This is a genomic window from Ruminiclostridium hungatei (assembly GCF_002051585.1).
Lineage (GTDB): Bacteria > Bacillota > Clostridia > Acetivibrionales > DSM-1351 > Ruminiclostridium > Ruminiclostridium hungatei.
Map to the genome: position 1 here is coordinate 115344 of NZ_MZGX01000010.1, position 40675 is coordinate 156018.

A 40675-nucleotide genomic window follows, 5' to 3' on the forward strand; every position below is an offset into this window, starting at 1 on the left:
TCTTGTACCCGAACGCATGCGGGGACGTTATTTTGGCGTAAGGGATATGTGCATACTGGCTTCTGCTGCTGTAGTGTCGCTGGTAATGGGCAGGGTTCTGGATTTGTTTAAATCCCATAACCAGGACTATGCGGGTTTTGTGGTGGTATTTTCCATTGCCTTGCTGATTACAATACTGAATGTGGCAACCCTGAGCAGAATCAGGGAGCCTGAGGTCAAACCCCTGGACAGGAAGCTGGATATTAAAAGTCTTATATCCATTCCTCTTAAAGACAGGCAGTTCCGCAAGGTTGTCATTTTAAACATTGTCTGGAATCTGAGCGTTCAGTTTGCTCTTCCGTTTTTTTCCGTTTATATGGTAAATGGCTTAAGACTGTCCTATACCTATATAATGATTATAGGTATCATACTGTCCTGCGCTCAGTCCTATTCCGCCAGAGTGTGGGGCAGGATATCCGAGAAGAAGAGCTGGGAGTTTACCACCATTGTGTCAATTGCGGTGCTGGGAATAGTTCATGTGGCCTGGGTATTTATAAATAAGGATACTTATTTTTTCATTCTTCCGTTTATTCAGGTTCTCTCGGGAATTGGCTGGGCTGGGGTCAACCTGTCACTTTTTAATATTCAGTTCAAATATGCACCTCAGGAGGGCAGGACGGTTTTTGTAGGCTTTAATGCCGCGTTGGCCGGAGCAGCAGGGTTTATAAGTGCTGTGGCAGGGGCGGTGGTTGTGGGTGGCTTAAGCAATGTCAGAGTAAACATAAGGATAGCAGTGCTGGATAATATGCTGCTGGTTTTTGGAATATCCGGCCTTATGATACTCTCCTGCGCAGTTTTCTTCCTCTGCTGGTTCAAAGACGGAAAAAAGTCATGACCAAATAATCATAACTATTGCATTTTGTCTTGACAAATAGGGCGGTAAGCATATATTATATTTCTTGTACGTAAAAAAGTAATAATCTTTTGGTCGTTTAGCTCAGTTGGTCAGAGTACTACCTTGACATGGTAGGGGTCACTAGTTCGAGCCTAGTAACGACCACCAAAAAACGCATGCAGCGCATCCTGCATGCGTTTTTTCATGTGGATGGTGAATTGAGCGAATGTTGGGTAGATTGCGAAATTCCAGCATGCTGTGTTTGTTTTTATATGTATTTTAAAAATATTTTTACATTTCTGAATTAATACGTATTATTGAATTGCAGATATAGCTATAGTAAAATGATAGTTAATGCAAGGAGTTGGATAATAGTGGTATTCTAATTGGTAGTGATAGGAGGGATTTTCTTGCTTGTTGAAAATAATGAGAAAATAGATAAGTTTACAAAAATACTATTTTACTACGGGATTGGATTTGTATTTCTGGCAATGTTTTTTATCTGGCAGGGTGCAAAATATTCTTTGCTGAGCATAGCTCAGTTCGGGATTTTTCAGATATTCACAGCTATTCTTATTTCTTTTGTGGTACGGTATAGAAATTATGAGCTGCTGATTAAAAAAAAGGCCAACGATATTATTGAGACCAATTTGGGAAAAAAGAATGAAGAAATTCTCCAAGCGGATCATCTGGAACAAAATGATATTGAGGCTGAACAGGTTGCCGGAAATAATTCCATTGCAAAAGAAAAAGCGCCTGATAAAGAGCTTGATCCTGTCATGGAATTTAAAAAATTCTGTGACCTCGGATTTCCGCTGGGACTATTATTTATAGCACTTTTGGCTATTTTTATAGAGGTACTTATATTTATCTGTCTAAAAAGTGTAAATTACATTGAAAAACCTCCCATTCTTATAGGAATATTCAGCATTTTCTTATCTTTTTTACTTTTAGTAAGCTCAAATTTGTTCAGGCAGAATGAAGATATCCGTGTGGAGTACAAAATGCTGACACACTTCATAAATGCATCTCAATGGATGTCTTTTACATGCGGATTAACTATCATCATCAGGTATTTTGGATTTGGACAGGCAGAACACTATATCAGCTATATTATAAGTGTGTTTCTTATTGTTGTATTTCTTGAAGCTGTGTTTCAATCCATTAGGCACCTTATTGACGGAAGAAACAGACATAGCATTGAATTGAAATTTTATATTCTACCGGCCTTAATCAGTGGAGGGAATCCGGTTAGTCAACTTTTGGCTTCTATGGAGGGCAGAACGGGTATTTCTTTCAGGTCAACCTGGACCATACGCTTTATAAGACGCAATCTGCTGATAATAACCCTGATAGTTGGAGGCTTTTTATGGTTAATGACTTCTTTTGTACAAATAAATCCCAATCAGAAAGGCCTTCTTTTCAGCCTAGGTAAGCTTGAAAGGGAGCAGCCTTTACTTCCGGGGATACACCTCAAGCTGCCATGGCCGGTTCAGACGGTAAAAGTCTACCCAGCCTATAAAATCAATAGTTTTACGGTTGGGTATGAAACGGACAAACGCAGTGATTACTTATGGACGGCCGACCATAACGGTGAAGAATATAAGCTTCTGCTCGGGGGCGGAAAGGAACTGGTTTCAATAAACATGCAGGTATTTTTTAAAATTGGAGACCTGTATGAATATACGCTTCAATACGATAACCCGGAAGAGAAACTTAAGGCCGAGGCTTATCGGATACTTTTGAATGAGACTGTAATTACCGATTTGGACAAGCTTTTAAGCTTAAACCGGTCATCCTTTTCCAAAATGGTGGAGCAAAAGCTTCAGGAGACAAGTAAAAGTCAGAAGCTTGGAATTGAAGTAACCAGTGTTGCATTAACCAGTATACATCCTCCTACCGAAATTGCACGTCAATATCAGGAAATCGTAAGTGCTGACGTTCAAAAGCAGACAATTATTACGAATGCAAAATCTTATGCCGGGTCGGCAATCCCTAAGGCCCAAAAGGCTAAGGAAGAGGTGGTCAAGCTATCACAGGTTGAGTCTGTCATGCGTAAAGGCCAGGCTGGCAGCGAGGCTCTGAAATATTCCTATGTCTATAAAGCCTATGGGATAAATAACAGCGCATACAAGGAATGGAAATGGCTTGAAATTTTAGAAAAGACCTTGTCAGGTAAAAAGATGTATTTGCTTGACAAAAATCTGAATCTGCAAAAAGGTAACTTATGGCTTGATATGAGGGCAAAAGACAATACCGTACAGGGTGACAGTAGGGTCAACGAAGAATATGGATTATCCGGATTGCAGGAAGGAGAAGGAGTGGGGACAAATGAAGCAGGAGAAAAATAAAGCTGAAAGATTATGGGTTCGCTGGACTGTTGGGGGTATAACTTTACTCTGCATTTTAGTTTATGCGTTTGCATTTATTTTATATGAAGGAAACATAGCAGTAGTTACAAGATTTGGTGCGCCAAAGGAGGTTGTCCGGGATGCTGGGCTCCACTTTAAACTTCCATGGCCCTTCGAAAAAGTTTATACTTTTGATAAAAGGCAGCATTATTATGATACCAGTTTTATTGAAACTCTGACCAATGATAAAAAAAATATCATTCTGCAAACATATGTGGTATGGAGTGTTGAGGATGCGCTTAAGTTTCTTCAGAGTACATCCAGCAGAGAAGCCGCTGAAGCGAATCTGGACAGCCTTGTGACAAATTCAAAGAACGGGGTGCTTGGTAAGTATAATCTGTCTGCACTGGTATCTACAAATAAGGATGAACTGAAACTTGACCAGATAGAATCTGAAATTTTATCCGATATATCTGAACAGGCATTAAGCAGGTATGGTATAAAAGTTACCCAGGTGGGAATGAAAAAACTGGGTTTACCTGAAGCCAATATGAAATATGTATTTGAACAAATGCGCGCTGAAAGGCTCAAATATGTTGAACAAATAAAAGCTGAAGGAGAAAGGGATGCAAGTATAATCAGAAATGAAGCCGATGTGCAGACTGCAAAGCTGAAATCAGAGGGGATGAACGAAGCGGCAAAAATAAAGGGAGAAGCTGAGCTTGAAGCTGCAAAAGTTTATGCAGATGCTCAGAAAGAGGATCCGGAATTTTATTCCTTCCTGCGCAAACTGGAATCCACAGAAAAGCTTTTAGGTGATAAGTCTACAGTTATTTTCAGAAACGACAGTGCTCCTTTTGACGTATTGAGCGATAAAAAATGAGGTGGCCATGAAAGAGAAGAATGATTCTATAATTGAGCAAAGTCTTAAAACTGCATCAATATACATAAAAATAATAGCAATTATTGTTATATTTGGTGTTCTCCTGTCTGGTGTAACATTTGTTCAATCAGGAGAGGTGGCAATTGTTCTGCGCTTTGGCAGACTGGTAGGAGATATTCCTGCTGAACAGGTTTTACAGCCCGGTATTCACTTTAGTCTGCCATTCCTGATTGATAAGGTGGTCCGCATACCGGTACAAAAGGTTCAAGAGGTGAAAGTAGACGGTCTGTATACATACGGAAACATAAGGGACATTACAAAGACTGGATATGCCTTGACCGGGGACAATAATATAGTGCTTCTGGAGGCTGTGCTGAAATATAAGATTACAGATCCTGTCAGATATACCCTCGACGTCGAACAGCCTGTAGATAATTTGAAGGAACTTGCGACCAGCTCGTTGACCCGTAAGATATCTTCAATGAGTGTTGACAGAATTCTTACAGATCAGAAAAAGGAGCTTGCAGGTGAGGTACTTGAAGATACCCAGAAACAGGCGGACAGAATAGGAATGGGAGTTCAACTGGTTGCACTTGAAATAACGGGCCTCCACCCTCCGGGAGAGGTAAAGGATGCTTTTGACCTGGTAACAAGTACAAATGTCAAAAATGAAACGCTGATACAGGAAGCAAAGAGATACAGGGAAAAAGTCATACCTGAAGCTGTGGCTGAACGTGATTCAATGATTCAGGGTGCTAAGTCCTATAAGCTTGAGAGAGTTGCCCAGGCAAATTCTGATGTTTCTCAATTTTATGGAGTGTTAGATGAATACAGAAGGAATCCTTTAATCGTTCATGAGCGCTTATACCGTGAAAAGGTTGAAAAAATAATGGAAAAGGTTGCAGATACGGTTTTGGTGCCCAAAGGGGAGCAAGGGGAGAATATCATTCTGCCATAGTAAAAGAAAATTATTGATGAGGCTTTTGGCAAGAATATTCTGAAGTACGAGGGTGTTATTATTCAAATATGCCTGAGCAGCATTATTAACTGAGAGAAGGATTATATAATGAAGAATACAATCAGAACAACAGCACAACAGGTTGAGCAGCTCACTGAATCCGTATTGACATATCAGGAACAAAAAAAATTGTCCTTACAGATTGGAACCATGCTGGTTGCAGGCATAATATGGCTGGCTGGTATTGTTCATAGCCGTCTCTTTCCTGAATTTGAAAGTATCACCGGAATAATTATGTTTACCGGAGCATTTATAGCCAGCTTTAATATTTTTGTAAATGCACTTAAAGGCTTTATTTGCAAAGAGCCGCAATATGTTATGGAACAACTGGTAAGTCTGGCGTTACTTGCCTCAATAGCAAAAGGTGATTATCAGATTGCAATATTGATTTCTCTTATAATGTCAGTGGTACATTTTCTTGAAGAAAGAAGTATTCTGGGGGCTAAATCGGCAATTGAAGGATTAAAAACCTTGCAGGCTACCGAAGCATGCCTTATAACTCAGGAGGGAGAGCATATTGTAAAGTCAGAGGAACTTCTGCCTGAAAATATAATCAGAATAAGGCCGGGAGAGATGATACCGGCAGACGGTGAAGTTGTTGAAGGACATTCTTCAATAGATCAAAGTTCTCTGACAGGCGAAACTGTTCCGGAAGATGTTTGCGTCGGAGGAAAGGTTTTTGCAGGCACAATAAATATTCATGGTACTCTCAAAGTAAAGGTTACAAAAAAAGTTAATGAAACCTCTTTGAGTAAGATTGTGGAATTATTAAAACAAACAGAACAATCCAAAACAGCCACAATGCGTATAATTGAGCGTTACTCGGCATATTATCTGCCTTTGATTGTAATTATTGCATTTGGAGTTCTGTTTCTGACACAGGATATGAACAGAGTAATTGCCATATTTGTTGTTGCATGTCCCTGTGCTCAAATTCTGGTTAGTTCTACAGCAATGATAGCATCACTGGCCGTAGCATCACGGAATGGTATTTTATTGAAGAATTCAAAGTTTCTCGAAGTACTTGGTGATGTTAAAACCGTAATATTTGACAAAACAGGGACGCTCACGGTTGGTCACCTGGATTTGATTGATATTATTCCCGCGGGGGAAATAAGCAATGAGGAGCTTTTAGGCTGCGCAGCATCAGCAGCATGGGCTTCCAATCATCCGGTTTCAAGAGCGATTGTCAGAGCAGCACAAAAGTTGACCTTTGAAAAGGTTGACACTATAAAGGAAAGTGCCGGTCTTGGTGTTACCGCAGAAAGCAGCAGGGGAAAGATTTATTTAGGCAATAGAAGCTGGTTTCAAAATATTGGTTTAATTCTTCCGGTTGAGCCGATTCATTATGGGCCGGTAGTATGGGTTGCTCGTGAAAATATAGTTTTAGGGTATATCTTATTGGCAGACTATTTGCGTTTAGATGCTAAAGAAGCAATACAAGCAGTGCGGAAACAGGGAATAGAACGAATCGTTCTTGTCACAGGAGACCGTAAAGAAGCAGCAGATGCAATAAAAGCTGAGCTTTGTCTGGAGGAGGTATTCTCAAACCGTTTACCGGCTGACAAACTTGAGATAGTCAAGAATGAAAAGCAACAAAATTCCATAACTATGGTAGTAGGTGATGGAATTAATGATGCACTTGCCTTATCCGAGGCTGATGTTGGTGTGGCAATGGGAGCAATGGGCTCGGATATAGCTGTTCAAAGTGCGGATATAGCGCTTATGGGAAATGAACTTGAGAAAATATCTTTTGTAATCGGCTTATCAAGGAAAACAAAAAGAATTATTTATCAGAATATAGTTATCGCTTCAGCTATCAGTGCCATAATGCTGCTATTTGCAGGGCTAGGAATAATAACGCCCTTGGCGGGCGCATTCTTTCATAATATTGGAGCCTTTTTAGTATTATTGAACAGTTCAAGACTATTAAAATTTGGCCAAAAGGTTTGATACCGGCGTTATTCCTTAAGCTCACGGCCTTTGGGGTTTTTATCTCTGAAAGAAACTGAACATATGACAGTGGTAATTGGAATTGTAAGTAAAAGACTCAAACTGCCAATAAGCGATTGCAAAAACTCGAATATTAATTCCTCTTTGTTTAAAAGGCTTAATAAAGAATAATCAGAACCGGCATAAATCAGTACAACTATCAGTGAACTGCCGATATAGGCAAGTATCAGTGTATTTGTCATTGTCCCCATCATATCCTTGCCAATGGAAAAGCCGGATTTTAAAAGAGCCCCCGGTGTAGTACTGATATTATTCAGTTTAATTTCATATAAAGAGGAGGCTATGGACATGGATACATCCATAATTGCACCCAGTGCACCTATGGTTATCATGGAAAATATAATAGCTTTTACATCAAGATTATCAATACCAAATATATTGCCCAGCATATAGGTTTCGTCATTGATATAACCTGTCAGCAGCATCCATTTGTCCATTAGAAATGTAACTGTTACTGAGATGGCGGCTCCTGTAAGACAACTGAATGCTGCAGCAGCACTTTTCCTGTTATAGCCGTATATAATTGCAAAGGTTGTAACAATAATATACAGACAGATGATACAGGATGAAAAGTAAATATTGTAGCCTCTGCCTATTGAAGGGATAAACACAAAAAAGATGGACAGGCATGTTGCAGCAAGTGAAATGATTGTTTTAATTCCCTTTATTCCACCCAGCAATATTATAAATCCTGCAAAAATGATTCCTAATATAACTATCTTATCAAAGCGGTAATAATACTGAAAAAGAAATTCGTCATCCATGGGTAATAGTACTACCTTGTCACCGGGAGAAACCTGTACAATATTTTTATCAGTGCTGTTGATTATTTGTTTTGCATTTATTAAAGTATTGTTGTTGCTTTGAGTTTTATCTCCGAATGTTTCAGCTTTAAAATATATACATTTATTTAAAATATTCGAGGCATCTTCAGTTTCCTCGGTAATTTCATCAATGGATATTACTTCTGCAAAGACAAGATAATTCAATTCCTCCTCTCTTTCATAAGTTATTCCTCTCTGATAATGGTTATGACATACGTATCTATTCCCATAATAGATAAATAAAAAAGCTAATAATATAAATAATAAATAAGATATAATCTTAAGGATGCTTTTCATATAAATCTTTGTCTCCTTGGTATTTCAGTAAATGATGAACTGTCTTAATAATTTTATTATTAACATATGCAAGTGTTCTTTTGGCGTAGTACAAACAATTAGTTTTTCTGAATATTTCCGCTCCTGCAAAGGGCAAAAATACACCTTGAAGAAAGCGGGAAGTATTTGTATTCAATACTCCCGGCTTTCTTCAAGGTGATGATTTAAATAAATATACCGGAATAAAGGCAACCTGGATAATCTAAACCAAGCCCAAAAGACGTGCAGTACTGGCAACCACAAAACATACCAGGATTCCTGCTGCGGTGGGGATGGCAAAAGCGGCAAGAGTCCAGCCGAGACTTTGAGTTTCCTTTTTTATTGTCCACAAAGTTGTTCCGCAGGGGAAATGCATAAGGGAAAACAGCATCACGCAAATGCCTGTGAGCCAGGTCCAGCCCTGGGCGACAAGGAGTTGTCTCAGGTCGGAAAGCTGATCCAGCTCCATTAAGGACCCGGAGGCCATATAGCTCATAATAAGGATGGGGATGACAATTTCATTGGCCGGCAAGCCAAGCACGAAAGCCATCAGTATATATCCATCCAAGCCCAGAAGCCTTGCAAAGGGATCAAGAAAGTTTGCCGCATGTGTGAGGAGACTCATATCTCCGACAGTAATATTAGCCAGTATCCAGATAACAAGACCTGCCGGTGCTGCTATCAGCACTGCACGGCCCAAAACAAACAGCGTCCTGTCCAGTATGGAGCGTATTATAATGCGACCCACCTGGGGTTTCCTGTAGGGTGGCAGCTCAAGAGTGAAGGAAGACGGAAGGCCTTTTAATATTGTTTTGGAGATAAGTTTTGAGACCAACAGTGTCATGAGGATTCCAAGCAAGACTATTGCTGTAAGGGCGAGGGTGGAGGCGATAGAATTAAAAGCACCGCCCGCTGTTCCGCCGATAAAAATGGTGCCGATTGCAATAAGGGTTGGAAAACGTCCGTTACAGGGTACAAATACATTTGTAAGGATTGCTATTAACCGTTCCCTGGGAGAGTCGATAATCCTGCAGCCTATTACACCGGCAGCATTGCAGCCGAAGCCCATGCACATGGTTAACGCCTGCTTTCCATGAGCGCAGGCCTTCTTAAAAAAATTATCCAGATTAAAGGCAACCCTGGGAAGATACCCCAAGTCCTCTAAAAGAGTAAACAATGGGAAAAATATAGCCATTGGAGGAAGCATAACGGATATCACCCAGGCCAGTGTGCGGTAAATTCCAAGAATCACTATTCCATGAAGCCATTGTGGAGCACCTGCCCATATAAAGAAGGAGGTAAGCTTTCCTTCAATAAGGGAAAAAAGGTCTGAAAGCAGGCCGGAAGGCACATTCGCCCCCGCTATGGTAAGCCAGAAGATTACTGCCAGCAGGCACAGCATAATTGGTATTCCAAAGACCCTGGAGATAAGAATACTGTCAAGCCTTCTATCAGTACTGTTATACTGCATATTTGTGCAGGTAACTGTTTCCTTTGTGATTTCCTCAGCAGCAGTTACGATACTGGATACGATTTTATCTCTTAAACAGTCAGCCTTTATACCATTTTCAGCCAAATGTTCTTTTGCCAGTAATAAAAGCTCCCGCAGCTCCAGGTTATCCATAAGGTTAAAGCCCAGATGTTTGTCCAGTAGCGCCAGCATAGCCGCATCTCCGTCCAAAAGCTTAAGTGCAGCCCAGCGGTTATTTATTTTCCCGGCTGCAAGTTTACATATTATTGGCTGAAGCATAGCTATGGACTCTTCAATTACCGGGTCATAGGTAATTTGCACAGGGGCAGCCGGTATATCTCCGTTTGCCACGTCATATACCGCATCCATTAATTTTTCAAGGCCTTTACAACTCCGGGCATTTGTGGGTATGACAGGGACACCCAGGAGAATTGAAAGCTTGTCAAAATCAATGCTTATTTTCTTTCGGGCAGCTTCATCTATGAGATTTACACAGACTACAGCCCTGTGTGTAATCTCAAGGGTCTGTAGCACCAGATTCAGGTTTCTTTCAAGACAGGTGGCATCTGCTACCACAACTGTTGCAGCAGGAGCGCCAAAGCAAATAAAATCTCTTGCTATTTCCTCTTCACAGGAATTTGCCATTAAGGAATATGTACCGGGAATGTCAACCATTATAAAGTTCTTATCCTTATGCTTGTATTTTCCCTGAGCATTGGAGACTGTTTTTCCCGGCCAGTTGCCCGTATGCTGGTTAAGGCCGGTCAGGCTGTTGAACACGGTACTCTTGCCTACATTGGGATTGCCGGCCAGAGCAATCACTTTATCCTCAGAAAATAAGCTGTGGCCGGTAAAATCATTTACCAGCACGCCTGTGCCTGTGGAGCGGCTTGTTAAATCCATGAAAAAACCTCCTTGTTCAATTAGTTTTACAAAATTAAAAAGAATTTAACTACGGGCCAAAGCCCTTGGAAAGTATGGCTGAAACCTGTTCAGGTGATTTCAACCAGTATTTTGGACGATTCCTCAGAGCGGAGAGCTATCACCGCACCGCGGATATGATATGCAACAGGATCACCCAAGGGACTTTTTTGAAGTGCGACCACCTCAGTGTCTGCTATTAAGCCTAAATCCAGCATTCTTCTGCGGATGGCCCCCTGGGAAGTGAGCATTTTTACCCTCCCTTTCTTTCCCACAGGAAGATAATTTAATTGTATGAAATTATTGTCCATAACCCAAACCTCCTGAAAACTTATGTTAACTATTTATTTTACCTGTTTAAGACGGGAGCAAAACTGTTTCCCTACACTAACATATGTAAAATGCAGTTGAAATGTTACGCAGATAATTTAACCTGCAGTGCTAATTAAAAAGGTGGTAAACAGTCAGAAGGTATTGCTCGCTCCCGTACGGGCTTCAAATAAAAGCTTTTAATCATGCTGCGCATTTCTTTAAAGTCGTCCTCCCGGGACTTGCGACCTTGTCTGTTAATGAAACTTCAAATTACTGTAACAAAATTTCTTCATGAGCCATAACTTATTAATAAATGCAAAAAAGTTATTGTTTGCAGTATTAAGCATGCCCGGTTGTGAAAATAAGGAGGGGGAGGAAAGCCCTTTGTGTAAACCGCTGGTTACGGTAGGAATCATTAATTACAATTGTATAAAGTACCTGGAAAACTGCGTTGCTTCATACCTTAGGCAGTCCTACGGGAAACTGGAGATAATCATTGTGGACGACTGCTCCGCGGATGGTTCCGTGGAAGTATTAAGAGAACTGGAAAGGAACAATGAAAATATACGCTGCATCTTCCATGATATAAACAGCGGAGGCCCCTCGGCTGCTATCCGGGAAGTGATAGAGCAAGCCAAGGGCAAGTATTTTCAATGGATAGCATCGGATGACTATGCAGAGGAAAACGCCATAGAAAGCTTTGTGGACAATCTGGAAAAAACCAATAATGATTATGTATACTGCAATTTCAAAATAATTGATGAGAGCAACAAGGTCACGGCATATTGGAGGTATACCCTCCCCAGTCTTGAGGAACTGGTTCTTAAGATATTTTCAAACGCTTCGGGAATCATGCCAATGAATGGCTTGTACAGACTGGATTTTTTCAGAAGCACAGGCATAACCTGGAGTGTTTACAGGAATAATGACCATTCAAGTGATACCATCAATTCTCTTTACTTTGTCAAAAACGGAATGAAATACGGCTTTATCAATGAAGCCCTTATAAACTACAGGCTGCATCAGAACAACTGCTCCCACAATATAGAAGCAAGGCTCAATACTTCCCTGATGGTTTATGACTATATCATTAAGAATTTCAGCGAGGAGAGTTATTTTCCTGCCGTTGACTGGAAGGGCGCTGCTCACAGGGAACAGTTGAAAAGCTACACTATCGCTTCATATTTCTACTCTAAAATAACCGGATATATGAGCCTGAAGGGTATTCCTCCACATTTGAAATACACTGTCACTCAGGCCGGCCTGAAGGAATGTGTCCGATGCTTTATGGAGGAGGGAACACGTTATATCCGGCTGGGACTTGAACAGGGAGGCCCATACAAAGATGACCTGCTTGCCCTGGAAGACAAGTATAATAAGCTTTTTATATAAAGACATGAAGGGATATTGTATATGATGAAACAGGTTTGCGGCATTAACCTTGAACAAAAGGACATAAACCGTACGGAATTCATTTCTTCCCTGAAAGGCAGAAAAATCGCCTTGTACGGTGCAGGCGGCATAGGCTGCGTTACATGCGGTATTTTAAAGGAAAAAGGGTGCGGGGTTCAATGCTTTGTTGATGATGACAGGGCCAAGCAGGGTACTTATGTGGATGGAATAAAGGTGGAGCACCCGGACATTCTCAGCCAGGAGGACGGATTTATCATTCTCATATGCCTGCCCAACCCCATGGAGGTATATCACAGGCTTTTAAGCCGCGGCTGCGGGAATGTTCAATATTATCCTGTGATGATGGTGGAAAGGGATTTTTATAATGCAGCCCTCCTTGAAAATGACCGTGAAAAAATTGAAAGGGTTTATGGACTTCTGTCAGATGATTTTTCAAGGACTGTGTTCACAAATATATTGAAGCACAGGGCCACCATGGATTTTTCCTGCCTGGACGGCATCCTAAGCCCGAAGCAGTATTTCCCCACGGATTTATTTACCCTTGACCGGTGTGAATGCTTTGTGGACGGAGGAGTCTACAACGGAGAGACAATAGCTGATTTTATCAGCATTACCGAAAACAGCTTCAGCCATATATACGGCTTTGAACCTGACCGGCAGAATTACGAGAAGTTTGCCCCCCGAGTCACAAGCCTTTCTCCTGAACGCATCAGCCTTTACAATATGGGGCTTTACTCAATAAACGGCGAAAGCAGCTTTAACGGCAACGGAAGCAGTTCCTCCTCCATATGCGATACCGGCAGGGATAAGGTAATGCTGGCAAAATTGGACGATGTGGTGGGCGAGCATATTCCCACATATATAAAACTTGATATTGAAGGTGCGGAAGAGGAGGCCCTCTACGGAATGAAAAACACCATAGAAAAGCACCGTCCCAAGCTGGCCATATCCATTTATCATAAAGCAGCCGACCTATGGGAGCTGCCGCTGCTGCTGCATTCGCTGGAGACTTCCTACAGGCTTTATATAAGACATTATTCAAATGGCTTGCATGAAACGGTTTGCTATGCCCTGTAAGCTTTTTATGCCCGTTTGTATCGCTGTATGGCAGCGGGATAGGAGATTTTATGTTTACTGACAAAACATTGCTTATCACAGGCGGAACAGGGTCCTTCGGAAATGCCGTCCTCAATAGATTTATAAACACCGGTATAAAGGAAATCAGAATATACAGCCGTGATGAAAAGAAGCAGGATGATATGCGGAGAGAGCTCAACAACGATAAAATAAAATTTTATATTGGAGATGTGAGGGATTACCGTTCATTATACGGTGCTCTCAAGGGTGCGGACTTTGTTTTTCACGCGGCGGCGCTGAAACAGGTGCCTTCCTGTGAGTTTTACCCCATGGAGGCGGTCAGGACAAATATCCTGGGCACGGAAAATCTTCTGAAGGCGGCTGTTGAAAACAAGGTAAAAAAGGTCATTGTCCTGAGCACCGATAAAGCCGTCTATCCCATTAATGCCATGGGGATGTCCAAGGCACTGCTGGAAAAGGTTATGGTGGCGGCCTCCAGAAACCTGAGCGGGGAGGAGACGGTTTTTTGCGGTACCAGGTACGGAAATGTCATGGCTTCCAGAGGTTCGGTAATTCCGCTGTTTATCCAGCAGATAGCCGAAGGCCTGCCTGTAACCGTTACCGATCCTGATATGACAAGGTTCATGATGTCACTTGAAAACGCCATCGATTTGGTGCTTTACGCCTTTAATAACGGGAAGCCAGGGGATATATTCGTACAAAAGGCACCGGCAGCAACAATACTGGACTTGGCTGCTGCCTTGAAGGAAATCTTCGGAGCGGGCAATGAAATCAAGGTTATTGGTACAAGGCATGGAGAAAAGCTGTACGAAACGCTTTTAACCCGTGAAGAGATGGCCATAGCGGAAGACCTGGGAGATTACTACAGGATCCCGGCGGACAACAGGGACTTGAATTACGACAAATATATCAGTTGCGGCAAAAGTGCCATATCGGCCTTAAGCGACTACAACTCCCACAATACCAGAAGGCTGGACGCCGGCGAATTGAAGAAGCTGCTCCGGAGTCTGGACTATGTGCAGAGAGAACTGAAAAAAAAGTCAAAGGAGCTCAGCCATGTTGAAGGTAATGACCATAGTGGGGACCAGACCGGAAATCATCAAATTGAGCAGGGTAATCCACAAGCTTGACCGGTATACCAGGCATGTTCTCGTACACACAGGACAGAATTTTGACTTTGAACTCAATGAGATATTCTTCCGGGAAATGAGAATAGGCATGCCCAGGTATTATCTGAACTGCGCGGGCAAGACACCTGTTGAAACAATAGCAAATGTACTGGTCAAAACAGATGAGGTACTGGAGCTTGAAAAGCCGGATGCCGTGCTTATATATGGAGATACCAACAGTTGTCTGTCTGTAATTGCCGCAAAAAGGAAGAAAATACCCATATTTCATATGGAAGCAGGGAACCGCTGTTTTGACCAGAGAGTACCCGAAGAAATAAACCGGAAAGTGGTGGACCATCTCAGCGACATAAATATGCCCATCTCGGAGCATGCCAGGAGATACCTGCTGCAGGAAGGCATAAAGGGGGAAACCATTATAAAAACCGGCTCCTCCATGAAGGAGGTTTTCGATTATTACAGGGAGGATATAGGTAAATCAGAGATACTGGAAAAGCTGAAGCTGCAGCCTGATGAATATTTTGTTGTCAGCTCCCACAGAGAAGAAAATATTGACTCCCAAAAGAATTTCAGGACTTTTATAGAAACTCTCAATGCCGTTGCAGGTAAATACCGGAAGAGGATGATAGTTTCAACCCATCCCAGGACTATGAAGAAAGTGGTGCTTATGGATAAGGCTGCTTTTGACTCCCGGATAGAATGGATTAAGCCCATGGGCTTTTTTGACTATATCAGGCTGCAGACAAATGCCTTTTGTGTCATATCCGACAGCGGCACCCTTATGGAGGAAGCGGCGCTTCTCTGCTTTCCGGCCATTACCATCAGAAATGCCCATGAACGGCCCGAGGGAATGGATGAAGGCGTACTTATCATGTCGGGACTGAAAAAGGACAGGGTGATTCAGGCCGTTGAAATGGCCACCGGCATTGCAAAGGAACGTGCGGACAGAGCCAAAAATATTCCGCCTGTTCAGGATTACAATGTGTCCAATGTTTCCGACAAGGTTGCGGAAATCATCCTGAGCTATACCGATTATATCAGGAGGACAGTATGGAGGGAGATGGAATAGCGTATGGGCAGGAAAAAAATATTGATTCTTGGCTCCGGGGGAATGGCGGGGCATGCTATGACAACCTTCCTTGAAGAAACGGGAGCTTATGATGTATTTAATCTTGCACATAGGAAGAAGCTCAATGAAAGAACCATCGTACTGGATGTGACGGACTTTTCCGGCTTTGCAGCACTGCTGGCCCGGGAGGACTTTGATGTGGTTATAAACTGTATAGGGGTCTTAAACCAGTATGCTTCAGATCATATAGACAGGGCGATTCTCCTGAACTCCTACCTGCCGCATTTTCTGGAAGACAGGTTCAAGGGGACGCCAGCAAAAATCATTCATTTAAGCACAGACTGTGTTTTCTCGGGAAAAACAGGCCCGTATACCGAGGATTCCTTTAAAGACGGGGATACATATTATGACCGGACAAAGGCCCTGGGAGAGGTTTGCCAGGGCCGAAGCCTGACAGTCAGAACCTCCATAATAGGCCCGGATATGAATTATGACGGAATAGGTTTGTTTAACTGGTTTATGAAAGCCAGCGGGAAAATAGACGGCTATGTAAATGCCTTCTGGACCGGCATCACCACCATAGAACTGGCAAAAGCCGTAGAAAAGTTGATCTTGGCGGACTTGACGGGAATTTACCACCTGGTCTCAAACAAAAGTATAAATAAATATGAACTGCTGCTGCTTTTCAAGAATACCTTCAACAGGGAGGATATCCAGGTGGAAAGGTATTTCAATGAACGCCTGGATAAAAGTCTTATCAACACCCGCAGGGATTTTGAATACAGGGTGCCCGAATACAGGGCCATGCTGGAGGAAATGAGGCAGTGGATTCTGAAGCATCCCGCCTTTTATCCTCATTATTCAGCATTTATCTCCTGATTTTTAAAGGTTCTGCCGATGTGGGGGCACTTTTTTAAAATTTGATGTTTTTATAGTAATATCTCAAAAAAATGTATTGTTTTAATGACATTTGTAACATATAATAATATTGTAAAAATTTTACTTGATTGCTGTTGATTATTAAAGATACTTGTATGATTGGAGCGCTATTTGTAAAAAGGTTATTTGGATAAGTTGGCGAAAACTGATGATTTACGTAAGGAAAGCCGGTTTTGGGGCTCGTATTTTATGAATTTAAAAGGAGGACAAGCAATATGGAACAAAAGGTAAAAATAATCGAATCCAATTCTGCCAGCGGAGGTATAATAGGGAATCTGCCTGCTGTCGTATTTCAGATGTCACCAGTAGTGACGTTTCAAGCTTTTGTAAGCGGAACCACAGTGCTGGTACAAATGAATAATACACTATATAAGACCAATGAGCAGCGCAACCTTACGCCAAGCCAGCCCACGGCAAGTGTGCCCTTCCGCCTGTATGTGGGCAATGGCTGGATGCAGTTGAATGACGGTGTAATAGACCTGGAACTGAAGCTGGAAAACAACCGTCCCAAGGAGGTGTGGGTTACCGCTTGTTTTGATACCTGCAACAGCTCTACAGGGTATACCTTCGGAACGCTGGGGGGGACCTTCCTACTTCCTCTGTGACATGCTGATAGTCAAGCATAATAAACCATGATAAAACCATAATAAACGGTTATGAATATGATTGTATAAGCCTATCCGGCTTTGGATGAATAAAAGTGAATAAGCTGGGAATCAAGCCATCACCTTATAATTGAAGTATAGGGTGATTTTTTCTTTTGTATTAAATCGCATATTGATGTCATATGTATAAATCATGCAGGTTGTCTGTGAAAAATATATGAAGAGAGAGAAACTGATGCTTCAAAACGTGCTTATTTTATTGTTAAGTCTTGGAATAATACTTATGGGCTGTGAACTGTTTACAAATGGGATAGAATGGCTGGGGAAAAGACTCAAGCTGGGAGACGGAGTGGTTGGGAGTATTCTTTCGGCAGTTGGGACCTGCCTGCCTGAAACACTGATTCCCATAATAGCGCTGCTGTTTTCAAAGGGAAAGCCGGAATCCACGGATATAGGTATAGGTGCCATAGTCGGAGCGCCTTTTATGCTCTCAACGCTGGCCTTCTTTATTACGGGGTTAAGTGTGGTCGTATTTGCCAAGAGGCGCAAAACGGGCTTGATTTTAAATGTGAATCTGGATATTCTGAGCAGGGATATATCTTTCTTTGTAGTAGTCTATACAAGTATGGTTCTGGTATCAACGGTCAATCTGGGTGTGGTCAAGAATATGCTGGCTGTGGTGCTGTTAGGCTGTTATGCATATTACGTTTTTAAGACGGTGGACAGTGATAAGTGCAGTGACGGAGAAATTGACGACCTGACCTTTTCCAGGGCTTTTAACACAAAGACAAATCTGTTTGTAATACTGCTTCAGGTTTTAGTGGCATTGGCAGTTATAATTATTGGTGCTGAACTCTTTGTAGGAAATATTGAGGTGGTATCAAAAGGGCTTGGAATTTCAACCCTGGCATTATCAATAATCATCACTCCTGTTGCCACCGAGCTGCCTGAGAAGTTCAACAGCGTCATATGGATCAGCAAGAGCAAGGACACCCTGTCCCTTGGAAATATAACCGGAGCAATGGTGTTCCAGAGCTGTATACCTGTGTCCATCGGAATACTGGCAACAGGCTGGAGGCTTGACATCATAACTGTAGTAAGTGCCTTGCTGGCTCTGGGTTCTGCTTTGGTAACATATATCTGGATAAAGCTGAAAAAGCAGCTTAACCCTTTGCCGCTCCTGTCCGGAGGGCTGTTTTACGCCATTTTTATTGTCTTCCTCATTGAGAGAGGCTTTAATTAGCATCTTAAAATCTCCTCCAAATTTATGCACCCTATTTATCGAATGCTGTACTAGTGGTCTGTAACACCTAAAAGTCACATATTGCCGACGGTTAAATTCTGCGCAGAATTTCGTTGCTGTTCTTGCCAATACATACAGTATTGCCTTCGTCCTCCGCCTTACCCTGCAAAAAATTTCCACGCGGGCAATATACGTTTTAAATGTTGCGGACCACTAGAATATATTTTCAAAGGTAAAACCTTCCTTTTCAGGTATGTGGCGGATATAATGCCTGAGAGTTTCAAGTTCTGCCAGGGATGAGGAATAATCCTCGCTTTCAACATACATTTTGGTCTTATTATAGGAATCCTCTATGTTATCAATTTCAAAGTGATCTACAAGCATAGCCCAGAAATACTTTGTATTTTTCCAGTTTCTGCTGAATTCCTCCAGTTGCTTTTCTGCGGAAGTCCATTGCTTGTCCGTGACGGATTTACCCGCAGAAACAATTGACAACTCCAGCACTCCTGCCGATTTATCCAGATAATACAGGGTTAATGAGCCTGAGAGAACTACTGTTATCAGGAGTACGGAAACAAGAATGATTATTTTGGTATTTGAGTTCATGGGATGGTATGCTCCTTTAGGTTCTGTATTTTTCCTTGGCCTGGCAGAAAAGCTTCCCGTCTGAATCAATACTTGCAAAGAATACTTCCTCTATGCTCCTGATGCCGATTTTTTTCAGCTCGATTTCCAGTGTTCCTTTATTCAGCCCGGTTTTTTTCAAATTGGAGGAAACCAGCTCCCCGTCAATTATCAGATCGATTGCAGGAGCCTCATACTTCACCGACAGGTTCAGATCCTCCGGAGTTACATTTCTTTTAGCTGCTTTAGGCACAACGCTTAACTGACCGTTGGTTTCCAGAATGGCAAATTCCACATCTGCTATGTCATAAATATCCTTGCTTCTGAGCTGTTCCATAAAATCAGTCAGAGTATACAGCTCATTCCGGAAAACCTGTTCGTTGATTTTTCCCGAGGAAATCAGGATGCTGGGTCTTCCGCAGATAATATTCCTGGCCTTATAGCTTTTTAAGGATATGAAGGAAATGAGTATCTGGGCAGTCAGCATGGTGAGTATGGGAATGATGCCGTTCACCAGCGGAATACCTGTATTTTGCATGGGCACCGAAGCCAATTCGGAAATCATTATGGCTACGGCCAGCTCAAAAGGCTGCAATTGCCCTATCTGTCTTTTGCCCATTATTCTCATGGCAATAATAACAACGATGTAAAGAATTAATGTCCTTATAAAAACAACCAGCAATGTCCATAACCTCTTTCTATTTTGATGATACATATATTATTAAAAGAATGACAAAAAAAATACATTTTTACCTGGTGCCCGGAATACCGGTTTGAGGGTCTGTTTTACGTAATTCATAGATATTTGAAGAAAATTAGAGATATTTCTATAAATAGCCATATAATTCGGTTGCTGATAATTTATTCGGTTGATTATGCTCATAATTTCAGGTTTTATGAAATTAATACTATAGTGATATAATAAACTGGTATTCTTTACTATGGGGCATTGTAAATGGCGTATGCTTGTTATAATGCTCATTATTTTTACTCTTTTTTATGGGGCTTCAATGCAGGTTGCAATAATATTATTGCATTAATTTAATTTATTGTGGTAGAATTATGTGTAAACGAATTATACAGTAAGTTGAGAGTTATAAAACAGTAAGGCTTAAGACAGAATAAAAAAATAAATACAATAAAGCAGGGATTAATCAGGGACGTTTTTAAGCGTTCCGCAGTAGCAGTTCATGTTGATTCAGAGAGCAATCTGGCTGGTGTGAAGGTTGAGAGCATGGACAGGCGAATTACGGATTAGGAGCCGCTTATGCCGGGTGTGCCCGTTACAGCTTCAAAGGTGTTTATAATTTGGTACGGCAGGACATATGCAATATGTCGTCTGTTGTTCTGTTATTTGACTGATTTTAAATTATAAATGCGAATTAAGGTGGTACCACGAGCTCTTCGTCCTTATACAGGCGGGAGTTTTTTTATTGCTCCGGAGATTTATGATATTATTTCCAGAATATCTGAAACTGCGGGCAATTTGATAAATACAGCTACAAGGAGAGTGGAAGGCAATGAGTAATGTATTTGATTTATTGCAGGAAAGAGGTTTTATAGCGCAGGTAACACATGAGGAAGAGGTTAAGAAGCTTCTCGCTGAGAAAAGTGTGACCTTTTATATAGGTTTTGACCCCACTGCCGACAGTCTGCATGTGGGACATTTTCTTCAGTTGATGGTAATGGCGCACATGCAGCAGGCAGGTCACAGACCTATTGTCCTCATCGGCGGGGGAACCGCAATGGTGGGAGACCCCAGCGGCAAGAACGACATGAGAAAGATGATGACCAGAGAAATAGTCAGCCATAATGTTGAAAGCTTTAAAACGCAGATTTCCAAGTTCATTGATTTTTCAAACGACAGGGCTATCATGGTTGATAACGGTGACTGGCTGCTGGGTCTGAACTATGTGGAATTTTTAAGAGATGTGGGGGTTCATTTTTCGGTCAACAGAATGCTGACTGCGGAGTGCTTCAAGAGCAGGATGGAAAAAGGCTTGACCTTCCTGGAGTTTAACTACATGCTCATGCAGAGCTATGACTTTCTGGTGCTGAACAGAAAATACGACTGCCAGATGGAGTTGGGCGGGGATGACCAGTGGTCCAATATTTTAGGGGGTCTTGAACTGTGCAGGAAATCCGACGGGAAAAGCGTGTATGGCATGACCTTCACACTTCTGACCACAAGTGAAGGCAAGAAAATGGGCAAGACGGAAAGCGGAGCCGTATGGCTTGACCCTGAAAAGACAACGCCCTACGAGTTTTACCAGTACTGGAGAAATGTAAGTGACAATGATGTGGAAAAATGTCTTGCACTTCTTACCTTCCTTCCCATGGAGGAAGTCAGAAGACTGGGCTCTCTTACAGATGCAGGAATAAATCAGGCAAAGGCCATACTGGCCTTTGAAGTTACCAAAATAGTTCATGGGGAAGAGGAGGCCAATAAGGCAAAGGAAGCCGCCGAAGCCATATTTGGAGGAAAAGGCAGCTCGGACAATATTCCATTCATTGAAGTAAAGGCCGCCGACCTGGAGGCGGGAATCAAGATTACCGATTTGCTGGTGCTCTCAGAGCTCACTCCCTCAAAGAGTGAGGCAAGAAGAGCTGTTCAGCAGGGCGGTGTGGCCATTAATGAAAACAAGGTGGCAAGCTTTGATTACACTGTGGGAAAAGCTGATCTGGCTGAGGGTGAAATGATGCTGCAAAAAGGCAAGAAGAGCTTTGTAAAAATCAAGGTTGTTTAAAATCGGAGTATCCGTTTCAAAAGGGAGCATGTCAAGACTAATGTACTTTACTGTACATGGAGCGGGCGGCTCCTTTTTATTGCCCGGAAAAAGAAAAAAATCATAAGTTGAATTGCACCTGACACATAAATAAGTTTTGTGTCAGGTGCAATTTCAGTTTGTGAACGTAAAATTTGGTACTAGTACAACATTCGATAAATAAGGTGCATAAATTTGGGTATATTTTTGGGGAAATACAAGGCGGAGGAGTGCGGAATAATTGCTTTATTCCAATCGACGACAACGATGTAGTTCAAAAAAATATACCCAAATTATGTGCCGGGATTTACCGAAGGCTGTACTAGCGTGTCATTTTTCTTTTGCCGGAATTTGCCCCGCCTGATTTTGCGGAGGAATGCCCCGGCGATTCCATGCCTGGCTGTGGTTTGTCTTTTTCCGGATATACATCAATTTCAAATTTGTTCACGTCGCCTCTATAGCGGGAAAAGGCGTAGTCAATAATGTTTCCGCTCTCTGTCCTGGTTATGGTATTAAAGCTGAGTATGGGAACGCCCAGTTTGATTCCCAGCAAAGACACATCCTCTGCCGTTGATTTGGAGGCCGATACAATTGTCTTGGTTACATAGGTTCTTGATTCCGGCTGCTGGGAAAGCACCTCGTACAGGGATTCCTTCTCAAAGTCATGGCTTAGAATAAAGCTGCACAGAGAGTAAGGCAAAAAATTCTGCATTGTCACCATAGGCATATCATTTGAAAATCTTCTCCTGAACATTGAGATAACCTTGTTTTTTGGATCCAGATCCAGATATGAGGAGATAACCTCTCCGGCTTCAATAACCTTCAAGTCAACCAATTCGGTGCGTGCTTCCATTCCGGTCCGGGCTACCTGCTGGTAAAAGGGCTCGAAAGATCTTATATGTGCTGCGTTTTCCTTTGGATGAGTAACAAAAGTACCCTTGCTTGTCTGACGGGACAGCCAGCCCTCCTGGACAAGCTCCGATATTGCCTGTCTTACTGTGGAACGGCTGATTTTAAACAACTCCTGAATTTCGTATTCAGTGGGAATTGGTGCTCCTATTTTATAATTACCATTCTTGATTTCTTCCAGCAAAAAGCTTTTTAGCTGATAGTAAAGGGGAATTGGAACCTCCCGGTTTAATTCATGCTTGTTTAAAGGCATGAATGGCACCACCTTTCTTTTACTGTATTGCTTGATATTATTGTACGTACTAACGTATCTTTATTATACATTAAAAAAAAGATAATACAAGCTATGGGGAATAATATTTATACTAAATCAACAACATATACTATTGATATTATATAAAAATATACAAATTGCATAAAAATAATGATTGACAAGCTTAAAGGCAAGTGGTATAACTAATATCGTAATGTTGTTATGTACGTACAAACCGACAAAGAAAAGGTGACCTTGATGAAAATATTATGTGTAGGAATGATGGTGTGTGACATTCCTCTATATCCTGTTCCTGACAATATTCTTAAGCTGGATAGCTGGAAAATCAGTAATGCTGTTCCGACTACAGGCGGAGATGCCCTGAATGTCTCGGTTGGCTTGGCAAAACTTGGCATGGAGGTGTCTTTATGCGGCCGGGTGGGACGGGATTCCAACGGAGCATTTGTGAAGGCATGTGTCGCAAAGGAGGGTGTGGACATATCATCGGTAATTGAGGATTTGGAGTATCCTACAGCCGCAAGTTATATTCTGATTGACACATTGAACGAGCGCCATTTTTTAACTTCCAACAAAATCTTTGACAGCTTATCCGCAGAAGATGTACCCGAAGAAAAAATAAAGAAAGCGGATTTGGTCTATTTCGGGAGTGCCATGATAATGGAGAGGATGGACAGGGACGGTATTGAAAAACTGTTCCGCAAGTCGCGTTCCCTTGGGAAAATAACTGCAATGGACACTGCAATGAATACTGCAATGAACAGCACTGGGCAAGTGAATTATTATGAACAAATGAAGTGTGCTTTATATGAAACCGACTACTTTCTTCCCAGTTATGATGAGGCAAAAATACTGACTGGAGAGGAATTACCTGAAAAAATAGCTGAGAGGCTGAAAGAGTTTAATATGAAAGCTCTGGTCATAAAGCTGGGTAAAAAAGGCTGCTATGCAACTGATTTTGTAAAAGGAAAGTATATCAGCACAATTGAAGGAATGCCGGTGAAGGATACAACGGGAGCAGGAGATTCCTTTGTGGCCGCTTTCCTGTGCGGCATATCCCAGGGCTGGGACATCTTCAAAAGTGCTGCTTTCGGCAATACGGTGGCATCTCTCAATGTGGGAGCAGTGGGGGCTACTGCAGGAATACCAGATTTTAAAAGTGCCTTGGCTTTTTTTGAAAAGCAGGATATTCAATATTAAGGAAGGAGCAGATAATTGAACTGTTCAGGAAATCTGAAGTTATTATTTGGTACTTCCAAAGGCAAAGTCACTTTAAAATATACATTAAAAAGAAAGAGGGATATAGACTATGAGATTCGTTCCAATGAAAGAAATTCTTGAGCTTGGCAGAAAAAAAGGTATTGCGTACGGAGCTTTCGAATTCTGGTCGGTTGAGACTGCCAGAGCTGCAATACTAGCAGGATCTAAGCTGGGCATGCCGGTGATTTTACAGTGCGGACAGACGGAAATAGATATGATGGGGGGTTTTGAGGATGTTGTGTCCACAGTAGAAATAGCATCCAGGAATGCTTCCGTGCCTGTTGCACTGCATCTTGACCATGCTGTTACCTATGAGGCTTGTAACGCGGCTATTCAGGCAGGCTTTTCCTCAGTAATGATTGATCTTTCCGCAAAACCTCTGGAAGAGAACATATACGGCACACTCCAGGTGGTGGAGCGTGCACATCCCGCAAATGTAACGGTTGAAGCAGAACTTGGCCGGCTTGTGGGGGAAGAGGGCGCCATAGCTGTAAAGGGCCACGAGGCTGCGCAGACTGACCCGGAGGAGGCCAGGAGATTTGTGGAAGCTACCGGCATCGACTGCCTGGCGGTGAGCATAGGTACCCAGCACGGACAGTACAAGTTTGAACCAAAGCTTAATATAGAACGCCTCAAGAAGATATATGAGCTTACAAAAATACCTCTTGTGCTTCACGGGGGCTCCGGGACACCCATGTGGCAGGTGCAGGAGTCTATAAGAAATGGAATCAACAAGGTAAATATATGCACAGATATAGTTCTGGCTATGGGACATCAATATGTGGACACTCAAAAGGGAGATTTAAAGTATACTACTGCAAATCTCTTCAATCCTGCAAATGAAGCGGCGCAAAAAATAATTGAAGAAAAAATGCGTGCGTTTGCATTGCTGGATTTGTACAAGCAATAATCTGCCAAAGCCAATTTATTTCCTATATTATTAATTCTCATTGAGAAAGACATGTACTTAATATCTTTAACATCTTAAAGGCCGCTTAATATTTATTGCGTTTAAGAAAATCAATTTAATCGGATAGCTTCTTAATTTTCTATTTTTGAAAGGAGAATTCTATTATGAAAAGCGTAAAAAAGTGTCTTGCTGTAAGCTTACTTGTTGCATTGATTGCTGCTGTATTTGCAGGTTGTTCTTCCTCAAACGGCGGCGGGGCGGTTTCCTCCAATAGTTCTTCAGCTTCGGTAAGCTCCAAGGCGGAGAACTTGAAGGCAACGGTTATATGGAGAAGGTTTGATGATGCCTTCCAGTCAGGCTTCAGAATAATCATGCAAAGCGAGGCCGACAAAATGGGAGGCTTCAAGCTTGACATGCAGGATGGCGAGGATGATCCCTCCAAGGCAAATAACAAGCTGGAGACAGCTCTGACAAAGGGCGCACAGAGCATTGCAATATGCGCACCCGACAGAAAAAGCACCGATGAGATGATGAAGAAGTGCAAGACCGAGAATGTGCCGGTGATTTTTTTCAACATGGAGCCCATGCCTGAAACAATGAAGGCCTATGACAAGGTATGGTATGTGGGAGCCAATGCAAAGGAATCAGGACAAATGTGCGCCCAGGCTCTGATAAACTACTGGAACAGCAATAAGGAAATTGCCGACAAAAACGGTGACGGAAAGCTGCAGCTTGTTATACTTCAGGGAGAATTGGGTCAGCAGGATGTTGTGCTCCGAACGGAGGCATATGAAGAAACCTTAAAAGCTCAGGGCATTGAATATGAGATTCTTGCAAAAGATACTGCTAATTGGGATAAGGCACAGGCGCTGGATAAAATGAATACCTGGATTACCGCTTTCGGTGTGGATAAAATCGAAGGAGTTCTGTGCAACAGCGACGGTATGGCAATGGGAGCTGTGCAGGCGGCTTTGGACAACGGGTACAATAAGGGCGATGCAAACAAATTTATTCCGATTGTAGGGATAGATGCAACTGTAGAAGCTCTCCAGAGCATGAAGAACGATGCCTTGCTTGGAACAGTGCTTAACGACCGTATGTCTCAGTCCAAGGCGGTTCTGAATGTACTGAAGACAGTAAACGACAAGGGTGTGGTTACGAAAGATACAGTTGGCGTAGATTGTACGGTGGAAGACAACTATATTTGGGTTCCGTATAAAATCGTAGACAAGACCAATCTTGAGGAAACCTTGAAAATGATGACCGAGATTGAGGGTAAATAAAAATTGGATATGGCATTGTGCCGGTGTAAACTCAGAAGCATACGGGCAGGCACCGGAGCACAGGCTGCGGCATGGCGGAAACCGGAGAAACGGATATTACCTTGCGGTTTCAGTATATAAGGTACTCATTTGGAATCCGCCATAGGGCAGCTCATAAGGTCAAAAAAATGCAAAGGAGGACCCAGTCATGCCAAAGCTTTAATAAGGTTTTGGGCTGGATGCATGGGCATGGGTATAAATATGGAGGTGAGCCATTTGCAGGAATATCGTCTGAAAATGGACAATATAACAAAGACTTTTCCGGGAGTAAAAGCTTTGGATGATGTGAAGCTGCACATAAAGCCGGGAAGCGTCCATGCCCTGATAGGGGAAAACGGGGCGGGAAAGTCCACCTTGATGAAGTGCCTGTTCGGTATTTACAAACCGGATGGAGGCTCCATTGAGATTGACGGCAGGGCAGTCTTGATATCAGACACTCAAAGTGCCCTTAAGAATGGAATTTCCATGATACATCAGGAGCTTAATCCAATTCCCAACAGAACTGTAACCGACAATATATGGGTTGGCCGTTATATAAAAAAAGGATTGATTGTAAATGAAAAATTAATGGAGCAAAAAACCCAGGAGCTTTTGAAAGAGCTTGAGTTTGATATCAATCCAAAAGCAATGGCAAAAGATCTTTCGGTTTCACAACTGCAGGCAATTGACATTGCAAAAGCAATATCATACAATGCGAAAATTATTATTATGGACGAACCGACCTCCTCGCTTACAATTGCAGAAACAAAGCATCTTTTCAGGCTTATACGGCAGTTGAGGGATGAGGGCAGATCCGTTATTTACATTTCTCATAAGCTGGAGGAAATGTTTGAAATTGCAGATGAAGTAACAGTTATGAGAGACGGCAGATATATCGGAACCTGGGAAATAAGCAAAATAACCATTGAGCATGTCATAGAGCAAATGGTAGGGAGGAGTATGGAGGAACGCTTTCCCATAAGCGAGCAGCCTCCGTCTTCGGATGTCAAATTGAGGGTGGAAAACATTACAAGCACTGATGCCAAATCCTTTAAAAATGTCAGCTTTGAATTGAAAAAAGGGGAAATACTTGGGATTGGAGGCTTGGTAGGGGCCCAAAGAACAGAAATGGTTGAAAGCCTTTTTGGGCTGAGGCCTATTGCATCAGGAGTTTTTTATAAGGAAGGCAGGCTTATCGGCAACAAGTCACCGCTTCAGGCAATCGAAAACGGATTTGCCCTGCTGACGGAGGAGCGCCGCACCACAGGTATTGTTCCAATGCTGTCCGTGCATGATAACACGCTGATTGCGTCATATAAAAAGTTTACCGGCTGGTTTCCGGGGGTTATCAATAAAAAAAAGAGCACAGAAAGTGCCGTTGCAGTATGTAAAAGCATGAATGTAAAAACTCCCCGTATGTCGACTGAAATTCAAAATCTTTCGGGAGGAAACCAGCAGAAGGTGCTGGTGGGGAGATGGCTTCTTACCGATTCAAACATACTTATTCTGGATGAACCCACAAGAGGCGTGGATGTAGGTGCAAAATACGAGATATATAAAATCATGAGAGAGCTAGTAAAAAAAGGAAACAGTATTATAATGGTATCCTCGGAAATGCCGGAGCTGCTGGGAATGTCTGACAGGATATTGGTTATGTGCAATGGGCGTATAACAGGGATTTTAAATAGTGAGCAGGCCTCGCAAGTGGAGATTATGCGTCTTGCTACAAGGTTTACCATAGATAATACAGCAATGGAGGCGGGCAAATGAATATAAAAGGTGGAGAGATTAAAACAGTTGAGGTTAAGAAGTTTTTAATGGACAAAGCTCTGATATTGGCACTGCTCGTCATGATAATAGGTATTATTATTATGGAGCCGGCATTTTTGCAATGGCGTGTTGCAAAGGATATTATGACACAGTCCTCGGTAAAGCTCATTGTGGCACTTGGCCTTCTGTTTCCTTTGCTGCTTGGAGGAACAGACCTCTCAGGAGGACGTCAGGTGGGTTTGGCGGCTGTTATTGTGGCATCAATGAGCCAGGCTGCGGACTATGCCAGTAAATTTTATCCGGGGCTGCCCAATATCCCTATTATTTTCCCTATTCTTATTGCAATTGGGGTTGTGGCAGTAATCGGTGCGGTAAACGGAATTATGATAGCAAAGCTTAAAATGGCTCCTTTTATTGCTACCTTTGGAATGTCTACAATAGTATACGGCATTAACTGCCTTTATTATGCAAAAGAGCCCAATAATGCACAGCCCATAGGCGGAATAAGGGGAGAACTTACTATCCTGAGCAGTTACAAGCTGTTTGGGCAGATAAGCCTTCTCATTGTCATAGCGGCTGTGGTGACGGTTATTTCGTGGTTTATTCTTAACAAAACGGTATTTGGAAAGCATATATATGCGGTGGGCGGAAACGAAAATGCCGCAAGGGTTTCCGGTGTAAAGGTGCATGCAATTATAATTGCGGTATTTGTAATTGAAAGCATCCTGGTAGGTATGGCGGGTATATTGGAGGTTGCGCGTACAGGCGGAGCCAACAGCGCCTATGGCTTTTCGTATGAATTTGACGCTATTTCAGCCTGTGTGGTGGGAGGAGTGTCTCTAAGCGGTGGAGTGGGCAAGGTTTCAGGGGTTGTTCTTGGTGTGATTATTTTTACCATAATAAGCTATGGGCTTGCGTTTATAGGTATAAATCCAAATTGGCAGCTCATTGTAAAAGGAATTATAATATGTACCGCTGTTGCTCTGGATATGAAAAAAAATTCAAAATAGCAGATTTGTGGAGGTTACTGAAATGGAAACTATTAAAGTGGGCAATACATTGGAATTTTCAAGACTGGTGCAGGGCTTCTGGCGGCTTACCGACTGGAATTTCAGTTTAAATGAACTGGCTGCGTTTATGGAGGCTTGCATCGGCAGGGGAGTAACCACCTTTGACACGGCGGAAATATACAGCGATACAGAGTGCGAGCGCCAGATGGGACTTGCCTTTAAAACCGCACCGGAGCTTCGCGGGAAAATACAGTTGGTTACAAAAACCGGTATTTTCAAGCAAAAAGAAGGATACGGAGAATTCGGATATTACAATACCTCCTATGACAGGATTGTGGAATCCTGCAAAAGCAGTATACAACGTCTGCAATGCGGGTATATAGACCTATATCTTATTCACAGGGAGGACCCCTGCTTTGATGCCTGGGAAACTGCCAGAGCCTTGAAGGACTTAAAAAAGCAGGGTTTAATCAGGGAGGCGGGAGTGTCAAATTTTGATCCATTCAAGTTTGATGCACTGAACACTGCAATGGACGGAACTCTTGTAACAAACCAGCTTGAGTGGAACCCGGTTTGTTTTGAACATTTCAACTCGGGCATGATGGATATTATGGTAAAGAATAAAATCCATCCCATGATATGGTCGCCTCTTGCGGGAGGCAGGCTGTTTTCATCCGACGCCCCGGAATGTGTAAAAGCCTTAAAGGTATTTTCGGAGATTGCAAGGCAGAATGGGGAGGCAGTGGAGACTATAATATATGCATGGCTGCTCTATCATCCTGCAAAAGTGATGCCCATAAGCGGCAGCGGCAAGCTGGAGCGTCTTGATATGGCTATCCGTGCGCTTGAGGAGGTCAGGCTACAGCATTGGGAGTGGTATAAGCTGTATGCGGCAAGCGGCCAGCAGGTGCTGAGGTAAATTGAATTCCGAACAATGACCGGCGGCATACTCCGGATAAAATATACAAAATATATAAATTGAACGGCAATCGGTTAAAGAAAAATATGCTCTTCCCAAAATGGACGGAAAACATGAAGGTCCGTTTATACGGGAGGAGCATATTTTTTATTGTAGTTTTTCTAATAATTTATAGGAATATGAGAGTAAAAAATGTGAAAAATAAGTATGGTTCAAAAGCTCTTTTTTGAATTAAATATCATTAAAGGAGGACTAATATGCCACTCACAAGTAAGGAATTAATGTTGATTCAGGACAATATCAGCATGTGCGAAGACAACATAAAGTATTTGCAGGGCTGCGCCCAGCTTGCAACCGACAGCCAGATCAAAAACCTGTGCACCAAGCTGGCAAGCGACGAAAAGAACAGCCTGCAGTTGCTGATAAAGCACATTAATACGGCGGCACAATAAGTATAATAAAACAGGAGGGTGAACATGGCTAATTTAACGGATAAGGAAATTATGGCTTCGGTTCTGGGAGAGCATAAACTTGCAGCATCATCCTTGACCAACCTTATTTTGGAAAGTGTGTGTCCAATGTTAAGAAACGATGCTGAAAGTATTCTTACAAAAACCTTTGATGCTCAAAAACAGGTTTTTGATATAATGGCTCAGAAGGGCTGGTATATGGTTCAAAATGCAAACCAGCAGGAAATATCCACAGCCCAGCAAAAAGTGAAAAACGTTCAATCTCAGATATCTCAATAATAAAAAACTGATATAAAGGGAAAGGGCGGCCGTATTCATATGCGGCTGCCCTTTTTTGGTGACAAATTTGCACTTAATAATAGGAGCATACACCTATTATTAAGTGTTAACAGGGAACTGATTTTACAAAAAATTAAAAAAAGTAAATTTTAATGTCTAGCTTTGAAAGAATAAGTAAATTATGGTTATCTCCACTAAATCAAATAATTCTTAATTTTACAATATTATGCTTAATATGATAATATTTTTAAGCAGTTCAAATAAATACATTTCAAAAGATAAAACCAGTTAATAAAAATTGAAAATGAATCAATTATTCATTAATAAGCGGTTGCGAAGATGGAACCGGTCTCATTGCAGTAAGCAGGCATGAGATTTTCGGCGTTAGCGCTTTATCCGTTCAGCATGATATGTGGTATATGCCCAGAGCCAGAAAAGCATTAAATTCTGAAGTGTGATTGATTGGGAGTGCTCAGTGGAACTATCAGGGTTTAGATTTGTACCAAAGTGCGTCTGTTAAAAAAATCAAAGATAAAGAGGAGAAAATTATGAGCAAAAGCCTTGCAAAAAAAGTATTTATATTTATTCTGCTATTTGCAATAAACATTATGGGGTTCGGCATAGTAATTGATTCCGGCAATTTGAAGTTTTCCTTTGGAGAGGCTGCCTATTGCCGGACCAACTACTATGATATCAGCAAGGTAAGGGCCGGGTATTTATGGAATGCATCCTTCTATGAAAATCAGAGCTACGCAAATGTTAGCCTCACTGCAGACAGCATATTACTGAATGTGCCAATAACCGGAGCGATTTCTTCAGCGGCATCAGATTATATTCCGGTTACAGTAGGAAAAGAATACACAATGAATTTTTCACAGCAGGGAGAAACAAATGTAGGGACCAGATCCATATATATTTTTTACAATAGCAATAAAGAAAGAATAAGCGGTGAAACCTCTGTTTTTACAACAACCACGATCATCAAGCCCCCTGCAGGTGCGGCATATATCCGGTGGTTTTTTGCTCCTACTGCCGGTGATAAAACATGCCAGGTAAGATATTCAAATATTGAGTTTTATGAGAACCTTATGAGTTTTAAACTGGATCCGTCTATGGACAATCTGACCTGCCAGATGTCTTTACCTGTAAAGGGAATAGTGGAAAACAGCAGCAGCGGAGATATTTTAGATATAGTATATTCCATGGACGATGATTCTGAGCAGGTATTGTATCCAGGTTTGGAAAGCAAGGGCACTGCTCAGCCCGTGGATGCAAAAATTGATATAAGGGCTCTTTCTGAGGGAGTACATAATTTGAGTATATGGATAAGGGATAGTAAGGGGAGGGTTTCTGAACCTGTTAGGCTTTCCTTCAATAAAATCCGTAAAATCAGCATGTCTGTATCAGATGTCACAAAAAATAGTGCCGGTATAAATATAAATGATGAAAATGCTGAAAGTAAGCTGTATAGAGTAAAAATAAACAACAAGTATCTGTCCGAAGCAGGTGAAATATCTGTAAGCCCGGACTGGATAAGAAAAAGTACCACAAATACGGCCATAAATATTGGGAAGCTGTCTCCAGGAGTAAAATATACCCTGTCGGTAACAGCCTATGATATTAACTCTTTGGAACTGGACGAAAGCAAAAGTGTACAATTTACAACCCCGGTGGAAAATTTGTCTGCACCGGTAATTTCAAAAACAGACAGCAGTGCAGAGAGCATAACTATTGCCTGGAATCCGATAAAGGGAGCGGAAAAATATGAAATTGAGGCTGACGGTATAACTACATCCTCAAGTGCTTTATCCTTCACCCACTCAAAACTTCAGCAAAATACAAGGCATACGTACAGAGTGCGGTCCCGGGACGGAGAAAATATCAGTGAATGGAGCCTGCCCATAAAAGTCTCAACCAAGAAGGCACTGCCTGAGATACCCGGAAATATCACCGCCGCTGCCATTGGAACCTCCATAGCAGTTTCATGGGGTAAGGTGGCCAATGCTTTAAATTATGAAATTGAGGCTGACGGCTCCATAAAGACGGTAAGTGGTACGGCATATACAATGCAAGGACTAAAACCCGATACTCTTCATACCTTCAGGATAAGAGCCGTTGGATTCTCGGGGACAAGCAACTGGAGCCCCATTGAAAGAATATTTACAACTGACGGCTTGATAACAGATATGCCGCAAAATATTACGGCTGTTGCATCAAACACTACCATAGCATTGTCATGGGATGCTGTCGATGATGCAGAGGACTATGATATTCTGCCTGTATTGGAAAATGGAACAATGGGAACCGCAGTAGACAACGGAAGCCTTACCACCTGTGAATTTCGGGGGCTGAGACCAAACACCGCATACAGGTATGTGGTGAGAGCAAGGAACAGTGCCGGCGAAGGCCCTTACAGCAGGGAAATACAGGTGATGACATACCTGCTGGACACTCCTGGGAATGTAAAGATTGAAAAAAATGATACTTATATAAAATTTTCATGGGATAAGGTAGAGAGTGCCGACAGCTACCAACTGATATATGCCGGTGTGACGGGAGGAGAGGCCGCCGGGGCGGGAGCTGTCGTTGAGCTTGAAAGCTCCGGCACCCGTATTGATGTACTAACCGGAACCAGCGTCACAATAACCGGTCTGACGCCCTGCACCGAATATAAATACAGCATAAGGGCAAAAAGCTCAAATGGCTACAGCAGTTGGAGAGAAGTAAAAAGCTGCTTCACCTTGCCGCATAGGCCTGAAATACCTGACAATGTCAGTGCATCCGTATCTGATACTAAAATCATTATCAGTTGGACAGGCATGGATGACCCGGCAGTCACAGGCTATGATATAGAACTGGATGGAATAGTACTTGAAAATGACACTGAGACAGGCTATATACATGAAGGACTGACACCATACAGCCTGCATACGTACAGAGTCAGGGCGAGAAATGATTTGGTGGAAGGGGAGTGGAGCCCTGAAAATACCATCAGAACGCTTCCTTCAGAACCACAGTCTCCAAAGAATATTGTTGTAAAGTCAACGCAGACAGGTGCCACATTGACTTGGAAAGAGGAACAGGGAGCTGCCGGATATGACATATATGTATTCAGATTGGATGAGAGCAATAATGAGGTTAAGGTTGAAGAAATAAACAATATTGAAGATTGCACCTATACCCACAGAAGGCAGGTCAAGGGCGAGGAGTACAGGTACAGGCTGAGAACCCGTAACATACGGGGAATAAGCGCCTGGAGCGGAGATGTCATCAACAACGCCATAAAGGCTGAGTGCAAGAAGGGCAGTACCCTTGACCTGGGGTTGACTGCCACAGATGTGGTGGATTTTGGCAGCTATGAAATGGTGGTCACATATAATCCTGGCGTGGTTCAGGTGGCGGACCTCAGCACCCTGACCGGAGCTGCTGAACTGACAACCGGAAAAATAGAGGGCACGGGCATCACCATAAAGGAATTTTCACAGGGCAGGATTGTGTTTGTGGTGGACAGGGCTGTTACCCCCGGGGAGGCCTGGACCGGTGTCATTAACGGCATCAAGTTCAAGGCCAGGGAAACCGGCGGCACCACCATAACCTATACGGTGTTCACCAGGCAGGAATAGCAGGGCTTGAGCAATGACTGCAAACGGCAGCCAAATGATGTCAAACGGTACTTTTCGTGCCGTTGAGCCGGCTCACCTGTACCATATAAACGTCTCAATGCTGCAAAAGCCGCAACTGAACGGCAGATGAACCGCAAATGAACCGCAAATGAACCACAAGTAAAATACAATCACACTTTTTGGAGGTCAACTATGAAGAATATTAAGAACAGGCTTTCGGCGCTTCTGGTTTTCATATACATTTTCACAAATATCCTCTCTCCCTTGAGCATCCTCGCAGCAGGCCAGGACAATAAAAAAGAGGCTCCCAAGGAAAAGACAGAGCTGCTGGTCAAGTTCAAGGACGACAGCAAGGCCGATAACAGCCGGTCAAAGGTTAAAAGCAAGCTGAAAATAGGGAAGCTGGATTCCAAGGCCAGAAGCAAAAAGTCCAGAATAGAGCTGCTGGAAATTAATGAGGGCGATGACCTGAATGCCGTCATAAAGGAGCTTAAGAAGGATTCCAATGTGTTGTTCGCCCAGCCCAACTACAAGCTGAGCGCAACTGCGGCCAAAAGCGCCGCAGTTCCCCGGGACGAGCTGTTCCCTCAGCAGTGGGGGCTTTTTAACAACGGGCAGAAGGTGGAGTTTTCAACTGGAAAAGCAGGACAGGATATTTCAGCTCTGGCAGCCTGGGGCCTCACAAAGGGCTCCGCTGTGCTGGTAGGCGTCCTGGATACTGGAATAGATACAAGCCATGAGGATTTGAAGGACAATATTTATGTAAATTCCAATGAGATTAAAGATAACGGCATTGATGATGACGGGAACGGATATATTGACGATATCAACGGCTGGGATTTTGCAAACGGGGACAATTCCGTGTTTGACGATACCACGTCGGATATGCATGGAACACAGGTGGCAGGTGTTATTGCAGCCGGGGAAAACGGAACCGGGATTGTAGGTGCGGCTCCAAAGGCGGCACTTCTGCCCTTGAAATTCATAAACGGCACCACAGGCTATACCTCCGATGCAATAGAGGCCATTGAATACGCCTCCCGTATGGGTGTAAAAATAGTCAACTGCAGCTTCTCAGGAAGCAGCAGTAACCCTGCGCTGAAGGAGGCCATGGCGGAGTCGGGCATGCTGTTTGTATGCGCCGCAGGCAACGAGGGCCGGGATCTTTCCAAGTCCCCCGTATACCCTGCGGGCTTTGAACTGTCAAATATATTGACGGTTGGAGCTCAAAACAACAAGGGACAGATGGCGGCACTTTCCAATTACGGCATAAATGTGGATGTTGCAGCCCCGGGAATAGATATATTGACCACACAGCCACAGGATAAGTACGAATATAAAAGCGGCACTTCCTTTGCAGCCCCATATGTGTCGGCGGTTGCCGCACTGCTTCAGAGCCTTATGCCGGACATGACTGCGGCCCAGCTTGCAACCAGGATAAAGAGCACTGCCGCAAAGAGTGAGGAAACAACCGGAAAGGTGGCCTACGGCAGGGTGGACGCCAATGCGGCCCTGACAAATAACCAGAGCTCCTCAACAGATATTGTGAAAAAGCCCGCAGCAGATACCAGGCTTCCGGCGGATGAGAGCGTTGTGGCAGTGTGCGCCGCCACAATCGCCCCCGAGCTTCTGGAACAGATACACTATGGAGAAACAGGGGTAAATGCCGCAACGGGAAACTATTCAAAAACAGATATCGATATGAGTGAGGTGTCCCCCGGCTTCACCGTCAATATGAGCAGGACCTACAACTCCAAGGATGACAGGGCCACAAGCACAATGGGCAGGGGCTGGACCTTCGGCTTTGAAGGCAGCCTTAAAAAGGATGCCAATTATGCCTCCAACAGCGTACTGGTTGCAAAGCTTCCCAACGGCTCGGCCCAGGTATTCATTGACAACAGAAACGGGACCTATGCCGCAAATGATTCCAGAAGCACACTGGTAAAAAACCAGGACGGAACCACCACTCTGACAACCAAGGACCAGTACACCTACATATTCAATACCACAGCAGCAAATCCCGAGGGCTATCTTACCGAAATGAGGGACAGGAACAAAAATTCCCTTAAAATATCACTGGATGCCGCTGTTCCGGGCAAGGTGCTGTCAGTGACCGATACGGTGGGAAGACAGTTCGGCATCACCTATGACACCAACAACTTAATAACAAAAATCTCCGATATCAAAGGAAAAAGATATGTAAAATATGAATACAGCTCTGCAAAGCTGCTTACCACAGTCTCGGCAATAACCCTGGAGGGGGCTGACTCTCCTGCAATATATTCCTATGAATATGACGCCTCAAATTACCTGACCAAAGTCAGGGATGCTTTGAAAAACACCCTGGAACAGGTAACCTATGACCATGCCGCAGGCACAAACCAGCACAAGGTGACAAAAAGCACCGACCAGAACGGAAACACCTTTAACTACACCTATGACCCGGGCAACAGAACCACCACAATCAAGGATTCCAGTACTCCCTCAGCAATAACCGTCACCAAGAAATATGACACGGCCTACTACATAACAGAATCCATAGACCCGGAAGGAAAATCCACCACAGTTGAATACTACCTGGACACAAACAACTACAACAAATATGGTGAAGAAAAGAAAATAAAGGACAGGAACGGAAACGTTACAGAATATGCAAGGGATGAAAGAGGAAACATAACAAAAATATTAAACCCGGACAAAAGCACCAGGGAATACACCTATGATGCCCAGAACAACACAACGGCAGAAAAAGATGAAACAGGCAGAGCCACATATTACATATATGATGACACAGGCCGCCTGCTCAAAAAAGTGCAGCCCTTAAACGGCACCGACACCTACGATCCCAATGCAGACCAGTCGAAATACTCCGTAACAAAATATGCCTACTATACAAATGAGGAGGCACAGGCCCTGGGCTACAAGGCAAAAGGCCTGCTGAAGCAAACTGCAGATCCCGCCGGGGGAGTTACAAAATATGAATATGACGCTGACGGAAACCAGACGGCAGTGACCGACCCGGAAGGCAACACAACAAAAAACGAATACAATGCCCTGGGCTGGCTGACCCAAAAAACATCACCCTCGGGCTATACCGTCACCTACACCTATGATGCCTACGGCAGAGTAGTAAAAACAGAACTGGACAAGGGTGAAACCTCAAGGACGGTATATGACCTCCTGGGCAGAAAAATACAGGACATAGCCCCCAACCAGTATGAAGAAGAAAAAGACGGGCTCAACTCCGGTACACCCACCCAAACCTACGCAGACGTAACCGCCGGCACAAGGTATGAATACAATCCGGCAGGCAGGGTGAAAAAAGTCACAGACCCGATGGACAGCTCGGTGGAATATACCTATGACATCTATGGAAACACCTTGAGCGAAAAACTCACCGACAGCACGGGAAAAGAAAAAAACACCAAAAGCTACACCTACGATGTAATGAACAGGCTCACCACGGTGTCCTTCAAGGGCGGCTCGGACCAGACCTCCCTTAAGCTGGAAAGCTATGCCTACACCATACAGACCGACGGAAAAACACAAAAAACCCACACCCGGTACTTAAACACCGCAGCACCTGCAATAACAGGAACAACCACCAGCGAAGCCGCAATCACAGAATACACCTACGACTATGCAAACCGTCAGGTGGAACAAAAAAATCCCGACGGAGGACGGCTCACAACCATATACAACCCCAACGGTACAATAGCCTCAACCACCGATGCCATGGGAAACACCACCTGGTATAAATATGACGGAAGAAACAACCCGTCCGAAAAATGGATACCTATGGAAGAAGGGCTCTACAGCTATACCAGAATAGCCTATGACAAAGCCGGAAGAAAAGTATCGGAACAAACCGGGAAGGACAAAACAGAACTGTACGGCATACCTTCCTCCGACAGGCTCATAACAAAAAGCTATGCCTATGACAAAAACGGCAGCCTGACAACAGTCACCGACAGCAGCGGCAGAAGGACAGAAAACCAGTACGACCCCGAAGGAAACCTGGTGAGGGAAAACATATTCACCGCAAAGGACACCTTCAACACCACCGAATACACCTACAACCATATAGGAAAGGTGACCTCCAGAACAAAATACATAAAAAAGGGAGACCTCTTAGGAAACAAGGAAGAAAACCAGGAGCAGGAAGCCCTGACAACCACCTGCAAATATGACAAAAACGGAAACCTCATAGAAGAAAAAACACCCGACGGCGTTATCACCAGCTACACCTATGACCTGCTAGGCAGGCAGACCGAAACCCGGAAGCTGGAAATAGACGAGCACGGGCTCCCTGTCATAGCAAGTACAAAAACCGCCTACGACAGCCAGGGCAACATAATAGCCACAACCGATGCAAAAGGCATAACCACCACATACCACTATGACGACAGGGGTTTAATGCAGCAAAGCAAAAAAACCACCATAGAAACAACCAGCGCCGGCTCCATAACCATAGACCACATAACAGCCTGCTACTATGACCTGGCAGGCAGAAAAACCGCCGAAGTATCACCGGAAAATTACGTACCGGCCGTTCCATATACCCAAATGAACAGAACAGAATACGTATATGACAAAATGGGAAGGCTGAAGGCGAAAATACAGGTATACAAGGTCAAGGACGAAGAAAACTTCACCACCCTCGTATCAGCGGCATACAAATATGACAAAAACGGAAACCCCATCAAGGAGCTGGACGGAGAAGGCTACAGCTACGGCGTGGGAACCACCCTGGAAGAAAAAATATACAGCGGCTACGGCATGGAAAAAACCTACAACCAGGCAGGCCTGCTGGAAACAGAGCTGGACCCTGCGGCAAAAGCCGACGGCCTCAAAAACACAAAAAAGAACACCTATGACGGGGCGGGAAGAAAAATATCCGAGACAGATGCCAGAGGAGTAATAACCAGCTACTACTATGACGATGCAGGAAACCTGGTAACAACAGCAGTAAGAAAAACACAAAGCGATGCGGAACTGGTCACAGGCACAAAACAATATGACCTGGCAGGAAACATAACGGAAAAAACCGACGGCAACGGAAATGCTACCAAATACCAGTACAACAGCCTGAACAAGCTCAAAAAAATACAATATCCCTCAGATGAAACCATACCCGGATACACAGAAACCTACCAGTACGACCAAATGGGAAACATAAGAAAAAAAGAAGACAGCATGGGGGTACAAAACCTCTATACCTATGACAACGAAGGACGGATGCTCTCCCAGACACAGCAGGACAGCAAGGGCAGGGACAAAATAACCACTTTTGCGGCATATGACCTAAACGGAAACAAGACAAAAGAAACCGACGGAAACGGAACAGAAAAAGAAAACAGATATGATGAGAAAAACAGGCTCATAGAACAAAAAACAAACATAACCGGCATAAACAACAAAACCGTAACCTACAAAACACAAAACAAATATGACAAAAACAACAACCTGCTGGAACAGACCAGCTACATAGACGGGGTCCTCACAGGAAAAACCGCAACAAAATATGATGCCTTAAACAGAAGCATAGAAAAACGGGATGCCTACAATATAATACAAACCCTGGAATATGACAAAAGCCACAGGCAGACAAAAGCAACAGACGCAAACGGAAACGAAACAAAATATACCTACGACAGAAACAACCGTCTCACAGCCACCACCGACCCCGAAGGGAACATAACAAGACAGAGCTATGACGGCGCAGGAAACCTGACGGAAAAAACCGACGGCAACGGAAACAAAACCACCTACAGCTACGACCAGTTTGGCAGACTCCTGCAGGTGACAAACGCAAAAGGAGAAAAAACCGGCTACACATACGATGCTTGCGGAAACCTGCTCACCCAGACCGACGGCAGGGGAAATACAACCGCCTACGAATACAACGCCGCCAACAAAGAAACCAGAAAAATATATCCGGGAGGCAAAAAAACCATAGAAGGAACAACCGTCTATGACCCGGCAAAAACAGAGACCTACACCTACAATGCAAATGGAACGGCCGCCACAAAAACAGACCGTAACGGAAAAACCACAAGCTACAAAAATGACATACACGGCAGGGTGA

29 protein-coding genes and 1 tRNA gene (1 of these 30 running past the window's edge) are annotated in these 40675 nt (G+C 43.2%); 24 read left to right on the forward strand and 6 right to left on the reverse strand.

Annotated elements, in window-relative coordinates; all coding sequences use genetic code 11:
* The 6 genes from CLHUN_RS09155 to CLHUN_RS09180 all read left to right on the forward strand — a co-directional run.
* Positions 1-874, forward strand: partial view of an MFS transporter gene (locus CLHUN_RS09155; protein ID WP_080064286.1) — the 3' portion only. It extends 443 nt beyond the left edge of the window; only the last 874 of its 1317 coding nucleotides appear in the window; its start codon lies beyond the left edge, outside the window; the stop codon is at positions 872-874.
* Between the two features lie 91 nt (positions 875-965).
* Positions 966-1042: transfer RNA gene (locus tag CLHUN_RS09160), tRNA-Val, on the forward strand.
* Positions 1043-1284: 242 nt separating this feature from the next.
* A complete protein-coding gene (locus tag CLHUN_RS09165; RefSeq protein WP_080064287.1) occupies positions 1285-3225 on the forward strand; it encodes an SPFH domain-containing protein in 1941 nt (646 codons plus the stop codon).
* Positions 3206-4108, forward strand: a complete 903-nt coding sequence (hflC, locus tag CLHUN_RS09170; protein WP_165755714.1) for a protease modulator HflC — start codon at positions 3206-3208, stop codon at positions 4106-4108. The genes CLHUN_RS09165 and hflC overlap by 20 nt, the downstream gene beginning before the upstream one ends.
* A 7-nt stretch (positions 4109-4115) precedes the next feature.
* Positions 4116-5066 (forward strand): FtsH protease activity modulator HflK, encoded by a 951-nt coding sequence (gene hflK / locus CLHUN_RS09175; RefSeq protein WP_080064289.1) that lies wholly within the window; start codon positions 4116-4118, stop codon positions 5064-5066.
* Positions 5067-5174: 108 nt separating this feature from the next.
* Positions 5175-7079 (forward strand): heavy metal translocating P-type ATPase, encoded by a 1905-nt coding sequence (locus tag CLHUN_RS09180; protein ID WP_080064290.1) that lies wholly within the window; start codon positions 5175-5177, stop codon positions 7077-7079.
* 8 nt (positions 7080-7087) lie between these two features.
* Here the strand turns inward: CLHUN_RS09180 and CLHUN_RS09185 are convergent, their stop codons facing one another.
* The 3 genes from CLHUN_RS09185 to CLHUN_RS09200 all read right to left on the reverse strand — a co-directional run bounded on the left by CLHUN_RS09185 (position 7088) and on the right by CLHUN_RS09200 (position 10981).
* On the reverse strand, positions 7088-8128 hold the full coding sequence (locus CLHUN_RS09185; RefSeq protein WP_242656481.1) for a YibE/F family protein: 1041 nt from the start codon (positions 8126-8128) through the stop codon (positions 7088-7090).
* A gap of 373 nt (positions 8129-8501) precedes the next feature.
* A complete protein-coding gene (gene feoB, locus CLHUN_RS09195) occupies positions 8502-10652 on the reverse strand; it encodes a ferrous iron transport protein B (protein ID WP_080064293.1) in 2151 nt (716 codons plus the stop codon).
* 89 nt (positions 10653-10741) lie between these two features.
* Entirely contained in the window at positions 10742-10981 is a 240-nt protein-coding gene (locus CLHUN_RS09200; RefSeq protein WP_080064294.1) for a FeoA family protein, read from the reverse strand.
* Positions 10982-11366: 385 nt separating this feature from the next.
* Between CLHUN_RS09200 and CLHUN_RS09205 the strand changes: the two genes are divergently transcribed.
* The 7 genes from CLHUN_RS09205 to CLHUN_RS09235 all read left to right on the forward strand — a co-directional run bounded on the left by CLHUN_RS09205 (position 11367) and on the right by CLHUN_RS09235 (position 18476).
* Entirely contained in the window at positions 11367-12374 is a 1008-nt protein-coding gene (locus tag CLHUN_RS09205) for a glycosyltransferase family 2 protein (protein ID WP_165755715.1), read from the forward strand.
* Between the two features lie 21 nt (positions 12375-12395).
* Positions 12396-13472, forward strand: coding sequence for an FkbM family methyltransferase (locus tag CLHUN_RS09210; RefSeq protein ID WP_080064296.1), 1077 nt, complete (start codon positions 12396-12398; stop codon positions 13470-13472).
* A gap of 50 nt (positions 13473-13522) precedes the next feature.
* Entirely contained in the window at positions 13523-14623 is a 1101-nt protein-coding gene (locus tag CLHUN_RS09215) for a polysaccharide biosynthesis protein (RefSeq protein ID WP_080064317.1), read from the forward strand.
* The gene (gene wecB, locus CLHUN_RS09220; RefSeq protein WP_080064297.1) at positions 14550-15689 is read left to right on the forward strand and encodes a non-hydrolyzing UDP-N-acetylglucosamine 2-epimerase; all 1140 of its coding nucleotides are present in this window, start codon (positions 14550-14552) and stop codon (positions 15687-15689) included. The genes CLHUN_RS09215 and wecB overlap by 74 nt, the downstream gene beginning before the upstream one ends.
* 3 nt (positions 15690-15692) lie before the next feature.
* A complete protein-coding gene (locus CLHUN_RS09225; RefSeq protein WP_080064298.1) occupies positions 15693-16568 on the forward strand; it encodes a dTDP-4-dehydrorhamnose reductase family protein in 876 nt (291 codons plus the stop codon).
* Positions 16569-16843: 275 nt separating this feature from the next.
* On the forward strand, positions 16844-17233 hold the full coding sequence (locus CLHUN_RS09230) for a hypothetical protein (RefSeq protein ID WP_080064299.1): 390 nt from the start codon (positions 16844-16846) through the stop codon (positions 17231-17233).
* Positions 17234-17468: 235 nt separating this feature from the next.
* Positions 17469-18476, forward strand: a complete 1008-nt coding sequence (locus tag CLHUN_RS09235; protein ID WP_080064300.1) for a sodium:calcium antiporter — start codon at positions 17469-17471, stop codon at positions 18474-18476.
* A 213-nt stretch (positions 18477-18689) separates the two neighbouring features.
* On the opposite strand, the gene CLHUN_RS09240 is transcribed toward CLHUN_RS09235, so the two are convergent.
* Positions 18690-19082 (reverse strand): DUF4363 family protein, encoded by a 393-nt coding sequence (locus CLHUN_RS09240; RefSeq protein ID WP_080064301.1) that lies wholly within the window; start codon positions 19080-19082, stop codon positions 18690-18692.
* 16 nt (positions 19083-19098) lie between these two features.
* Positions 19099-19782 carry a YetF domain-containing protein gene (locus CLHUN_RS09245; protein ID WP_080064302.1) on the reverse strand — a complete coding sequence of 228 codons (684 nt, stop codon included), beginning with the start codon at positions 19780-19782 and terminating at the stop codon, positions 19099-19101.
* Between the two features lie 838 nt (positions 19783-20620).
* On the opposite strand from CLHUN_RS09245, the gene tyrS reads away from it, so the two are divergent.
* Positions 20621-21847, forward strand: a complete 1227-nt coding sequence (gene tyrS / locus CLHUN_RS09250) for a tyrosine--tRNA ligase (protein ID WP_080064303.1) — start codon at positions 20621-20623, stop codon at positions 21845-21847.
* A gap of 340 nt (positions 21848-22187) precedes the next feature.
* Here tyrS and CLHUN_RS09255 read toward each other — a convergent pair whose 3' ends face one another.
* Positions 22188-23027 (reverse strand): GntR family transcriptional regulator, encoded by an 840-nt coding sequence (locus tag CLHUN_RS09255; RefSeq protein WP_080064304.1) that lies wholly within the window; start codon positions 23025-23027, stop codon positions 22188-22190.
* Between the two features lie 258 nt (positions 23028-23285).
* Between CLHUN_RS09255 and CLHUN_RS09260 the strand changes: the two genes are divergently transcribed.
* From CLHUN_RS09260 to CLHUN_RS09305, 10 genes are all read left to right on the forward strand, one after another.
* On the forward strand, positions 23286-24245 hold the full coding sequence (locus CLHUN_RS09260) for a carbohydrate kinase family protein (protein WP_165755716.1): 960 nt from the start codon (positions 23286-23288) through the stop codon (positions 24243-24245).
* A gap of 109 nt (positions 24246-24354) precedes the next feature.
* Complete coding sequence (locus CLHUN_RS09265) at positions 24355-25215, forward strand: class II fructose-bisphosphate aldolase (protein ID WP_080064306.1); 861 nt, start codon at positions 24355-24357, stop codon at positions 25213-25215.
* Between the two features lie 164 nt (positions 25216-25379).
* The gene (locus tag CLHUN_RS09270; RefSeq protein WP_080064307.1) at positions 25380-26498 is read left to right on the forward strand and encodes a galactose ABC transporter substrate-binding protein; all 1119 of its coding nucleotides are present in this window, start codon (positions 25380-25382) and stop codon (positions 26496-26498) included.
* Positions 26499-26726: 228 nt separating this feature from the next.
* Positions 26727-28286 carry a sugar ABC transporter ATP-binding protein gene (locus tag CLHUN_RS09275; RefSeq protein ID WP_340148330.1) on the forward strand — a complete coding sequence of 520 codons (1560 nt, stop codon included), beginning with the start codon at positions 26727-26729 and terminating at the stop codon, positions 28284-28286.
* Positions 28283-29296 carry an ABC transporter permease subunit gene (locus CLHUN_RS09280; RefSeq protein ID WP_080064308.1) on the forward strand — a complete coding sequence of 338 codons (1014 nt, stop codon included), beginning with the start codon at positions 28283-28285 and terminating at the stop codon, positions 29294-29296. Before CLHUN_RS09275 ends, CLHUN_RS09280 begins: the two co-directional genes overlap by 4 nt.
* A 22-nt stretch (positions 29297-29318) precedes the next feature.
* On the forward strand, positions 29319-30215 hold the full coding sequence (locus CLHUN_RS09285; protein ID WP_080064309.1) for an aldo/keto reductase: 897 nt from the start codon (positions 29319-29321) through the stop codon (positions 30213-30215).
* A gap of 257 nt (positions 30216-30472) precedes the next feature.
* Positions 30473-30667 carry a hypothetical protein gene (locus CLHUN_RS09290; protein ID WP_080064310.1) on the forward strand — a complete coding sequence of 65 codons (195 nt, stop codon included), beginning with the start codon at positions 30473-30475 and terminating at the stop codon, positions 30665-30667.
* 24 nt (positions 30668-30691) lie between these two features.
* Complete coding sequence (locus CLHUN_RS09295) at positions 30692-30964, forward strand: spore coat protein (RefSeq protein WP_080064311.1); 273 nt, start codon at positions 30692-30694, stop codon at positions 30962-30964.
* A gap of 548 nt (positions 30965-31512) precedes the next feature.
* A complete protein-coding gene (locus CLHUN_RS09300) occupies positions 31513-34587 on the forward strand; it encodes a fibronectin type III domain-containing protein (RefSeq protein ID WP_080064312.1) in 3075 nt (1024 codons plus the stop codon).
* A 192-nt stretch (positions 34588-34779) separates the two neighbouring features.
* On the forward strand, positions 34780-40675 hold a 5896-nt coding region (locus tag CLHUN_RS09305; RefSeq protein WP_080064313.1), incomplete at its 3' end, for a S8 family serine peptidase.

Bases quoted from the DNA above. Each gene is read 5' to 3' on its own strand.
- hflC (WP_165755714.1), top strand. From the start codon at position 3,206: ATGAAGCAGGAGAAAAATAAAGCTGAAAGATTATGGGTTCGCTGGACT.
- hflK (WP_080064289.1), top strand. From the start codon at position 4,116: ATGAAAGAGAAGAATGATTCTATAATTGAGCAAAGTCTTAAAACTGCA.
- CLHUN_RS09180 (WP_080064290.1), top strand. From the start codon at position 5,175: ATGAAGAATACAATCAGAACAACAGCACAACAGGTTGAGCAGCTCACT.
- feoB (WP_080064293.1), bottom strand. From the start codon at position 10,652: ATGGATTTAACAAGCCGCTCCACAGGCACAGGCGTGCTGGTAAATGAT.
- CLHUN_RS09200 (WP_080064294.1), bottom strand. From the start codon at position 10,981: ATGGACAATAATTTCATACAATTAAATTATCTTCCTGTGGGAAAGAAA.
- CLHUN_RS09210 (WP_080064296.1), top strand. From the start codon at position 12,396: ATGATGAAACAGGTTTGCGGCATTAACCTTGAACAAAAGGACATAAAC.
- CLHUN_RS09215 (WP_080064317.1), top strand. From the start codon at position 13,523: ATGTTTACTGACAAAACATTGCTTATCACAGGCGGAACAGGGTCCTTC.
- wecB (WP_080064297.1), top strand. From the start codon at position 14,550: ATGTTGAAGGTAATGACCATAGTGGGGACCAGACCGGAAATCATCAAA.
- CLHUN_RS09225 (WP_080064298.1), top strand. From the start codon at position 15,693: ATGGGCAGGAAAAAAATATTGATTCTTGGCTCCGGGGGAATGGCGGGG.
- CLHUN_RS09230 (WP_080064299.1), top strand. From the start codon at position 16,844: ATGGAACAAAAGGTAAAAATAATCGAATCCAATTCTGCCAGCGGAGGT.
- CLHUN_RS09235 (WP_080064300.1), top strand. From the start codon at position 17,469: ATGCTTCAAAACGTGCTTATTTTATTGTTAAGTCTTGGAATAATACTT.
- CLHUN_RS09240 (WP_080064301.1), bottom strand. From the start codon at position 19,082: ATGAACTCAAATACCAAAATAATCATTCTTGTTTCCGTACTCCTGATA.
- tyrS (WP_080064303.1), top strand. From the start codon at position 20,621: ATGAGTAATGTATTTGATTTATTGCAGGAAAGAGGTTTTATAGCGCAG.
- CLHUN_RS09255 (WP_080064304.1), bottom strand. From the start codon at position 23,027: ATGCCTTTAAACAAGCATGAATTAAACCGGGAGGTTCCAATTCCCCTT.
- CLHUN_RS09260 (WP_165755716.1), top strand. From the start codon at position 23,286: ATGAAAATATTATGTGTAGGAATGATGGTGTGTGACATTCCTCTATAT.
- CLHUN_RS09265 (WP_080064306.1), top strand. From the start codon at position 24,355: ATGAGATTCGTTCCAATGAAAGAAATTCTTGAGCTTGGCAGAAAAAAA.
- CLHUN_RS09270 (WP_080064307.1), top strand. From the start codon at position 25,380: ATGAAAAGCGTAAAAAAGTGTCTTGCTGTAAGCTTACTTGTTGCATTG.
- CLHUN_RS09275 (WP_340148330.1), top strand. From the start codon at position 26,727: ATGGGTATAAATATGGAGGTGAGCCATTTGCAGGAATATCGTCTGAAA.
- CLHUN_RS09280 (WP_080064308.1), top strand. From the start codon at position 28,283: ATGAATATAAAAGGTGGAGAGATTAAAACAGTTGAGGTTAAGAAGTTT.
- CLHUN_RS09285 (WP_080064309.1), top strand. From the start codon at position 29,319: ATGGAAACTATTAAAGTGGGCAATACATTGGAATTTTCAAGACTGGTG.
- CLHUN_RS09290 (WP_080064310.1), top strand. From the start codon at position 30,473: ATGCCACTCACAAGTAAGGAATTAATGTTGATTCAGGACAATATCAGC.
- CLHUN_RS09295 (WP_080064311.1), top strand. From the start codon at position 30,692: ATGGCTAATTTAACGGATAAGGAAATTATGGCTTCGGTTCTGGGAGAG.
- CLHUN_RS09300 (WP_080064312.1), top strand. From the start codon at position 31,513: ATGAGCAAAAGCCTTGCAAAAAAAGTATTTATATTTATTCTGCTATTT.